The 46458-nt window shown below is 72.0% G+C and carries 43 protein-coding genes, 1 tRNA gene and 2 pseudogenes; 32 read left to right on the top strand and 14 right to left on the bottom strand.

Features of this window, described 5'->3' with window-relative positions:
- Nucleotides 1-131: 131 nt before the first annotated feature.
- The 5 genes from VQ02_RS05715 to VQ02_RS05700 all read left to right on the top strand — a co-directional run bounded on the left by VQ02_RS05715 (nucleotide 132) and on the right by VQ02_RS05700 (nucleotide 8823).
- The gene (locus VQ02_RS05715) at nucleotides 132-5450 is read left to right on the top strand and encodes an alpha-2-macroglobulin family protein (RefSeq protein WP_048443195.1); all 5319 of its coding nucleotides are present in this window, start codon (nucleotides 132-134) and stop codon (nucleotides 5448-5450) included.
- Between the two features lie 602 nt (nucleotides 5451-6052).
- The gene (locus tag VQ02_RS35395; RefSeq protein WP_167350712.1) at nucleotides 6053-6685 is read left to right on the top strand and encodes a papain-like cysteine protease family protein; all 633 of its coding nucleotides are present in this window, start codon (nucleotides 6053-6055) and stop codon (nucleotides 6683-6685) included.
- Between the two features lie 2 nt (nucleotides 6686-6687).
- Nucleotides 6688-7278, top strand: coding sequence for a hypothetical protein (locus VQ02_RS05705; RefSeq protein WP_157080516.1), 591 nt, complete (start codon nucleotides 6688-6690; stop codon nucleotides 7276-7278).
- Between the two features lie 5 nt (nucleotides 7279-7283).
- Entirely contained in the window at nucleotides 7284-7781 is a 498-nt protein-coding gene (locus VQ02_RS36765) for a hypothetical protein (RefSeq protein WP_157080515.1), read from the top strand.
- A 238-nt stretch (nucleotides 7782-8019) separates the two neighbouring features.
- A complete protein-coding gene (locus VQ02_RS05700; RefSeq protein WP_048443193.1) occupies nucleotides 8020-8823 on the top strand; it encodes a hypothetical protein in 804 nt (267 codons plus the stop codon).
- A gap of 197 nt (nucleotides 8824-9020) precedes the next feature.
- Here VQ02_RS05700 and VQ02_RS05695 read toward each other — a convergent pair whose 3' ends face one another.
- Nucleotides 9021-9719 carry a spermidine synthase gene (locus VQ02_RS05695; RefSeq protein WP_048443192.1) on the bottom strand — a complete coding sequence of 233 codons (699 nt, stop codon included), beginning with the start codon at nucleotides 9717-9719 and terminating at the stop codon, nucleotides 9021-9023.
- Nucleotides 9720-10071: 352 nt separating this feature from the next.
- Here VQ02_RS05695 and VQ02_RS05690 point away from each other — a divergent pair, with 352 nt between their 5' ends.
- From VQ02_RS05690 to VQ02_RS05670, 5 genes and pseudogenes are all read left to right on the top strand, one after another.
- Nucleotides 10072-10275 carry a hypothetical protein gene (locus VQ02_RS05690; protein WP_048443191.1) on the top strand — a complete coding sequence of 68 codons (204 nt, stop codon included), beginning with the start codon at nucleotides 10072-10074 and terminating at the stop codon, nucleotides 10273-10275.
- 467 nt (nucleotides 10276-10742) lie between these two features.
- On the top strand, nucleotides 10743-10973 hold the full coding sequence (locus VQ02_RS05685; protein WP_048443190.1) for a cold-shock protein: 231 nt from the start codon (nucleotides 10743-10745) through the stop codon (nucleotides 10971-10973).
- A 124-nt stretch (nucleotides 10974-11097) separates the two neighbouring features.
- The gene (locus VQ02_RS05680; protein WP_048443189.1) at nucleotides 11098-11343 is read left to right on the top strand and encodes a hypothetical protein; all 246 of its coding nucleotides are present in this window, start codon (nucleotides 11098-11100) and stop codon (nucleotides 11341-11343) included.
- 84 nt (nucleotides 11344-11427) lie between these two features.
- Nucleotides 11428-12910, top strand: a pseudogene (locus VQ02_RS05675) (ATPase domain-containing protein).
- A 142-nt stretch (nucleotides 12911-13052) separates the two neighbouring features.
- Nucleotides 13053-13889, top strand: a complete 837-nt coding sequence (locus VQ02_RS05670; RefSeq protein ID WP_048443188.1) for an alpha/beta fold hydrolase — start codon at nucleotides 13053-13055, stop codon at nucleotides 13887-13889.
- 143 nt (nucleotides 13890-14032) lie between these two features.
- On the opposite strand, the gene VQ02_RS05665 is transcribed toward VQ02_RS05670, so the two are convergent.
- The gene (locus VQ02_RS05665) at nucleotides 14033-14941 is read right to left on the bottom strand and encodes a LysR family transcriptional regulator (protein ID WP_048443187.1); all 909 of its coding nucleotides are present in this window, start codon (nucleotides 14939-14941) and stop codon (nucleotides 14033-14035) included.
- A gap of 95 nt (nucleotides 14942-15036) precedes the next feature.
- Here VQ02_RS05665 and VQ02_RS05660 point away from each other — a divergent pair, with 95 nt between their 5' ends.
- The gene (locus VQ02_RS05660; RefSeq protein WP_048443186.1) at nucleotides 15037-16029 is read left to right on the top strand and encodes an aldo/keto reductase; all 993 of its coding nucleotides are present in this window, start codon (nucleotides 15037-15039) and stop codon (nucleotides 16027-16029) included.
- Nucleotides 16030-16168: 139 nt separating this feature from the next.
- Here the strand turns inward: VQ02_RS05660 and VQ02_RS05655 are convergent, their stop codons facing one another.
- Nucleotides 16169-16471: a hypothetical protein gene (locus tag VQ02_RS05655; protein WP_048443185.1), complete on the bottom strand. Its 303-nt coding sequence runs from the start codon at nucleotides 16469-16471 to the stop codon at nucleotides 16169-16171.
- Between the two features lie 399 nt (nucleotides 16472-16870).
- Between VQ02_RS05655 and VQ02_RS05650 the strand changes: the two genes are divergently transcribed.
- Entirely contained in the window at nucleotides 16871-18007 is a 1137-nt protein-coding gene (locus VQ02_RS05650; RefSeq protein ID WP_048443184.1) for a C1 family peptidase, read from the top strand.
- Between the two features lie 126 nt (nucleotides 18008-18133).
- Here the strand turns inward: VQ02_RS05650 and VQ02_RS05645 are convergent, their stop codons facing one another.
- The 3 genes from VQ02_RS05645 to VQ02_RS05635 all read right to left on the bottom strand — a co-directional run bounded on the left by VQ02_RS05645 (nucleotide 18134) and on the right by VQ02_RS05635 (nucleotide 21173).
- Nucleotides 18134-18406: a hypothetical protein gene (locus VQ02_RS05645; protein ID WP_157080514.1), complete on the bottom strand. Its 273-nt coding sequence runs from the start codon at nucleotides 18404-18406 to the stop codon at nucleotides 18134-18136.
- 249 nt (nucleotides 18407-18655) lie between these two features.
- On the bottom strand, nucleotides 18656-19819 hold the full coding sequence (locus VQ02_RS05640; protein WP_048443199.1) for a dimethylmenaquinone methyltransferase: 1164 nt from the start codon (nucleotides 19817-19819) through the stop codon (nucleotides 18656-18658).
- Nucleotides 19820-20015: 196 nt separating this feature from the next.
- On the bottom strand, nucleotides 20016-21173 hold the full coding sequence (locus VQ02_RS05635) for a glycosyltransferase (protein ID WP_245239635.1): 1158 nt from the start codon (nucleotides 21171-21173) through the stop codon (nucleotides 20016-20018).
- Nucleotides 21174-21277: 104 nt separating this feature from the next.
- On the opposite strand from VQ02_RS05635, the gene VQ02_RS05630 reads away from it, so the two are divergent.
- The 3 genes from VQ02_RS05630 (at nucleotide 21278) to VQ02_RS05620 (ending at nucleotide 24732) form a co-directional block, all read left to right on the top strand.
- Entirely contained in the window at nucleotides 21278-22198 is a 921-nt protein-coding gene (locus tag VQ02_RS05630) for a LysR family transcriptional regulator (protein ID WP_048443182.1), read from the top strand.
- 115 nt (nucleotides 22199-22313) lie between these two features.
- Nucleotides 22314-23177 (top strand): shikimate dehydrogenase, encoded by an 864-nt coding sequence (locus VQ02_RS05625; RefSeq protein WP_048443181.1) that lies wholly within the window; start codon nucleotides 22314-22316, stop codon nucleotides 23175-23177.
- A gap of 181 nt (nucleotides 23178-23358) precedes the next feature.
- On the top strand, nucleotides 23359-24732 hold the full coding sequence (locus tag VQ02_RS05620) for an MFS transporter (protein WP_245239634.1): 1374 nt from the start codon (nucleotides 23359-23361) through the stop codon (nucleotides 24730-24732).
- A 207-nt stretch (nucleotides 24733-24939) separates the two neighbouring features.
- On the opposite strand, the gene VQ02_RS05615 is transcribed toward VQ02_RS05620, so the two are convergent.
- A complete protein-coding gene (locus VQ02_RS05615) occupies nucleotides 24940-25836 on the bottom strand; it encodes a GGDEF domain-containing protein (RefSeq protein WP_048443179.1) in 897 nt (298 codons plus the stop codon).
- A 247-nt stretch (nucleotides 25837-26083) separates the two neighbouring features.
- On the opposite strand from VQ02_RS05615, the gene VQ02_RS05610 reads away from it, so the two are divergent.
- The 3 genes from VQ02_RS05610 (at nucleotide 26084) to VQ02_RS05600 (ending at nucleotide 27918) form a co-directional block, all read left to right on the top strand.
- A complete protein-coding gene (locus tag VQ02_RS05610) occupies nucleotides 26084-26731 on the top strand; it encodes a Maf-like protein (protein WP_048443178.1) in 648 nt (215 codons plus the stop codon).
- A gap of 16 nt (nucleotides 26732-26747) precedes the next feature.
- Nucleotides 26748-26948, top strand: coding sequence for a DNA gyrase inhibitor YacG (locus VQ02_RS05605; protein ID WP_048443177.1), 201 nt, complete (start codon nucleotides 26748-26750; stop codon nucleotides 26946-26948).
- An 85-nt stretch (nucleotides 26949-27033) separates the two neighbouring features.
- Nucleotides 27034-27918 (top strand): SDR family oxidoreductase, encoded by an 885-nt coding sequence (locus tag VQ02_RS05600; RefSeq protein WP_048443176.1) that lies wholly within the window; start codon nucleotides 27034-27036, stop codon nucleotides 27916-27918.
- A gap of 227 nt (nucleotides 27919-28145) precedes the next feature.
- Here the strand turns inward: VQ02_RS05600 and VQ02_RS05595 are convergent, their stop codons facing one another.
- Complete coding sequence (locus VQ02_RS05595; RefSeq protein ID WP_048443175.1) at nucleotides 28146-28361, bottom strand: hypothetical protein; 216 nt, start codon at nucleotides 28359-28361, stop codon at nucleotides 28146-28148.
- Nucleotides 28362-28552: 191 nt separating this feature from the next.
- On the opposite strand from VQ02_RS05595, the gene VQ02_RS05590 reads away from it, so the two are divergent.
- Entirely contained in the window at nucleotides 28553-29527 is a 975-nt protein-coding gene (locus tag VQ02_RS05590; protein ID WP_048443174.1) for a glycine--tRNA ligase subunit alpha, read from the top strand.
- A gap of 83 nt (nucleotides 29528-29610) precedes the next feature.
- On the top strand, nucleotides 29611-31725 hold the full coding sequence (gene glyS / locus VQ02_RS05585; RefSeq protein WP_048443173.1) for a glycine--tRNA ligase subunit beta: 2115 nt from the start codon (nucleotides 29611-29613) through the stop codon (nucleotides 31723-31725).
- 519 nt (nucleotides 31726-32244) lie between these two features.
- On the opposite strand, the gene VQ02_RS05580 is transcribed toward glyS, so the two are convergent.
- Nucleotides 32245-32463, bottom strand: a complete 219-nt coding sequence (locus VQ02_RS05580; protein WP_048443198.1) for a DUF6894 family protein — start codon at nucleotides 32461-32463, stop codon at nucleotides 32245-32247.
- Nucleotides 32464-32737: 274 nt separating this feature from the next.
- On the opposite strand from VQ02_RS05580, the gene VQ02_RS05575 reads away from it, so the two are divergent.
- From VQ02_RS05575 to VQ02_RS05570, 3 genes are all read left to right on the top strand, one after another.
- On the top strand, nucleotides 32738-32938 hold the full coding sequence (locus tag VQ02_RS05575; RefSeq protein WP_048443172.1) for a hypothetical protein: 201 nt from the start codon (nucleotides 32738-32740) through the stop codon (nucleotides 32936-32938).
- A gap of 98 nt (nucleotides 32939-33036) precedes the next feature.
- Complete coding sequence (locus VQ02_RS39700; protein WP_280818935.1) at nucleotides 33037-33171, top strand: hypothetical protein; 135 nt, start codon at nucleotides 33037-33039, stop codon at nucleotides 33169-33171.
- Between the two features lie 128 nt (nucleotides 33172-33299).
- A complete protein-coding gene (locus tag VQ02_RS05570) occupies nucleotides 33300-33860 on the top strand; it encodes a hypothetical protein (protein ID WP_048443171.1) in 561 nt (186 codons plus the stop codon).
- Nucleotides 33861-33890: 30 nt separating this feature from the next.
- Here the strand turns inward: VQ02_RS05570 and VQ02_RS05565 are convergent, their stop codons facing one another.
- Together VQ02_RS05565 and VQ02_RS05560 are read right to left on the bottom strand one after the other, a co-directional pair.
- Entirely contained in the window at nucleotides 33891-36290 is a 2400-nt protein-coding gene (locus VQ02_RS05565; protein ID WP_083469074.1) for a PBP1A family penicillin-binding protein, read from the bottom strand.
- A gap of 105 nt (nucleotides 36291-36395) precedes the next feature.
- On the bottom strand, nucleotides 36396-36752 hold the full coding sequence (locus tag VQ02_RS05560; RefSeq protein WP_048443169.1) for a hypothetical protein: 357 nt from the start codon (nucleotides 36750-36752) through the stop codon (nucleotides 36396-36398).
- 230 nt (nucleotides 36753-36982) lie between these two features.
- On the opposite strand from VQ02_RS05560, the gene VQ02_RS05555 reads away from it, so the two are divergent.
- Together VQ02_RS05555 and VQ02_RS05550 are read left to right on the top strand one after the other, a co-directional pair.
- A complete protein-coding gene (locus VQ02_RS05555) occupies nucleotides 36983-37417 on the top strand; it encodes a hypothetical protein (protein WP_048443168.1) in 435 nt (144 codons plus the stop codon).
- Between the two features lie 103 nt (nucleotides 37418-37520).
- A tRNA-Asn gene (locus VQ02_RS05550) sits at nucleotides 37521-37596 on the top strand.
- Between the two features lie 71 nt (nucleotides 37597-37667).
- On the opposite strand, the gene VQ02_RS05545 is transcribed toward VQ02_RS05550, so the two are convergent.
- The gene (locus tag VQ02_RS05545; protein ID WP_053080246.1) at nucleotides 37668-38573 is read right to left on the bottom strand and encodes a helix-turn-helix domain-containing protein; all 906 of its coding nucleotides are present in this window, start codon (nucleotides 38571-38573) and stop codon (nucleotides 37668-37670) included.
- Nucleotides 38574-38854: 281 nt separating this feature from the next.
- Here VQ02_RS05545 and VQ02_RS05540 point away from each other — a divergent pair, with 281 nt between their 5' ends.
- Nucleotides 38855-39856, top strand: coding sequence for an aromatic ring-hydroxylating dioxygenase subunit alpha (locus VQ02_RS05540; RefSeq protein ID WP_048443167.1), 1002 nt, complete (start codon nucleotides 38855-38857; stop codon nucleotides 39854-39856).
- Nucleotides 39857-40005: 149 nt separating this feature from the next.
- The gene (locus VQ02_RS05535) at nucleotides 40006-40980 is read left to right on the top strand and encodes a PDR/VanB family oxidoreductase (protein WP_048443166.1); all 975 of its coding nucleotides are present in this window, start codon (nucleotides 40006-40008) and stop codon (nucleotides 40978-40980) included.
- A gap of 74 nt (nucleotides 40981-41054) precedes the next feature.
- Here the strand turns inward: VQ02_RS05535 and VQ02_RS05530 are convergent, their stop codons facing one another.
- The gene (locus VQ02_RS05530) at nucleotides 41055-41753 is read right to left on the bottom strand and encodes an SDR family NAD(P)-dependent oxidoreductase (protein WP_048443165.1); all 699 of its coding nucleotides are present in this window, start codon (nucleotides 41751-41753) and stop codon (nucleotides 41055-41057) included.
- Nucleotides 41750-42310 (bottom strand): PaaI family thioesterase, encoded by a 561-nt coding sequence (locus tag VQ02_RS05525; protein WP_048443164.1) that lies wholly within the window; start codon nucleotides 42308-42310, stop codon nucleotides 41750-41752. The genes VQ02_RS05530 and VQ02_RS05525 overlap by 4 nt, the downstream gene beginning before the upstream one ends.
- Nucleotides 42311-42406: 96 nt before the next feature.
- Here VQ02_RS05525 and VQ02_RS05520 point away from each other — a divergent pair, with 96 nt between their 5' ends.
- From VQ02_RS05520 to VQ02_RS38675, 5 genes and pseudogenes are all read left to right on the top strand, one after another.
- On the top strand, nucleotides 42407-42970 hold the full coding sequence (locus tag VQ02_RS05520; RefSeq protein ID WP_048443163.1) for a TetR/AcrR family transcriptional regulator: 564 nt from the start codon (nucleotides 42407-42409) through the stop codon (nucleotides 42968-42970).
- Nucleotides 42971-43061: 91 nt separating this feature from the next.
- A complete protein-coding gene (locus VQ02_RS05515; protein WP_048443162.1) occupies nucleotides 43062-44852 on the top strand; it encodes a L,D-transpeptidase family protein in 1791 nt (596 codons plus the stop codon).
- 221 nt (nucleotides 44853-45073) lie between these two features.
- Nucleotides 45074-45601: a Dps family protein gene (locus VQ02_RS05510; protein ID WP_048443196.1), complete on the top strand. Its 528-nt coding sequence runs from the start codon at nucleotides 45074-45076 to the stop codon at nucleotides 45599-45601.
- A gap of 130 nt (nucleotides 45602-45731) precedes the next feature.
- Nucleotides 45732-46067 (top strand): type II toxin-antitoxin system TacA family antitoxin, encoded by a 336-nt coding sequence (locus VQ02_RS05505; protein ID WP_048443161.1) that lies wholly within the window; start codon nucleotides 45732-45734, stop codon nucleotides 46065-46067.
- A pseudogene (locus tag VQ02_RS38675) lies at nucleotides 46055-46458 on the top strand (hypothetical protein); the annotation flags it as partial. The gene VQ02_RS05505 and the pseudogene VQ02_RS38675, both read left to right, overlap by 13 nt.

The following is a 46458-nucleotide window of genomic DNA, read 5'->3' as shown; positions in this document are numbered from 1 at the left end:
GCATCGGGCTCTCCGGGGATAGGCGCCGGAGAGTGGCAGAGGCGGCGCCGGACTTCCAGGCTCGGCCCGCGTTGCGCCTGTGCGCGCAAATGCTAGGCTCTCGCGGGGCGGGACTTGCTGCGAGGCCGGACATGTCGATCATCACCCGGGTCGGGCGCCTGGCGGGAGGACTGGCCGGCGCCCTGACGGTGCTCGCGGGCGTCCCGGCGCTGGGCCAGCAGCCGGCGCCCCGCGGCAGCGCCCTGGTGCAGCCGGCGCCCCGCAAGCCCGCGCCGAAGAGCTTCGTGCGCCCCGGCCTCGCCAGCGAGGCGGTGCGGCTCGAGGCGCGGCTGGCCGCCGAGGCGGGCAGCGGGGGGAAGCCCGCCGCGCAGTGGCGCCGGGAGGGCGAGGCCCTGCGGCTCAAGGACGACACCGACGGGGCGCTCACCGCCTATCGCCGGGCCGCCGCGGCCGATCCGGCGGACTGGCGCAGCTGGTACGCCCTGGCGGAGACCGCCGACGGCGCCGAGACCGACGATTACGACGCCGGCCAGAAGCTGAAGGCGGAGGCCCGGGCCGGCGCCTACCTGGCCTACCAGCGGGCGACCGGCCCGGCCGACGAGGCGCGGGCGCTCGCCCTCCTCGGCGCGGTCCAGGCCCGGCAGGAGAGCTGGCGCCCGGCGCTGGAGGCCTACGCGGCGAGCCTGGCGCTGGCGGCTACCCCTGAGACCGCCAAGACCTACGAGGCCCTGCGCGACGCCCACGGCTTCCGGGTGCTCGACTACAAGGTCGATTCCGACGCCGCCGCCCCGCGCGCCTGCTTCACCCTCTCCGAGACGATCGACCCGAAGGCGGACGTGGCGCCCTTCGTCGCCGTGTCGGGCGCGACCGACGCCGCCGTGACGGCCCAGGGCCAGCAGGTCTGCGTCGACGGCCTGCGCCACGGCGAGCGCTACGGCGTCGTCCTGCGCCAGGGCCTGCCCTCGAGCGTGGGCGAGTCCCTGCGCAAGGCCGCCGACTACGACATCTACGTCCGCGACCGCAGCCCGCAGGTGCGCTTCACCGGCCGCAACTACGTGCTGCCCCGCACCGGCCAGGCCGGGGTGCCGCTGGTCTCGGTCAACGCCCCCAAGCTCGACGTCGAGGTGCTGCGCATCGGCGATCGCGGCCTCTTGCCGGCCCTGCGCACCGACGAGTTCCTGTCGCAGCTCTCAGGCTCCGCCGCCCGCACCATCGCCCGCGAGCGCGGCGTGCAGGTCTGGAAGGGCAGCCTCGACACCGCCCCGGCCGAGCTGAACCGCGAGGCGGTGACCGCCTTCCCGGTGCTGCAGGCGGTCGGCAAGGTCGAGCCCGGGCTCTACGTGATGACGGCGCGGCCGAGCGGCAGCACCTCCCTCGCCGACGCCGAGGAGGGCGGCTACGAGAGCGAGGCGACGCAGTGGTTCGTCGTCTCGGATCTCGGCCTCACCGCCTTCAAGGGCCGGGACGGCATCCACGTGCTGGCCCGCTCGCTCGCCTCGGCCGGGGTGCTGAAGGGGGCGGAGATCCGGCTCGTCGCCCGCAACAACGAGGTGCTCGCCACCCGCAGCACCGACGGGCAGGGCCATGCCGCCTTCGATCCCGGCCTCGCCCGCGGCGAGGGCGGGGCGGCGCCGAGCCTGGTGGTGGCGCGCCTCGGCGACGATTACGGCTTCCTCGACCTGTCGCTCGGCGCCTTCGACCTCGCCGACCGCGGCGTGAAGGGCCGGCCGGCGCCCGGGGCGGCGGAGGCCTACCTGTTTCCCGAGCGCGGGGTTTATCGCTCCGGCGAGACGGTGCAGCTGACCGCGCTCCTGCGCGACGCGAAGGGCGCGGCGATCCCGAACCTGCCCCTCACCCTGGTGGCCAAGCGCCCGGACGGCGTCGAGTACCGCCGGGCGCAAGTCCCCGATGGCGGCCTCGGCGGCCGCGCCTTCTCCCTGCCGCTCCTGCCCGGCGCGCAAGGAGGCACCTGGCGGGTTGCCGCCTACACCGACCCGAAGGCGCCCCCCGTCGGAGAGGCGAGCTTCCTCGTCGAGGATTACGTCCCCGAGCGCCTCGACGTCAGCCTGACGCCGGCGGAGCCCGCCCTGCGGCCGGGCGAGCCGGCGACGGTCGCGGTCGTGGCCCGCTACCTCTACGGCGCCCCGGGCGCGGCCTTGAGCGTCGGCGGCACGGTCGCGGTGCAGCCGGCCGCCCGCAGCGGCGTCGCGGGCTTCGAGGACTTCTCCACCGGCCTCGACGACGAGCGCGTCGAGCCGGTGACGGCGGAGCTGGACACACCCGTCACCACCGACGCGCAGGGCCGCGCCACCGTGCGGGCCCCGGTGCCGGCCGGCTCCGGGCCGCGACCGTTCGAGGCCAGGGTCTCGCTCCAGGTCGGCGAGCCCGGCGGGCGGGCGGTGCAGCGCAGCCTGACCCTGCCGATCCTGCCTGCCGGCCCGGTCCTGGGCATCAGAAAAGCCTTCGGCGAGCTGCGCGAGGGCGCCACCGCGACCTTCGACGTGGCGGCCGCTCGCCCCGACGGAGCGCGCCTCGCCGGCGAGGCGAGCTGGACCCTCCTGCGGGTCGAGCGGCGCTACCAGTGGTACCGGGCCGACGGGCGCTGGTCCTACGAGCCGGTCAAGACCACCGCGAAGGTCGCGAACGGCCGCCTCGCCCTCGAGGCCGGCGCGCCGGCCCGGGTGGCGGTGCCGGTGGATCTCGGCTCCTACCGCCTGGAGGTGCGCGGGTCCGGCTTCGAGGCGGCGAGCCTCTCCTTCGCCGTCGGCTGGGGCGGATCCGAGAGCGCCGACGCCCCCGACCTCCTCGACCTCACCCTCGACCGCGACGCCTACGCCACCGGCGACACCCTGCGGGCGCGGTTGCGCCCACGCTTCGCCGGGACCGCCACCGTGGCGGTGGTGAGCGACCGGGTGCACGAGATCCGCACCCTCGACCTGCCGGCGGCCGGCAGCACCGTCGAGATCCCGGTGAAGCCCGAATGGGGCGCGGGCGCCTACCTCGTCGCCACCGCCTACCGGCCCCTCGACCAGGCGGCCAAGCGCCTGCCCGGCCGGGCGCTCGGCCTCGCCTGGTTCGGAATCGACCGCGACGCGCGCTCCCTCGGCGTCGCGCTCGAGGCGCCGACGAAGGTCCGGCCCCGGGGCGAGCTGCGCCTGCCGATCCGCCTCTCCGACCTGAAGCCCGGCGAGGAGGCCCGGGTGACGGTGGCGGCGGTCGATGTCGGCATCCTCAACCTGACCCGCTACGCCAACCCGGACCCGTTCGGGTTCTTCTTCGGCCAGAAGGCGCTCTCGGCCGAGATCCGCGACCTCTACGGCTACCTCATCGACGGCATGCAGGGCACGCTGGGGGCGATCCGCTCCGGCGGCGATGCCGGCGGGGCGGAGCTGGAGGGGGCGCCGCCGGCGCAGGCGCCGCTGGCGCGCTACTCGGGCGTCGTCACCGTCGGGCCGGACGGACGCGCCGAGGTGAGCTTCCCGCTGCCGGCCTTCAACGGCACCGCCCGGGTGATGGTGACGGCCTGGAGCGCCGCCCGGGTCGGGGCGGCCGCCGCCGACGTCGTCATCCGCGATCCCGTGGTGGCGAGCGGCACCCTGCCCCGCTTCCTCGACGTCGGCGACCGCTCGCGCCTGCACGTCGCCCTCGACAACGTCGAGGGGACGGGCGGCGACTACACCGTCGACATCGACCTCGCCGGCCCGGTGGTGGTGCCGGCGGGTGCGCTGAGCCGGTCCCTGCGCCTCGAGCCCGGCGGGCGCGGCACGGTCGAGATCCCGCCCCCCGCCGCGGGGCCGGGCCTCGCCCGCCTCGACCTGCGGCTGACCGGGCCGGGGCTGACCGAGCCCGCCGGCCAGAGCTTCGCCTTGGGCGTCCAGCCCGGCACCGGGGCGCTGCTGCGGCGCCAGGTCCGCACCCTCGAGCCCGGCGCCAGCCTGACCCTGTCGGGCGACCTCCTCGCCGACGTGATCCCGGGCACCGGCTCGGTCACGGTGGCGGCCTCGCCCTTCGGCGGCATCGACGTGCCGGCCCTGCTCCAGGCCCTCGACCGCTACCCGTATGGCTGCACCGAGCAGATCGTGAGCCGGGCCCTGCCGCTCCTGTCGGTCAACCGCCTCGCGACGCTGGCGCAGCTCGGCCTCGACGGCACGGCCGACGAGCGGGTGCGCGGCGCCGTCGAGCGGGTGCTGGCGCGGCAGGATTCGAGCGGCGCCTTCGGGCTGTGGTCGGCCGGCAACGCCGAGGATCTCTGGCTCACCGCCTACGCCACCGACTTCCTGACCCGGGCGCGGGAGCGCGGCATCCCGGTGCCGCAGACCGCGATGACGCTGGCCCTCGACCGGCTGCGCAACACGGTCGCCAACGCCACCGAGGTCACCGAGGGCGGCCTCGACCTCGCCTACGCGGCCTACGTGCTCGCCCGCAACGGCCGGCCGGTGATGGGCGACCTGCGCTACCTCGCCGACACCAAGCTCGCCTCCTTCGCGACACCGCTCGCCCGCGGCCAGATCGCCGCGGCCCTGGCGCTGCTGGGCGACCGGGCCCGGGCCCGCATCGCCTTCGAGGCCGCCGTGGCGGCGCTGCGGGCCGAGCGCGACAGCGGCGCCTACCGGGCCGATTACGGCTCGCGGCTGCGCGACGGCGCCGGACTGATCGCGCTGGCCGCCGAGACCGGGATGGCGCGCGAGGCCCTGGGCCCGGTCGGTGCCGTGGTGGGCGAGGAGCGCGGCTCCGGCCGCCCGACCAGCACCCAGGAACAGGCCTGGCTGGTGCTGGCAGCGGCCGAGCTCGCCAAGGATGCCGGCCAGGACACCGGCGCGATGGCGCTCGCGGTCGACGGCACGGCGGTGCCGGGGGCGCTCTACCGCACCCTGCCGGGCGCCGCCCTGGAGGCCCGGCCGGTGACGGTCGCGAACCGCGGCACCGCCCCGGTGCAGCTCGCCCTCGGCATCTCCGGCAACCCGGCGGTGCCAGAGCCGGCGGAGGCGAAGGGCTATGCGATCGAGCGCAGCTACCACCGCCTCGACGGCAGCCCGGCCGACCTCGGGTCCTTACGCCAGAACGACCGCCTGGTGGTGGTGCTGAAGGTGACGGAGGCCAAGGCGAGCGCCGGGCGCCTGCTCCTCGTCGACCGCCTGCCGGCGGGCCTCGAGATCGACAACCCGAAGCTCCTCGACGCCGACGCCACCGCCGGCCTCGCCTGGGCCAAGTCATCCGCCTTGACCAACTCGGACGTGAAGCCGACCCACACCGAGTTCCGCGACGACCGCTTCGTGGCGGCCTACGACCGCGACCCGAGCCAGTCCGCCTTCTTCAGCGTCGCCTACACGGTGCGGGCGGTGACGCCCGGCCGCTACGTCCACCCGGCGGCGACGATCGAGGACATGTACCGGCCCGAGCGCTACGGGCGGACGGCGTTCGGGACGCTGGAGGTGGGGGCGGCGCGGTAGGGCCGACGCCCCGTCGGCGCGGCCCGGCGAGGGCGCCGCGCGACCCGTTCGCGACGTCCGGCCGGGCGTCATCGGAGGTCCGGACCCGACCGGAGGCACCCTGCGGACGGACGCCTGGCAGTCGTCGTCAGCCGGCCATGACACGCACTCTCCGAGTGATCCGCGTTGCACTTGATCCGTTCGCATAAAGACAGAGCGCATCTCCCCTCTCCCGTGTGGGAGAGGGGCCAGGGGTGAGGGTGATACGGTACTGAGTCTAGCTCTAACCGTCCCGCTGCCAGCACGACGCTCAGCGATACACACTGAACCGTAGCACCCTCACCCCTACCCCTCTCCCACACCTTGCAGCGATCCCGGGCAAGCCCGGGATCGCCTGGAGAGGGGATCCCAGGCTTTATTGGCACGGAACAAATCAGGCGGATTTCGTATGATGTCTCATTTTCCTGATTTACAGATGAGACAGCACTCGGCTATATTTTAGATCCAGGAACGGCCAATGCTGTGGGAAGGTGACGATGCCTATACCTGGCTTCCTAGGCCCTACAGATAAGCTTGCGCCGAGCCTGCCGGCAAAGACAATCGAAGCGGGCAGATCTGAGACAATGTTTGAGAGCAAGGCCGCTTCTCGTTCCAACGAGTTGGCTTTTCGCGTTGATCATCAAACCCAAACTCAATGGTGCTGGGCGGCAGTGGCCAGCTCGATTTCCAGATTCTACGATCATGCCAGCCCATGGACGCAATGCCGGGTTGCCGATGCGCAGCTCGCCAAGGCAGTCTGCTGCGATCCGCAGGAAGCCGAAAGCCAGTGCAACAAGCAAGCGCGCCTCGATGAGGCCCTGAAGAAAACGTCGAACTTCGTGCGCTGGGTCGTTCTGAACAATCAGGACGACTGGCCCGGCGTCTCCTTCGAGGATATAAAGAGCGAAATCGACAGCAATCGCGTCATCGCTACACGTGTCGGCTGGGACGGTGGCGGCGGCCACTTCCAGGCAATCTTCGGCTACTCGGAATCGCCGTCCGGAGAAAAATTCATCAGGGTGACCGACCCGATCTACAGGGAGGTCGACGTAGCCTTCACCGAATTCGCGTCGCGCTACGAGGCCGGCGGATGGTGGAACGTCACCTACTTCACCGCTCCGGTCTCCCCGGCGGTCGCCGGCGGCTTGGAAGCAACGGACGCGGCGGTCGCCGAGAGGTCGATATCGGTCTCCGAGGAAGACTTGGTGGGAGCCTGACCATGGCGATTTCACTGAGAGCGGATGCGCCACGGGACGGCGCCAAAGTCATCGGAAAGGCCGTGCGGGATCTGGGGCTGTTCGGCTCCGACGATCCCCTGGCAGGCGGCGCGGCCCTCGATTTGTCGAAGCCGATCCCGATTTACAGGCTCAAGCTGGACGACCTTCGCGAGTACGGAGTCGCCTCCCTGGACAAGGCTGAGATGGTCGGCTGGCGCTACCTGCTCGAGACGGAGGGGGGCGGGGAGGTCTCCTACGTCGACCTCCATGAACGGAACAACGACACGCGCTTCAGCAGCATCGCGCGCAACCCGAACGCAGCGGCGCTGCTGGAGGCCGCCGGCCTCGCGGAGCGTGCCGCCAAGCCGTTGGAGGGCGATTGCGAGTTGAGGGCGATCGAGGTGCCGGCGGCCAAGGTTGCTGCGCTGTGGATCGTTCACGCGACAGCGTCCTTCGTGCCATACATCGACGGAGCCGCTGGCGCGCCCATCCGCGGGAAGCAATTGTCCCCGCAGGATTTCTTCGCCGAACTCAACAAGCGGCTGCCGGAGGCCGACGAGCGCGCGCCGGGTCGTGACCTGATGAGCAGGTGACGGCGATGCCGGACCACGAGGGACCCACGAGTCCGCCGCCGACCTCACCCAAGACGTCGCCCGAGACGTCGTCGACCGACAGCACGAGCCTGGAGATCCGAGAGTACATCGCCGCAGCGATCGGCGCCGCGCTCGTCGGGGTTACGCTCGTGCTGCTCGTCTGGACTTATCAAGCGGCAGGAGTCGTGAACAACTTCAACGCCGAAGCCTTCGGACGACAGAAGGACATTCTTCTCTTGGCCTTGGGGTTTCTCGGAACAGTGATAGGCTACTATTTCGGGCGGCTGCCGGCAGAACAGCAAGCAAACGCATCCCGCAAGCAGGCCGACGCCGCCACTAACGCGGCCCAGAAAGCCAAGGAAGACAAGCACAAAGCTGGACAGCTGATCTCGGACGCCATCAAAAAGGTGGAGCAACAATCGTCGAATTTGGAGGGAGGCACCCCGCCGAACGATGCCCTTCGGACCCTGCGCGAAGCTGAACGACTGCTTTATTCAACATGACATCGATCATCGCCGACGAATATCAATAAATCCATTAAATCATGTATTTAGTTATGATTTGAGAGCACCGGCTATCATTGAAAGAATATCTTGGATCCACCCTCGAATTTCCGCAAATCCGTCTTGAAATTGGCGAACGGAGATGGATCAACGGTCTGGTGCATTAGCATCCTCGGCCGTGCGTACGATGTGCCAGCGTTCCGGATTCTTGACACGCATGATGATGGGAGGAACGACCATGACGGACGTACCAGAGGCGGCCAAAACGCTGTTCGAAGACTCGGCAAGACTCAAGGTGCTCGAGACGTTCAAGACCGGCGACGGCGTCACCTATCACATCGTCGGATCGAGCGACGAAGAAGGAGGCGATCCGGTCCTCGTGCGCGTTGACGGCGGTGGCAACGCCGAGGTCACGCCGGAAGTCAAGCCGGAGGATCAAACCACCGGGGGTGCGCTATCGATCACCTCGCGCGCGACGGAGGTTCTCAAGGCCTATCGCGGCGAAGGCCAGGAGCAGGCCGACGACATCGCAGGCGGCGGCACCCCTCTCAGCCAAGCCGATCTGAACTCACAGTTTCTCAAGATGGCCGTCAAGATGGCGAAGGATGGGTTCTCATCGGCCGACGCGCCGGGGACCGACGGCGGCAATCTCGCCTGCGCCTGGGCGGTCAACCAATGCGCCAGCAAGGCGCTCGGCAAGCAGATCGGCGGTGGCCTTGCGACGGCCAATATGGTGGTCGTCCTTCGAAACAAGCACAACCCCACCACGAAGCCGATCGCCGGGGCGGTCATTATTTCGGCAAGTGCGTCGGTGGGCGGCAAGTGGACGATCGGGCATGTCGGCGTCCTCGGCAAGGTCGATCCAGCGGATGAGGACAAAACTCTGATCTATTCAAACAGCTCGTCTGAAGCCAAATTCATGCAGAATTTCACGCTGGGCCGCTGGCGCACGAAATACGCGACCAACAAGAAGCTCAAAGTCGAGTTCTTCGAGCTGAAGCCGAGCTTGTTCCCTGGCGCCAGCGACATCGAGGTCGGTTAGACCTCACCTCGAGCGCGTCGGCGGCTCGCAGGGGATGGTGGCCTCGCCCGGCGACGGTGCCCTCCCCTTCTCACGCCATGCGCCTCACGGCGCCGACGCCGCCGCAGGAGCTATCCCGGCGACCATGGGTGTCGTGAGGTGAAGTCGGACGTCAGCCGGCCAACGGAGGCCGGCTCGCCTCGGAGACGGCCGCACCTCTATCGCCGGCCCACGCTCCCGGCCGCTCCCTCCATCCGCGCCGCGATCCAGACCACGTGCCGGCCGCCGCTCCCTGCCGAGCGCACCTTGTGCTCCTCGACCGCGAAGCCGCCGCGCTGCAGCCGGGACTTGAACTTGCGGTCGGGGCTCTCCGACCACACCCCGAGCAGGCCACCGGGCCGCAGCGCCCGGTGGGCGCGGCCGAGGCCCGCAACGTCGTAGAGGCGGTCGTTCGTGCGCTGCACCAGCCCCTCCGGGCCGTTGTCGACGTCGAGCAGGATGGCGTCGTAGCCGCCCGGGCCCGCCGCGATGAGGTGATGGACGTCGGTCTCGTGCAGGGCGACGCGGGGGTCGTCGAGGCTGCCGGCGAACAGGTGCGCGAGGGGTCCGCGCGCCCAGGCGGCGACGGCCGGGATCAGCTCGGCGACGACGACCTGCGCGTCGGGCCCGAGCTCGCCGAGGGCCGCCCGCAGGGTGAAGCCCATGCCGAGCCCGCCGATCAGCACGCGCGGCCGCGGCCGGTCGCGCAGGCGCGCGCAGGCCAGGGTGGCGAGGGCCCGCTCCGACCCGCTGCGGCGGCTGTTCATCAGCTCGATCGTATCGACCACGATCGCGAACTCGTCGCCGCGCCGCATGAGGCGCAGGGCGGCGGTCTCGCCGGGGATGGAACTGGTGTCGAGGTGAACCCACGGAATCAAGGACGGAACTCCATTCGAACCGCGGCGCGCCGGGACGAGCGGCCACCGGTCGGCGATCGGGCCAGGGGACGGGCGGCTTGGTGATGGGCGGCTTGGGGAAGTCGGGCCTGGGGATGACAGGCTCGAGGATGAAAGGTCGGGACAGATCGAAATCTTGGCAGTGAAACCTTGGTCTGATCTGCGGCGAAGAAAGCAGGTCGCTGCGGACGGCCGCCCTTGTCCTGCGGAAGGGATGCGGGAGTTGCGCCGGCTATCGCACGCGCCGGCCTGCCCCGTCGAGCGCCGACCGGCCCGGTGCCGCCCGCAGATGGGCATCTGTCCTTCGCGGGCGTTCCGTGCCATACACCCGCCGATGAGCGACAACGAATTTTATCCCTTCTCCATCGAGGTGGCCCCGCTGAACAGCCCGAAAGGAAAATTCGGCTGGGCGATCCGAAAGCACGGTAAGCTTCTCGAGCGATCGGACCGCCCGCACGACAGCGAGGAGCGGGCCTACGCCAGCGCGACCGCTGCCGTCGAGCGCGCCTTCCGCCCCGCCGACCCGCGGCGGCGCTGAGCCGGCCTCGCCCGATCGGCCGCCGGGCTTCGCGACGGAACCCCGCGGCACGAGCTGCGGTCCGAGCGGACGAAGCATTGGCCCGCCATGCAAGCCTGCTCCGGGCCGCGCCCGATCGCGGTGCGATCGCCCCTTCGATCCACCCCCCGCCGCCGGACCAGCCCTCCCTTCGGCAGGGCACCCCGGGCCATGGCCGGGGCGGCGGGTCTCTGATCCGGCCGCGATCTCAGCGATGAGCCAAGGCTTCCTGCTTCGCAGATCGCTCCGGCATATAACAAATGCGAAGAAGAAGCTGCCTTGTCAGCAGCGGCAAAATCGTTCATAGTAGAACAGTCGATATGTGGCTGGCTTTTTTGGATCTTGTGACCTGAGGTATCGGGCGCCGGCTCTGACACTCCCTCCCAGTGATATCGTTGCTTCTTCCTGCCGCACGATTCGCGGGCAGCAAGCTCTCGGGGAGGTCGGACATGAGCGTCGGCACGGCCAAATGGTTCAACGGCCAGAAGGGCTTCGGCTTCATCCAGCCCGCCGGTGGCGGCAGGGGCGTGATCGTCCGCCTTTCCGCCGCCGCACGGGCGGAGCTGACCACCCTCACCGACGGCCGGACCGTCTCCTGCGAGCCGGAGACCGACGGAGGCCAGCAATCGGCAATCGGCCGCCGCGGTGAAGCTCGGGGCTTCAAGTTCCGACCGGCGTGACGACCCGTCGAACGGATCGTTCAGCCCCTCAGTCAAAGCGAGCTTTCGCGCGAGACCACGCCTCGTCCGCGCTCGATCTTCCTTCGGTGGGGCCGTGATCCGTGTTCCTGCACGAGGATCAACCATGGCGAAGATGTTCATCACCGGCTCCGCGCGGAGCCCGTCGACCGAAGAGTTCAAGCAGCGCGTCGCGCGCCTGGCGGAGATGCCGGCCGTGCCGGCCTCGCCCGCGACCGGGCGGCGCAACAAGCCCTCGAAGCCGTCCTTCGCGCAGCAGCCGCTCAGGCGCTCGTCGGAGGACGCGGCGGTCGATTCCGCAGACGATGCGGCGAGCGATCCCGCAGGCGGCACGGCGAGCGACGCGGACTGAACGGCGCCGGGCCCTGATCGGTGCGCGGACCGGCTCGGCCGGCGAACCCGGCGGCGTCGCGCGCCGCCTCCTGAAAGGGCCCGCATGCTCTCGCGACCTGCCGACGCCGTCATCCCCACCGGAGCGGCCGGCCTCGACGTCATCCTCACGGGCGGCTACGAGGCCGGCCGCGCCCACCTAGTCGAGGGGCGGCCGGGCTCGGGCAAGACCACCCTGGCGCTGCAGTTCCTCCTCGACGGCGCACGCCGCGGCGAGCGCTGCCTCTACATCACCCTCTCCGAGAGCCGCCGCGAGCTCGCCTCCGTCGCCGCCCGCCACGGTTGGAGCCTCGACGGCATCGAGATCTTCGAGCTCGTGCCCCCGGAGCTCAGCCTCGACCCCCGCCAGCAGCAGAGCCTCGTCCACACCTCCGACCTCGAGCTCGGCGAGTCCGTCCGCCTCGCCATCGCGGAGATCGAGCGCGTCAGGCCCCAGCGCGTCGTCTTCGACAGCCTGTCCGAGATCCGCCTCCTGTCCCAGGGCTCCCTGCGCTACCGCCGCCAGGTGCTGGCGCTGCGCAGCTACCTCCTCATCCACGACACCACCGCGCTCCTCCTCGACGACCTCACCGCCGAGCAGGACGACCTCAACCTGCACAGCCTCTGCCACGCGGTGATCCGCCTCGAGCAGCTCGCGCCCGTCTACGGCGGCGAGCGCCGGCGCCTGCGGGTGATCAAGATGCGCGGCACGCATTTCCGCGGCGGCTACCACGACTACGTCATCCGCCGCGGCGGCCTGACGGTGTTTCCGCGCCTGATCGCGGCCGAGCACGGCCACGCCTACACGGTTGACCAGCTCGGCAGCGGCAACCCGGGCCTCGACGCGCTGCTGGGCGGGGGGGCTCGACCGCGGCACGAGCACGATGCTGCTGGGCCCCTCCGGGGTGGGCAAGTCCTCGACGGCGCTCGCCTACATGGTGGCGGCGCTGGCGCGGGGCGAGCGCGGGCTGATCCTGAGCTTCGACGAGCCGACCGGGATCCTGCTGCGGCGGGCGGCGGGGCTGGGCATGGACATCCGGGAGCCGATCGCGGAGGGGCGGCTGCGGGTCGAGCAGATCGACCCGGCGGAGGTCTCGCCGGGGGAGCTCGCCGCGATGGTGCGTCACGCCGTCGAGGACGAGGACGTGCGACTGGTGCTGATCGACTCGCTGACCGGCTACCAGAGCGCGATGCCGGGCGAGCAGTATCTGCTGCTGCAGATGCACGAGATCCTGACCTACCTGAACCAGCAAGGCGTGACGACGCTGCTGGTGCTGGCCCAGCACGGCTTGCTCGGCCAGATGTCGTCGGCAGTGGACCTGACCTACCTCAGCGACACGGTGGTGCTGTTCCGGTTCTTCGAGGCGGCGGGGCGGCTGCGCCGGGCGGTGTCGGTGGTCAAGAAGCGGGTGGGACCGCACGAGGACACGATCCGGGAACTGCGGATCGACGGCGGCGGTTTCCGTGTCGGCGCGCCGCTCGTCGGGTTCCAGGGCGTCCTGACCGGAGCGCCGCACCTCGCCTCCGCCGGGACGCGGATCGCCGTCTGAGCGTCCCCGGACGGCGCATCCCGGAGCCCCCTTCCGGACGTCTCCTTTCTCCTGTGGTCACCGCCCCGGAGTGGCCCCGTCGTGTTAGATTCTCCTCGCCGACGCGGCCGTGGGCCGGCGTCCCGTGCGAGGAGACTTCCCGATGAGCTTCGTGACCACCGGCGACGGCGTTCAGATCTTCTACAAGGATTGGGGCCCTCGGGACGCGCAGCCGATCGTGTTCCACCACGGCTGGCCGCTCTCCTCCGACGACTGGGACGCGCAGATGCTCTTCTTCGTGCAGAAGGGTTTTCGGGTCGTGGCCCATGACCGGCGCGGCCACGGCCGGTCGGCGCAGGTCTGGGACGGCCACACCATGGACGTCTACGCGGCGGACGCGGCCGCCGTCGTGCAGCACCTCGACCTCAGGAACGCCATCCATGTCGGCCACTCCACCGGCGGCGGCGAGGTCGCGCGCTACGTCGCGCGGCACGGCGAGCCGCAGGGGCGGGTCGCCAAGGCCGTCCTCGTGAGCGCCGTGCCGCCGCTGATGCTGCGCACCGAGGCCAATCCCGGCGGCCTGCCGATCGAGGTCTTCGACGGGTTCCGCGAGGCGCTGGCCGCCAACCGGGCGCAGTTCTTCCTCGATGTCCCGACCGGGCCGTTCTACGGCTTCAACCGGCCGGGCGCGCAGGTCTCCGAGGGCGTCATCCGCAACTGGTGGCGCCAGGGCATGATGGGCAGCGCCAAGGCCCATTACGACGGCATCAAGGCCTTCTCCGAGACCGACCAGACCGAGGACCTGAAGGCGATCTCGGTGCCGACCCTCGTCCTGCACGGCGAGGACGACCAGATCGTGCCCATCGACGACAGCGCCCGGCGGTCGGTCACGCTGCTCCGGAACGGCACGCTCAGGACCTATCCGGGCTACAGCCACGGGATGCTGACGGTGAACGCCGAGGTGCTGAACGCGGACCTCCTGGCCTTCGTGAAGGCGTGAGCGGCCACCGGCGCGGGACGCCGCGGGCCCGCCCATAGGGCGGGGGAAGGCCTGAGGCGAGGCCGGAACCGGCCCTGTGGGAAGCGGGACCGGCCTCGGTCCCGTCACGGGCCGGCAGGAGGCGAAGGCGACGATGTGCCGGATCAGGGCGGCGCGAGGCGGCCCGCCTCCTGCCGCACCACGTCGAGGAAGGCCCGCAGCGGCGCCGGCACCTGCCGGCGCCCCGGATAGTAGAGGTGGAAGCCCGGGAAGGGCGGACACCACGGCGCCAGCAGCCGCACCAGGCGCCCGGCCGCGATGTCGGCGGCGACGTAGCCCTCGAAGACGAGGCCGACCCCGACCCCGTCGAGGGCGGCGAGCCGGATCAGTTCCTGGTCGCCGAGGATCAGCGGGCCGTCGACGGAGACCGCCGACACGACCCCGTCGCGCTCCAGCTCCCAGTGAAACAGCCCTCCGCCCGGGAAGCGCTGGCGCAGGCAGGCATGGCCCGCGAGGTCCCCCGGCTCGGCCGGGGTGCCGCGGCGGGCCAGGTAGGCCGGCGCGGCGACGACGGCGAAGCGCTGCGGCCCGCTCAACGGGACCGCCACCATGTCGAGGGCGAGGCGCTCGCCGAAGCGCACCCCGGCATCGAAGCCCTCGCCGACGATGTCGGTGAGGGCGTCGTCGCTCGCCACCTCGACCCGGACGTCCGGATACGCGGCGAGGAAGCGGACGAGGAGCGGCATCAGCACGAGGCGACAGGCGCTGCGCGGGGCGTTGAGGCGCAGGGTCCCGGCGGGCCGCGCCGCCTGCGCGCCGGCCTCGGCCACCGCCTGCGCGATGTCGTCGAAGGCCGGCGCGAGCCGCAGCAGCAGGGCGGCACCGGCCTCGGTCGGCGCGACGCTGCGGGTGGTGCGGTTGAGGAGCCGCACGCCCATGCGCGCCTCCAGCCCCCGCAGGGCGTGGCTGAGGGCCGAGGGCGAGAGGCCGAGCTCGGCCGCCGCCCGCCGGAAGCTGCGATGCCGGGCCACCGCCGCGAAGGCCGCGAGGTCGGGAAGGTCGGCGCGGACCATTGGTGAGCCTGGCTCATCGGTTCATGCGGTATGGCGGAGCTTATCCGGCGGCGGCCGGAATGCCAGATCGGGGCAGCTCGTCCAGGAGAGATCCCATGCAGCGACGTTCCCTCGGCCGCTCCGGCCTCACCGTCTCCGCCCCCGGCCTCGGCTGCATGGGCTTCTCGGAATTCTACGGCCCGACCGACGAGGCCGCGGCGCCGGCGGCCCTGGAGGCGGCCCTGGCGCTGGGCTACGACTTCCTCGACACCGCCGACATGTACGGCCACGGCCGCAACGAGGCCCTGATCGGGCGCGTGCTGCGGGGCCGCCGCGACCAGGTGGTGCTGGCGACCAAGTTCGGCATCGTGCGCGAGGAGGGCTCGGGCGCGCGGCGGATCGACAACAGCCCGGCCTACCTCACCGCCGCCTGCGAGGCCTCCCTGCGGCGCCTCGGCGTCGAGACCATCGACCTCTACTACTGCCACCGCCGCGACCCGTCCGTGCCGGTGGCCGAGATGGTCGGCGCCATGGCGCGCCTCGTCGAGGCCGGCAAGGTGCGGGCGCTCGGCCTGTCCGAGGTCTCCCCCGAGACCCTGCGGGCGGCCGACGCGGTCCACCCGATCGCGGCGGTGCAGACCGAGTACTCGCTGTGGAGCCGCGAGCCCGAAGCCGGCCTGATCCAGGCCTGCGGCGAGCTCGGCGTCGCCCTGGTGGCCTACTCGCCCCTCGGCCGCGGCTTCCTCACCGGCGCCCTCGACGTCGAGGCGTTGGCGCCGGACGATTTCCGCCGCGGCAACCCGCGCTTCCAGGGCGAGGCGCTCGCCTGCAACCGCGCACTGGCCGCAGCCCTCGGCGACCTCGCCCGCGAGCGCGGGGCCACCCCGGGCCAAGTGGCGCTCGCTTGGCTGATGGCCCGCGCCCCGCACGTGATCCCGATCCCGGGCACCCGCCGGCCCGAGCGCCTGGCCGAGAACGCTGCCGCCTCCGACCTCGCCCTGACGCCGGCCGACATCGCGGCCCTCGACGCCCTGTTCGCCCCGGGCGCGGCGGCGGGCGCGCGGTATGCCGAAGGCGGGATGGCGGGGATCGAGAGCGCGGCCGGGTAGCGGCGGCGGACCGCCCTCATCGGCGCGGGCCCGGAGCGGAGGCGGGGCTGCGACCCGCTCACGCTGCGTGGAGCAGCGACGCCGGACCGTTCATAACCGGTGGATGACAGCCATCGGCATGCCGATCCGGCAAGGCTGCTCACTCGGGCCCGTGAAGCGGAACGCCGAGGCCGTACTCGAAGGTATCGACGGGCTGCTCCAGCGCCTTCACCGTGCCGGGCGGCAACGCCGTGCGGGCGGCGGCAACGAGATGCTGCGCCTCCGCCTCCGGGACGCCGAGCTGCTCCGCCAGCGCGCGCGCACCGCCGCTCGTGGCGGCGACCGCGACGATCTGCTCGGCGGTGGAGACGCCGATCCGCGCCATGCGCGCGACCTGATCGGGCGACCAGCCGGGCACCTCGGTGAGCGGCTTCCCGCTCTCGGTGGTGATGGGATCGGTCATGACCGTGGCGGCTCCATGAAGATCTGACCCATGAAGATCCGGGGTGCGCCGCAGCCGGCACGCATAAACCCCCGAGGCTCGCCCAAGAACGATAGGGCCAAGCCAATCCTCTATCAACCGTCACTTCGATAGTAAGCCTGCAAAAAAGCTTCGCAATATCAGAGCAAAAAATAAAAAAAGCGAACTCGCATTTTACCTCCTTATTGCAACTCATCGTACTCCGTTTAGTCGATGAAATTCAACTGCGCTTGTGATTTCATGCCGGATGTCACCACAACGAAAAAATTATGGAGCGCCCATTGAAGAGATAGGGAGAGGACAATGCCAGAGCAAGATCTTGAATCAGTTCGGAATGAAGCAGCTGGATATTCCGGATTCGGAGGCCAGCGCCTGGATCAGATGCTGAATGCCGCCGCCGTCGGCGCCGAGAGCAACTCTGCGGGTGCCCTGGCGTCGCTGGGAATCGACGACATCGAGCAACTGGTCGCGATTTCATCCATCCCCAACGTGCGCGACGAACTCAAATCACAGCTCAGCCTCGACGAGAAAGCATTCGATGCCTTCGTCAAGAGATACCTGAAGGCCCTCCCGGCGGAGCGCGCCGCGCTGGTGAGCTCACCGGCGCCGGCGGAGTTCGGACTCGGCGTCCTGCCGATGACGCCGGAGATGCTCGCCACGGCGGAAGCCTCGGCCGGGGCCATGACGCTCGAGGAGGCGATCGAGCTTCCCGCCTCGATCAACTTGATCCCCTACATGACCCCGATCCGGAATCAGGCCTCACGCGGAACCTGCGTGGCGTTCACGCTCACGGCCCTGCACGAATACATCCTGCGCCGCCGCGGAACGCCGCAGGATCTATCCGAGCAGCACCTCTATTACGAGGTCAAGCTCATCGACGGCTATCCGTCCGCATGCGGCACGTGGCAGTCGAAGGCCGTGACCGTCCTGACTTCCCGCGGTCAGTGTCGCGAGATCGTCTGGCCCTACAACCCCAACCCGCCCTGCAACAACCATGGCGCCGTTCCAGTCCGGGCGAGGACGGACGGGTTGCGGTACCGGCTCACGACGATCGCCGTGCCGACACGCAACGTGCAAGCCTACAAGGCGCACATGGCACGGCAGCGGGCGGTCACCTTGTCCATACCGGTCTACAACAGCTGGTACCAGTCGGCGGAGACCCGTCGCTCCGGCCGCATCACGATGAGAATCGGCAGCGAACCCGCCGTCGGCGGGCACGCGGTCTGCCTCGTCGGCTACCAGGACAATCCCGCCAGTCCGGGCGGCGGCTGGTTCATCGTGCGCAACAGCTGGAGCACGAACTGGGCTTCCCAGTCCCCGTACGGGGCCGGCTACGGCACGATTCCCTATCAGTACATCGCCAACGACGCCACGGAAGCCTTCACCGCCGCCGTGCCGGGCATGATGGGGGACGAGGCCGTCAGCGAGGCGGAGACGGAAGGCAAGCCGTCGACCGTCACCATCGAGGTCGGCCGCAACGTGAAGATCACGATCACGGGCGACAAGGTCGACACCTGACGCCGGGGCGCGGACCCTGACGGCAGACTGGGCCGGGCGCGATCCACCGGGTCGTGCTCGGCGATCCGGGCCCTGCGCCGCCCGATCCGGCATGCCGGCCGGACGAGACCGTGCCGAACCGCCCTGCTACGGCTTCAGCACGCCCAGGCCGTACTGGCTGGTATCCGCGGGCTGCGCCATTTCCCGGGCGGTGGCGGACGGCAGGGCGGCGTGCGCGGCCGCGACGAGGCGCTGCGCCTCGGCATCGGGAATGCCGAGCTGCTCCGCCACGGAATGCAGGCCGCCATCCGTGGCGCTGACCGCCACGACCTGCTCGGCGGTCGTGACCCACGCCCGGCCCATGCGCGCGACCTGATCGGGCGACCAGCCCGGCACTGCTGAGAGAGGAAGATCGGCCATCGTCCGGGATCCTCGATTGAGAGACCTCCCGAAAGCGCCGCATCGTAGAAGCTTGGCGTGACTGCCAGGAAGGTCTCGTGGGACATCGTCGTCGCGTGAACCACGCGAGACTGCGTCCCGCCTTGTGCGCGCCGCGATGCGGCCCGTCCCCCTCATTTATCGTGATCCGGCGCGATCTTTGAGCGCAGGCCGCCCGGCGGCAACGGGGATCGCACCGGCGGGCGGTCCGACCGGCTCGCGGATGCGCCCTCACCCCTTCCAGTTGCGCAGGGCCGCGAACGGGCTGTCGGCGGTCGCGGATTTCGGCGGGTTCAGCACCGGCTCGACCTGCGCCACGGCGTCGGAGAGGGAGAAGGCGGTGCCGCTCGGGAGCTTGCCGCCGGCGGCGTCCTGGTGGCCGCCGCCGCGGAAGAGCCGGGCGCCGTCGAGGGCGGTGCCGTCGATCGAGCGGAACGACAGGGTGCCGGCGCGCTGCACGTTGACGAGGCGCCTGGCCCGCCCGCTCGCCATCACCAGGTCCGAGACCCGCTGGAAGGTGCCGGCATCGAGGGCGAAGGACAGGAGCGTGCCGTCCGAGAGGGCGTGGAACAGCGCGTCGGAGCGGGCGAGCGCCCGGGCCATCCGCTGCCGCGTGGTGAGCGCCGGATCGTCGTCGGGCGCGTCGCGCATCAGGTCGTCGACGATGGCGCCGCGGATCGCCGGCACGGCGCGCTCGAGCTCGGCCGGGGTGGCGCCGGCGCGAAGCTTGGCGGTCGCCTCGAGCAGCAGGCGGGCGACGAACGGGTCGTGGTCCGGATGCCCGACCGGCACCAGGGTGCCGACATTGTCCCAGAAGATCTCGTCGAGGGCGAAGCCGCCCGGGAAGCGGGGATCGTCCTTGCGCCAGAGGTCGAGGGCGTCGACGGAGGCCACCAGAAGGGCGAGGTCCTCGGCCCGGGCGGGGTCCGGCTCGCGGGTCGCGAACAGGGCGCGGTGGGTGTCGACCATCCGGGTCGCGCTCGAGCCCTCGTCGACCAGCACCGTGACGGCCGGGTCGCCGAGGTCGAAGCGCGACAGGCGCGGGTTCTCAGGCGCGGGCTTCGGCTCCAGCCCCTGGCGGCGCATCTGGTCGATCGAGGAGGTGTGGTGGTCGAGCACCACCAGCCGGTGCGGCGCCTCCGGCTCGCGCTTGCGGTTCATGGCGGCGAAGCGGCGCAGGAAGGCGATCGTCGGCTCCTCGATGCCGAGATCGGTGATGAGCACCATCTCCGCCGCCTTGGCCTTGCCGAGGCGCTTCAGCTCGTCGTCGACGACGGGGCCGACATCGCCGTAGCGCGGCACGTGCACGACGCGGGCAGGCTCGGCATAGGCCGCGACGAGGGTCGCGGCGCCGTAGCCGTCGAGGTCGTGGTGGGTGATCTGGGTCAGGCGCACGGAATGGTCCAACGGTCGGAATCGGTGAGAGGCGGATCGGGCCAGCATAGCGGCTTCTGCCCCTCCTCGGCGAGGTGCCGGGGCCGGGGAAACGTCCGGCCGCGGGATCGGGGCCGGCTCACGCGGCGGGCCGGCCCCCGGCGGCGACCTCGTCGACGAGGCGCAGCTGGGCCGGCAGGCAGACCCGCTTGAGGTCTTAGGCCTGCGCGCTCAGCCGCGCCGCCGCGCGCAGCGGCGCCGCGGCACCGGGATCGGCCAGCACCGAGACCACCGCCTCGGCGATCGCGGGCGCCGAGAAGAAGTCGACCAGCAGGCCGTTCTCGCCGTGCCGGATCACCTCCTCGACCGGCGGCGTCGCCGAGCCGACGATGCAGCAGCCGAGCGCCATGGCTTCCAGCATCGACCACGACAGCACGAACGGGTAGGTCAGGTAGACGTGCGCCGCCGAGATGCGCAGCAGGTCGACGTAGTCGCGGTAGGGCACCTTGCCGACGAAGTGGACCCGCGACAGGTCGAGGGCGGACCTGACCTCGTCGAGGTAGATCTCGCGCCAGGTCCGGCCCTCGGGCGGCTTCGCGCCGTAGCTGGTGTCGCTGCCGCCGACGATCACCGCCCGGGCCCGGGGCCGCCGGCGCAGGATCTCGGGCAGCGCCCGCATGAAGCTGTGATAGCCGCGATAGGGCTCGAGGTTGCGGTTGACGAAGGTGACGACCTCGTCGTCGGGCCCGAGCGACACCCCGTCCCGGCCGAGGGCGATCCTCGCGCCCGGGTCCGGCCGCAGCAGGTCGGTGTCGATGCCGTCGTGGATGACGCTGAGCCGGTCGCGGAAGGCGGCGGGGACGCGGCTCGCCTGCCAGGCGGTGGGGCTGACGAGCCGGTCCGAGGCCTCGAAGGCGACGAGCTGGGCGGCGTTGCGGGCACGGATGCGCAGGGCGTCGCCCTCGGGCGACGGGAATTCCGGGTCGAAGCCGGTATCGGCCCCGGAGGCGCCGTAGAAGAACTCCGCGAAGGTCAGGAGGCGGGCCCCCGGCCAGACGTCCTTGAGAAACAGGGTCTCGCCCCAGCCCGAATGGCCGCAGATCACGTCCGGGTGGAAGCCCCCGGCCTTCAGCGCCCGCGCCGCCCGCGCCGCGGCCTCGGCCCGCAGGACGGCGGTCTCGAAGCTCGCCGCGAGGGGGTGGATCCCGGGGCTGGAGCGTCCGGCGACGGCGTAGCGGAGGTGGCGGACCCCCGGCAGGGGCGGCGCGGGGTTGATGCCGAGCGCCACGACCTCGGTGCCGGGCCGGGCCGCGAGGGCGGGCGCGACGTGGCGGTACTGGCCGGGGAAGTTCTGGTGGACGAAGAGGACGCGCATCGGATCTCGGGAGCGCCCGTGCCGGGCAAACCTGTGTAGCATCGCCCCGGGCCGCCGCGGAACACCGGCGCGTGCCCTTGAGTCACGGCAGAGGACGGCGGACGATGTTGACCCTGCGCCAGATCGAGGTCGCCCGCGCCGTGATGGTGACCGGGACGATCGCCGGCGCGGCGCGGCTCCTCAACGTCTCGGCACCCGGCATCAGCCGGCTGATGAAGTACACCGAGACCTCGCTCGGCATCCGGCTGTTCGACCGGCGCGGCGGCCGCCTGGTGCCCTCCGAGCAGGCCCGCCACGTCTTCGAGCAGATCAACGCCGTCTTCGACAAGGTCGAGGACCTGCGCTTCGTCCTGGAGCGCACGCAGGGCGGTTCCGGCCAGGAGCTGCTGATCGGCTCGGTGCCGTCGATCTCGCACGTCATGGTGCCGCGGGCGATCGAGCGGGTGCGGGCGGCCTATCCCCACCTCGTCATCGACATCAACATCCTCAAGCTCGAGGAGGCGATCGACTACCTCCTGCTCGGCAAGGGCGAGGTGGTGGCGATGAGCTACCGCCTCGACCACCCGGCCCTGACCTTCGAGCCCCTCGCCCGCGGCGGGCTGTTCTGCATCGTGCCGCTGAACCATCCGCTCGCCGCCCGGGCCTCGATCTCGGCCGAGGAGATCGCCCGCCATCCCCTGATCGGCATCGACCCGAACGACCCCTACGGCCGGATCATGTCCGACATCTTCCGCCAGCGCGGCCTGTCCTACGCGATCACGATCCGGGCCCGGTTCGGCTCGACCGTGTGCTCGCTGGTGCGGGCGGGCCTCGGCATCGCGGTGATCGACCAGTTCACCATCGCGTACGACGCCTTCCCGGGCATCCGCGTGCTGCCGATCGAGGAGGCACCGGTCTTCGAGACCTGGATCGCCATGAAGGCCGGGACCGCGCTCAGCATGTTCGCCGCGAGCTTCGTGCGCCTCCTGCGCCAGGAGATGGCCCGGTCGAACCAGGTCCGCCTCCCCGGGTCGACCGTAACATGATGTTACGATGATCGCGTAAATTGGTACTCAGATGACGGACGGGGCGGCGGTAATGTCCGGCTCAGGGAGAGCTCGCCGCGGGCGGGCATGAACGACAAAAAGGGGCCGCACGCCCATGGCTCACGGACACGCCCATGAGCACGCCAAGCGCATCCTGCTCGGGCTGATCGGCTCGCCGATCGCGCACTCGGCCTCGCCGGCGATGCACGAGGCCGCCGCCGAGGCGGTTGGCCTCCACGTCCATTACCAGCTCATCGACCTCGCCAGCGCGGATGCGCCGCGCCTGCGCGACCTGCTCGGGTCGCTCGCCCCGATCGGCTTCTCGGGCGTCAACGTCACCTACCCGTACAAGGAGATGGTGCTGCCGCTCCTCGACGACGTGTCGGCGGGCGCGCAGGCCGTCGGCGCCGTCAACACCATCGTGATCCGCGACGGGCGCCTGATCGGCCACAACACCGACATGAGCGGCTTCGTCCGCGCCCTGACGCAGGCCTTCGGGCCGCAGCCGGAGGGCCCGGTCGCACTGATCGGCGCCGGCGGCGTCGGCAAGGCCGTGGCGGTGGCGCTCGCGAAGTTCCCGGACCTCGCGATCCGGCTCGTCGATTCCGATCCCGCCAAGGCCGAGGCCGTGGCGAGGGCGCTCGCCGGCCGCGTGAGCGTGTGCCGGCGGGTCGAGGACGCCCTCGACGGCGCGGCGGGCGTCGTCAACGGCACGCCGGTCGGCATGCTGCCGGACCGCGGCACCCCGGTGCCCCTCGGGCTGCTGCGGCCCGGGATGTGGGTCGCCGACGCGGTCTATTCCCCGCTCTGGACGCCGCTCCTCGCGGGCGCGGCCCGGATCGGGGCCCGCACCATGACGGGACGCGCGCTCGCCATCCACCAGGCGCTCGACGCCTTCGCGCTGTTCACCGGACGCGAGGCGCCGCAGGAGGCGATGGAACGGGCCTTCGACCGCGCCGTGGCGCCGATGGCGGCCTGAGGCCCGGTCCGACCCTGCTCGCCGGAGCGGATCGCAAGATTGCAGTTGAACGTTTTGATTGCTGCCTACTTTAAGTAATTCTGTCTAATATATTAGCAAGAAAACAGGCAGACCCCATGCCGCCCGGTTCCAGTGGCGGCGTCGACCATACCCGAGAATGGAGGAAAACCCGATGAGTGCCGTGCCAGCAGATTCCCTTCACGACCGCCAGCAATCGAAGAAGGCCGCCGCGAGCGGCTGGATCGGCTCGGCGCTGGAATACTACGACTTCTTCATCTACGCGACGGCGGCCTCGCTGATCTTCCCGCAGCTGTTCTTCCCGTCCAACAACCCGACCGTGGCGATCGTGGCGTCGCTCGCCACCTACGGCGTCGGCTACGTCAGCCGGCCGATCGGCGCCTTCGTGCTCGGCCACTGGGGCGACACCCACGGCCGCAAGCACGTCCTCGTCCTGTGCATGTTCCTGATGGGCTTCTCGACCATCGCGGTCGGCCTCTTGCCCACCTACAGCCAGGTCGGCATCCTCGCCCCGATCCTGCTCGTCATCCTGCGCCTGATCCAGGGCTTCGCCGTCGCCGGCGAGATCTCGGGCGCGAGTTCGATGACCATGGAGCACGCGCCGTTCGGCCGCCGTGGCTTCTTCGCCAGCTTCACCCTGCAGGGCGTCCAGGCCGGCCAGATCCTCGCCGCCGCCGTCTTCCTGCCGCTCGCCCACTATATGCCGGCCGACGCCTTCAACGCGTGGGGCTGGCGCATCCCGTTCCTCCTGAGCTTCATCGTCATCATCGTCGGCTACATCATCCGCCGCGAGGTCGACGAGACCCCGGCCTTCACGGCGGAGGAGAAGCAGGGCGAGGTCGCCCGCGCGCCGATTGTCGAGGCCTTCGCCACCTCCTGGCCCGACATGCTGCGGGTGGTGTGCATGGCGCTGATGAACGTGATCCCGGTGGTCACCACGATCTTCGGCGCGGCCTACGCGGTCCAGGCGGCCTACGGCGTCGGCTTCCACAAGGACGTCTATCTCTGGATCCCGGTGCTCGGGAACATCCTGGCGGTGGTGGTGATCCCGTTCGTCGGCAACCTGTCGGACAAGATCGGCCGGCGCCCGCCGATCATCGTCGGGGCGATCGGCTCCGGCATCCTGTCCTTCGGCTACCTCTACGCGATCAGCATCGCCAACGTGCCGCTGGCGATCGTGATGTCGCTCCTGATGTGGGGCATCGTCTACCAGGGCTACAACGCGGTCTTCCCGAGCTTCTACCCCGAGTTGTTCCCGACCCGCACCCGGGTCTCCGCGATGGCGATCTCGCAGAACCTCGGCACCGCCGTGACCGCGATGCTGCCGGCCCTGTTCGCCACGGTGGCACCCCCCGGCTCGACCAACATCCCGCTCACCATCGGCGCCATCACCTTGGGGATTACCGCGGTGGCGGCCCTGGCGGCCTTCAGCGCCCGGGAGACCTACCGCATCCCGATGAAGGACCTCGGCCAGCCCCGCGCGGTGCCGCTGCCGAAGTCCGACTACGAGCGGCTGCGCAACGAGGCGATGGCGTGAGGCGGCGCCGGCCCGGGATCGCCCCCGGGCCGGACCATCCCCGAGAGGGATCCTGCGGGCCGGACGCCATGCGTCCGGCTCGTTCCGCTTCGGCGGGTGAGTCTTGATGCTCCATGCCCGACCAGCGGCCTCGTCCGGCGGTCGTGAGTCGAGAGAATGGGGGCAGGCACGCGGCCGCGACAGACCGGCTGACTGCCGTGCGGTCCCTCAGCTCACCCGGTCGAGCTGGTGCCCCGTCCCCGACATCACCCGGTTGCGCCCGCCCGCCTTGGCCGCGTAGAGCGCCCCGTCGGCGCGGGCGAGCAGGGTCTCGAGCGTGTCGCCCTCGGCCCAGGTGGCGAGACCGAGGCTGCAGGTGACCTGGATCGGCCCGCGTCGGCCCGGCACCCGCAGGCGGGCGCAGGTCTTCTGGATCCGGTCCGCCACCACCCCGGCGCTCCCGAGGCCGTGCCCGGGCATCAGCACGGCGAACTCCTCGCCGCCGATCCGGCCGGCGAGCGCCCCGGTCTCCTTCAGCACGTCGGCGACGGCGCGGATCACCCGGTCGCCGCTGTCGTGGCCGTGCCGGTCGTTGATCGCCTTGAAGTGGTCGATGTCGATCATCAAGGCGGAGAGGAGGTCGTGGGCCTTGAGCGCCGCGACGCTGGCCTGGGCCCGGCGCATGAAGCCGCCGCGGCTGTGGAGCTGGGTCAGCGCATCGGTGTCGGCCTCCCGGATCAGCTTGCGCTGCAGGCTCAAGGCGCGCTCGACCACCCGCAGGCGGGCGTGCAGCTCGATCGCCTCCGGGGGCTTGGAGATGAAGTCGTCCGCACCGCTGTCCAGCACCTCGCCGAGGCGCCCGCCGGCCCGGTCGGTCGACATGGCGATCACGGCCAGCGGCCGCGTCGTGCCGGCGAGGGAGCGCAGCGACCAGCACAGTTCGAGGCCGCAGATCGGCGCGACCTCGAGGCTCGTGATGACGCAGGCCACGTCCTCGTGGGCCGCGACGTAGGCGAGGGCCTGCTCCGAATCGGAGAACGCCTCGACCTGATGCCCGCCCTCCTCGATGAGACGGGCGACGGTCTTGCGCAGGATCAGGCCGGGTTCGACGAGGACGAGGCGCATCGGTCCATGCAAGGCGGATCCGGCCGCGCTCGCGCCCGGCCATCGACGGAGTGTCGCCCTCCGTCATAGGGGACGAGGACATAAGGGGCGGTTAAACCCGTCCCCACGATTCCGGACCAATGCAGACCTTGCAGAATGTCGTGCAGGCCGGGCCGCCGGGCTCCCTTCCTCGTCCTTGCCCGCGATGCTGGATTTCGCCGGCCAGATAGGGCATCGGGCGTTGAACCCCCTCGAGACACGGCGCCTCATGACCGAGACCTCACCGATCCCGCAGGCCGCGCGCCCGAAGCTCGTCCTGGCCTCGGCCTCGCCGCGGCGCCTCGCCCTGCTACAGCAGGCGGGACTCGAGCCGGACGCCCTGCTGCCGGCCGACCTCGACGAGACGCCGCTGAAATCCGAGAAGCCCCGGGACCTGGTGCGCCGCCTGGCCCGGGCCAAGCTGGACGTGGCGGTCTCGGCGGCGCGCAGCGGCGAGGAGCTGCACCAGGCCTACGTGGTGGCGGCCGACACCGTTGTGGCGGTGGGGCGGCGCATCCTGCCGAAGGCCGAGGTGACGGACGAGGCGGCGGCCTGCCTCCGCCTTCTCTCCGGCCGGGCCCACCGGGTCTACACCGCGGTCTGCGTCATCGGGCCGAAGGACCGGCCGCGGGAGCGCCTGGTCGAGACCCGGGTGCGGTTCAAGCGCCTCTCGGCCCGGGAGGTCGACGGCTACCTCGCCAGCGGCGAGTGGCGCGGCAAGGCCGGGGCTTACGCGATCCAGGGCCTCGCCGGCAGCTTCGTGGTCAAGCTCGTCGGCTCCTACAGCGCCGTGGTCGGCCTGCCGCTCTACGAGACGGTGGGGCTGCTCGAGGGCGAGGGCTTCCCGGTCCGCGGCGCCTGGCGCGACGCGGCCTGATCTCGCGAGGAGGCGCATGACGCAAGCCGACGAGACCCCTCCGCCGGCCGATCCGGCCTGCCCGATCTGCGGCAAGCCGGCGGCCCCGGCCTACAAGCCGTTCTGCTCCAAGCGCTGCGCCGATGTCGACCTGCAGCGCTGGCTCAGCGGCCGCTACGCGATCCCCGGCCGCGAGGAGGATTCCTTGAGCCAGGACGAGGAGCCGCGGGACGGGTGAGGGGTACCCGGGGAAAGTCGGGAACGGCGGGGATCCTCCCCGGTTGACGGCGGCCTGACCCACCGCCAGCCGGAGGCCGTCCCTCATGTCGTCCGATGTCCCCAACCCGCTCACCAAGTATCCCCGCCCGCCCTTCGAGAGCCAGCCGCAGGGCTTTCCCGGCCTGACCGGCCGGATGACGCCCGAGCCCGACCACGGCGAGGCGAGCTACAAGGGCTCCGGCAAGCTCACCGGCCGGGCGGCGCTGATCACCGGGGGTGATTCCGGCATCGGCCGCGCGGTCGCCATCGCGTATGCCCGCGAGGGCGCCGACGTCGCGATCTCCTACCTGCCCTCCGAGCAGGGCGACGCCGAGGCAGTGGCGCAGTGGGTCGAGAAGGCCGGACGCCGGGCCCTGCTGCTGCCGGGCGACCTGAAGGACGCGTCCTACGGCCGCGAGATCGTCGCCCGCACGGCCGAGACCTTCGGCCGCCTCGACGTGGTGGTGAACAACGGCGCCTTCCAGCAGCCGAACCAGGGCCTCGACGCGATCGACGACCAAGTGTTCGAGGACCACTTCCGCACCAACGTGTTCGGGTCGTTCTACGTCACCAAGGCGGCGATGGCGCACCTGAAGCCCGGCGCCTCGGTGATCTTCACCTCGTCCGTGAACTCGAAGCATCCGATGCCGTCGCTGCTGGCCTACAGCGCCACCAAGGGCGCGCTCAGCAACCTGGTGCTGAGCCTCGCCCAGCTCCTCGCCGAGAAGGGCATCCGCGTGAACGGCGTGCTGCCTGGCCCGATCTGGACGCCGTTCATCCCGTCCGGGATGGAGGACGATTCGGTGAAGTCCTTCGGCAGCCAGGTCCCGTTCGGCCGCCCGGGCCAGCCGGCGGAGCTGGCCTCGGCCTACGTCATGCTGGCCTCCGACGAGAGCAGCTACACCTCGGGGGCGCTGGTGACCGTGGCGGGAGCGATGCCGGTGCTGTGAGCGCCGGGCCGCCCGACAAGGCGAAGGTGAGCCGACGCCTTCCGAGGCACCGAGTCATCCCGGGGCTCGCCGCGGGCGAGATCCCGGGATCCGGAACCGCTGACGTCGCAGGGTCAGGCCGAACACTGTCCGCTTCATCCTGCAGCGTCGGCGGTTCCGGATCCCGGGCTCCGCTTCGCGGCCCCGGGGTGACGATGGAGGGTTTCACGTCGGGCGGGGGTCGTCCCTCACCGCCCGCAGGCCGGCGCCGCGTAGCCCGCATACACCACCCGCACCGACCGGCAGGCGGGGGCCGGCGCCTCGGTGGCGGCAGGCGTGGCGGCCTCGACGGCGACGGGCGCCGGCTCAGCTTTCGGGGCGTCCGAACCCGCCCGCACCACCAGCGGGGTCGCGACCAGGGACAGGAGCGCGGCGGCAGCGACCAAGGTCAGGCGGTGGGTCACGGACAGTCTCCCTCAAGTCTTGCGCCGCATCCGGCGGCATCATGTTCGGATCTGTACTGTCAACGAGCTTGACCGTTATCCGGTTCCAGCGCCCCGGCGAGCAGGTGCGGCGGCGCACCCGCGCTTGACTCGGGGGCTGCCGGTTCTAAGGCTCCGCGCCGAGAATTGCCCCGTCCGACACCGCAAGGCCCATGAGCACCGCAAGGCCCCTGACCGCCACCGACGCCGACCTCCAGCCGACCCGCTCGTTCCAGGGGCTGATCCTGACGCTCCAGCGGTTCTGGGCCGCGCAGGGCTGCGTGATCCTGCAGCCCTACGACATGGAGGTCGGGGCGGGCACGTTCCATCCGGCCACCACCCTGCGGGCGCTCGGGCCGAAGCCCTGGAAGGCGGCCTACGTGCAGCCCTCGCGCCGGCCGAAGGACGGGCGCTACGGCGAGAACCCGAACCGGCTCCAGCATTACTACCAGTTCCAGGTGATCCTGAAGCCGAACCCGCCGAACCTTCAGGAGCTCTACCTCGACTCGCTCAAGGCGATCGGGGTCGATCTCGGCCTGCACGACATCCGCTTCGTCGAGGACGACTGGGAGAGCCCGACCCTCGGCGCCTGGGGGCTGGGCTGGGAATGCTGGTGCGACGGGATGGAGGTGAGCCAGTTCACCTACTTCCAGCAGGTCGCCGGCTTCGAATGCGCCCCGGTCGCGGGTGAGTTGACCTACGGCCTCGAGCGCCTGGCGATGTACGTCCAGGGCGTCGAGAACGTCTACGACCTCAACTTCAACGGCCGCGAGGGCGACGAGAAGGTCACCTACGGCGACGTCTTCCTGCAGGCCGAGCAGGAATACTCGCGCCACAACTTCGAGGCCGCCGACACCGAGATGCTCTTTCGGCAGTTCCGCGACGCCGAGGCCGCCTGCCGGGCCTACCTCCAGGCCGGCGAGCCGGGGCCGGGCGGCAACGACGCCCGCCACCGCATGGCGCAGCCGGCCTACGACCAGTGCATCAAGGCGAGCCACGTCTTCAACCTGCTCGACGCTCGCGGGGTGATCTCGGTGACCGAGCGGCAGAGCTACATCCTGCGGGTGCGCGAGCTCGCCAAGGCCTGCGGCGAGGCCTGGCGGCGCACGGAGGCCGGCGGCCTCGTCGGCGAGACGGCCGCCCCCTGACATCCCCGCGCCCCGGCGCTACACACCCGCCACGCCATTCCTCGATACTGGGCTCTGCTGAAGCAGAGCCTTGAGGCCGCCCGATGCCCGACCTGCTGCTCGAACTCTTCTCCGAGGAAATCCCCGCCCGCATGCAGCGGCGCGCGGCCGAGGACCTGCGCAAGCTCGTCACCGATGCGCTGGTCGAGCGCGGCTTCCTCTACGAGGGCGCCAAGGCCTTCGCGACGCCCCGGCGCCTCGCCCTCCACGTCGCCGGCCTGCCGCCCCGCGGCCAGGACGTGCGCGAGGAGCGCAAGGGGCCCCGCGTCGGCGCCCCCGAGGGCGCGGTGCAGGGCTTCCTCAAGAGCGCCGGTCTCGCGAGCCTCGACGAGGCCAGGATCGTCTCCGACCCGAAGAAGGGCGAGTTCTACGTCGCGGTGATCGAGCGGCCCGGCCGCGAGACGATCGAGGTTCTGGCCGAGATCCTGCCGGCGATCGTCAGGAGCTTTCCCTGGCCGAAGTCGATGCGCTGGGGCGCGGCGTCCCGCGAGCCCGGCTCCCTGCGCTGGGTGCGCCCGCTGCACTCGATCGTCGCGAGCTTCGGCCCCGAGACCGAGACGCCGGAGGTGGTGCCGTTCTCCGTCGACGGGATCGAGGCGGGGCTCACCACCCGCGGCCACCGCTTCATGGCGCCGCAACCGATCGAGGTGCGCCGCTTCGCCGATTACCTGCCGGCGCTGGAGCGGGCCTTCGTGGTGCTCGATTCCGAGCGGCGCAAGGACATCATCCTGCACGACGCCCGCGACCTCGCCTTCGCCCGCGGCCTCGACCTCGTCGAGGACGAAGGCTTGCTGGAGGAGGTGGCCGGCCTCGTCGAGTGGCCGGTGACCCTGATGGGCGCCTTCGACGAGCGCTTCCTCGAAATCCCCCCGGAGGTGATCCGCGCCACCATCCGAGCGAACCAGAAGTGCTTCGTGCTCCGCGGCGCCCCCGGCCCCGACGGTCGCGAGCGCCTGGCCAACGCCTTCATCCTGGTCTCGAACCTAGTGGCCTCCGATGGCGGCGCGGCGATCGTCGCCGGCAACGAGCGGGTGGTGCGGGCGCGGCTCTCCGACGCGGCGTTCTTCTGGGAGACCGACCGCAAGGTCCGGCTGGAGGACCGGCTGCCGAAGCTCGCGAGCATCGTGTTCCACGAGAGGCTCGGCACGCAAGCCGCGCGGGTGGAGCGGATCGCTGCGCTGGCCCGGGCGCTGGCGCCGGTGGTTGGGGCCGATGCGGCGCTGGCGGAGCGTGCCGCCCGCCTCGCCAAGGCCGACCTCGTCACCGAGATGGTCGGCGAGTTCCCCGAACTGCAGGGCCTGATGGGCCGCTACTACGCGGCCGAGCAGGGCGAGGACCCGGCGGTCGCCGCGGCGATCGAGGAGCATTACAAGCCGCTCGGCCCGAGCGACCGGGTGCCCTCCGAGCCGGTCTCGGTGGCGGTGGCGCTCGCCGACAAGCTCGACACCCTGGTCGGCTTCTGGGCCATCGGCGAGACGCCGACCGGCAGCAAGGACCCGTACGCCCTGCGGCGGGCGGCGCTCGGCGTGATCCGGCTGATCCTGGCCAGCGAGGCGCGGCTTCCCCTGCGGGCGCAGATCGCCGCTGCCGCGGCCGGGCACGGGCAGGAGGCGAGCGGCCTCGCGGGCGACCTCCTGGCCTTCTTCGCCGACCGGCTGAAGGTCTACCTGCGCGACCAGGGCGCCCGCCACGACCTGATCGACGCCGTCTTCGCCCTGCCGGGCCAGGACGACCTCCTGATGGTGGTGCGACGCGTCGAGGCGCTCGGCCGCTTCCTCGACACCGAGGACGGCAAGAACCTGCTCGCCGGCTACCGCCGCGCCGCCAACATCCTGCGCATCGAGGAGAAGAAGGACGGCCGCGCCTACGATTCGGCGCCGGACCCGGCCCTCCTGAGCCTGCCCGAGGAATCGGCGCTGGCGGACGCCCTGCGGAGTGCCGGGGCCGAGGCGGGCCGGGCGGTCGCGGCGGAGGATTTCGAGGGCGCGATGCGGGCCCTCTCGATCCTGCGCGCGCCCGTCGACGCCTTCTTCGACAAGGTGACGGTGAACGCCGACGCCGCCGCTTTGCGCGCCAACCGCCTCGCCCTGCTCAATGCCCTGCGGGTCGCGACCCGCGAGGTGGCGGACTTCTCCCGCATCGGCGGCGAGGCGCGCTAGCGCGCCGTCCACCGGGCCCGCAAGGGAGCGCGTCGAAGCAACGACCCGGTGCCACGGGCTTGGAGCCTCGTCCGCTCGCCTCGCGGCCCGGCGCGGCGGCAATTTCCATTAACAAAAGATGCGTTGCAGAAGCGCCTCAGCACTTCTTCATGGAACGGTTTAACGCAAATTTCATTATAGGTGGCTGGCGCAACGGGGTACAACCTGTGCCGGATCGATTCTCACCACAGGATAAGTTCGGCACCGGACCCCGACGGCGAGGGACGGATCGTGTCTCAGCGCACCGCGGGGTGTCACGGCACGGTTCATGAACTCCTTCGGTGTCCCGGAAGTCGAACCGGGGATCTCAGACAGGAGGCAGGCACGATGTCGCTCGGCGGTAAGGCTCGACCCATGGGGCAGGCAGCTCCCCGGACGCCCGAGGCATCCGAGCAGAATGCGGGGGCCCGGGACACCGCGATCCGGGCTCAGGTTCGCGCCCACGTGCGGCAGGTCCTCACGCAGGCCGGATCGCGGTCATCATCCGAGCGGAATTGACCGCACCAGCCGGCCGGACCCGTCGCGGATCTCGAGCTGCCAGCCCGCCCCCAGGTCCGGCAGATCGCCGCTCGCGCGCATCTCGGTGATGACGGCCCGTGCCTCGGATTCGGCTTGGTCCGGGGTGTCGGCCTCGACGCCGGTCGGGTCCTCGATCGCACTTGCGGGGCCGACCAGGTTGAAGAAGTAGCGCTGCGGCATGAGGCTGACCACGGTCGGGAAACGGGACGGGCGAGGCTCGCGGCTCGGGGGCGTCGCCGGTCGGCCCGCGGCCGATCGGTTGAGAGCGGTGCGATGCCTGAACGTTACCAGCCCGGTTCCGGCCTGGCATGTCAGGGAAAAGGCGAGTTGCGCGCGGCCGTGAGCGAATCCGCGCCTGCCGCGTTCCTCCGAAGGGAGAGGGCGGGCGCCCCCTCGTTCCCCCTGCCCGACCGGGCAGGCGGCGCAGTCCGGCGCGGCACGAGGCGGAGCGACGATGCACCAGGATGCAGCCAAGGCGCACCATGAGAAGCCCAGGGTCTCCACCCGCGGGGTGGTGCTGACGCTCCTCGGCGTCGTGATCGGCAGTGCCGGCTACTACGCCTCCTGGCGCTTCCAGACCCCGATCGGAACCCTCGGCGGCATCGCCGGCCTGGCGCTCTGCGTGATCGGCACCAGCCACGCGCACAACAGCTGATCCGCGCGCCTCGCCCTGCGGCAAAGTGCGGCCCGGCGGCGGCCGATCCGCCCCGGGCACCGGGACGTTGGCTGAGGAACCCGTGAGAGGAGCCCGCCATGAACGCCAACGATCCCAAGCACCGCGCCGGCCACGACATCGACTCTGCCGATCAGGTCAGCAGCATGGTGCTGCTCGGCGTTGCCGCCGTCGGCGCGGCGCTGACCGTCGCGCTCAACGCCGCCCTGATCTGAGCCGGGACGGCTAAAGCCGTCGGCGCGCGAGCGGAGCCGCTCCGCGCCGGCCGGACGATCCCGGACCGCCCCGTCCTTCCCTAACGTCCCGAATCAGCTAGACCGTCACCGTGCCCCGCGAGAGACCGGTGACGACGATGCTGAGAGCCGCCTTCCTGCTGACCTGCCTGGCCTGGACCGGACCCGCTCTGGCGGTCGAGATCGCCAAGGTGAGCCTTCCCGGCAAGGCGGTGATCGGGTCCGAGAGCCGGGACGTCGCGCTGGGGTTCGACTGCATACCGCAGTCGCGCACCCATCCCGGCTTACTGTACGTCACCCTGAGCGTCCCGAACTTCGAGGCTCTGGAGACGCGCTTCAACTTCGACGCCTTCCATGGCCCGGAGGGCACTCGCAAGCCCTTGACCGAGATCACGGTCGCGCAGGCGGAGCGCATGTCGGCGAGCGGGCACATCGGGATGGACAGCACGAGCTTCGTGCTGGGCGTGGGCGCCTCCCTGCGCGGCGACGCGCGCGATCTGGCGAAGATCCGGCCCCTGCTGGCCGCCGCGAGCGCCGGGCCGGGCGCTCTGCGCTGGCGCCAGGAGAGCCCGCGCAAGGGCGACAGCCCGATCCTGGTGACCGTGCCGATCGCCGCGGCCGATGCCGACCGGCTCAAGGCCGTCCTCGCGCCCTGCCTGAAGGGCAAGTAGAAGGCCTACGCAATCCGACGGCGCGAGGCGTCAGCGCCGCCAGATCCCGATCCGGTTCGAGCGGGCCTGCTCCTCGGCGGCGAGCAGGTCCGGCGTGGCGTCGGCGCTGGCGCGGCCGCCGCCGTTGAACAGGATCAGCTCGGAGAGGTCCTGGCCGTCGAGGGAGCAGCGATAGGCGCCCCCCTCCCCTGCCGGCGCGCAGGCGACGTCGCGCCGGCGGAGGTAGCGGCCGAGCTCGCGGGCGTTGCGGCCGGACAGGCCCTCGACCCCGATCAGCCGTACCGTGCGCCCGTCGAAGTCGAGGGTGCCGGTATCGACGACCGCCGGGCTGCCCCGCAGGACCGCGCGACCCGCGCCCTCCCGGCCTGCCCGCGGGTCGGCCTCCGGCTCGGCGACGCTCGCCACCTCGGGCCGCGGCACCGGGCCGGGACGGGCGGCGTCCGGCCGCCCGGACTCCGATCGCCCGGACTTGGCCCGGGCCGCGAGGGCCTGGGTCACGAAGTCGTGCCAGATCAGGGCCGGCAGGTCGCCGCCGGTGACGCCGGCCATCGGCGCATTGTCGTCGTTGCCGAGCCAGACCCCGACCACGAGGTCGCCGGCGAAGCCGATGAACCAGGCGTCGCGGCTGTCCTGGGTGGTGCCGGTCTTGCCCCCGGCCGGCACCGAGACCCGGGCGTTCTTCCCCGAGCCCTCCCGCACCACGGCGCTGAGGAGGTCGAGCATCGCGGTCCGGGCCGCCTGGTCGCGGGCCGGGGTCGGGGGGGCTTGCGGCCTCGTGTAGAGCGGCTGCTCGCGGGCGAGGATCTGGCGCACGCTGTAGGGCTCGACGCTCTCGGCGCCGGCCGCCATCGCGGCGTAGGCCCGGGTGAGCTCCATGAGCGTCGTCTCGGCCGAGCCGAGGGCGAGGCTCGGCAGGTTCGGCAACTCCGAGGTGATGCCGAGGCCCCGCGCCGTCTCGATCACCGCCGGCATCCCCACCGCCTCGGCGAGCTGCACCGCCACGGTGTTGATCGAGTGCGCGAAGGCGGTGCGCAGGGAGACGGCGCCGCGGTAGCGCCCGCCGTAATTCTCGGGCTCCCACTCGCCGACCTGGGTCGGACGGTCGACCAGGGTGGAATCGGGCCGGTAGCCCTCGCGCAGGGCGGTCAGGTAGACGAACAGCTTGAACACCGAGCCCGGCTGGCGCTTGGCCTGGGTGACGCGGTTGAACTGGCTTTCGGCGTAGTCGCGCCCGCCGACCATCGCCAGGATCGCCCCGTCCGGCGCCATCGCCACCAGGGCCCCCTGCGAGACCTTGCGGCGCTCACCGTCCTGGTCGAGGCGACGGGCGATCACGCTCTCGGCGATGTTCTGCAGGGTGAGGTCGAGGGTGGTGCGCACCGTGGCGTCCGCCGGGCCGGTGCCGATCAGGCCGCGCACGGACTCGGCCACGCTGTCGACGAAGTAGTTGGTGCCGACCGGCGTCTCCGTCGGCACGCGGACGGTGGCGGGTGCGCGCCGGGCCGCGTCGGCCTCCGCCTTCGTGACCGCCCCGGTCTCCACCATGGCGTCGAGCACCTGGGCGGCGCGTCCGCGGGCACCGTCGAGGTTGCGGTGGGGCGCGAGCTGCGAGGGCGCACGCACGAGGCCCGCCAGCATCGCGGCCTCGCTCAAGGTGAGGTCCTTGGCGGGCTTGCCGAAATAGCGCTGCGCCGCCGCGTCGGCGCCGTAGACGCCGGCGCCGAAATAGGCGGCGTTGAGGTAGCGGGTGAGGATCTCGTCCTTCGGCAGCTGCGATTCGAGCCACAGCGCCAGCACCGCCTCCTGCACCTTCCGCTTCAGGGTGCGGTCCTGCGACAGGTAGCTCATCCGCACGAGCTGCTGGGTCAGGGTCGAGCCGCCCTCGCGGGTGCCGCCGGCGGCGGCGTTGCGCAGGGCGGCGCGCAGGAGCCCGCGCAGGTCGATGCCGTAATGGTCGTAGAAGCGGCGGTCCTCGATCGCCACGATCGCCTTGGCGAGGACCGGCGGCACCTCCTTGGGGGCGAGCTTCGCCCCCTTGATGACGCCGCGGGTCGCGAAGGCCTGCCCGTCGGCGGCCCGCACCACCAGGGCGGAGGCGGTCGGCTCCACCGCGAGCCCGCCATTCACCGGCAGGGTCGCGAGGGCGTAGGCCGTGTAGGCGAGGACGACGCCGACGAGGAGAGCGGCCGCGACCGTCGTCACCCGGAGCCACGGCACCCGCCGGACGAGGCGCGCGGCAGGCCGCCAGGCGGCCGCCGTCGCGGCGGCGGCGCGCCGGGTGGCGGGGTGATCGGCGAGGCGGCCCGCCGTCGCCCGCGCCCGCAGGACGCCCGCGAGAACGCCGGCCTTGGCGGCCGGGCCGAGGCGGGCGCCGAAGGTGGTGGCGGCGCGGCGAAAGCCGGCGAAGCGGGCCTCCGGCGCCGCGGCCATGGGCTCGGCAGCGGGCTCGGCGGCCGGCCGCGGCGCCCCCCCGACATCGAGCCAGTCGCGGGATCGCCCGTCCGGTCCGGTTCCTGGCGGCCGCCCGGTCAAGGCTCAGCGTCCCGCCTGGCGCGGCTCGATCCAGCGCACCGGCGTCCGGGCCGCCGCCGGCCGGCTGAAGTGCAGCCGGCGCACGTGGTGCCGCCGGTAATGGTGGTGCCGGCGGTAGTGGCGCCGGTAGTGGCGGCGATGGTGCCAGTGGCGGCGGTAATGGCGGCGATGGTGCCAATGCCGGCGATGCCAGTGCCGCCGGTGCCAGTGCCGGTGACGGCGCCAGCGCACGGTCTCGACCGTGGAGGGCTGGTCCAGGGCGACGGTCACGGCGGCGCGCGGCATCAGCGGCGAGGCGGCGGCGAGGCCGCCGAGGCCGGTGAGCAGCAAGAGGGCCAGCAGCAGGGAACGAATGCGCATCGGGGCTCCGGGCTGAGGATCGAGGGCGAAGCGGACGGGCGCGGACGACGATCCGACGCCGGGATGCGGTCGCCGCAGCGAGACCGGACACCAACGCCAAGCTCTGCCGTTCCGTTCCCGGGCCGGCGCGTCGTGCGCCGTGCCCGCGGAAGCTTGGCGGCCCCTGGCGGGGGCGCCGCGACGCCTTAGGTGTAAGCGTCAGGGATCCTGCGCGGAGGAGAGACGCAGCCATGCGGTCGGGCGTGAAGCGGCTTTACCTGTGGTCGGCGGCGGCCGCCCTCCTCGCCGGCGGGATCAGCGCGGCGGAGGCCGGCTGCGTCCGGCGCGTCATCAATCGCTCGCCGTACTTCGCGGTGGCGAGCCGCAACGGCGGCCCCAGCGTCGGCATCCCGCCGCACAGCTCCCGCTCGATCCGCATGCTTGACCCGGGCCGGGTCGACATCGCGGCCCACTGCGCCGCGCGGGGTCCGCGCGGGCGGCTGGTGCCGGTCGGGCCGCCGGTGGCGCAGGACAGCTACACGTTCACGGCGATCCTCGACCGCTGCTTCTACGATCTCGGCCTGATGGGCTTCGGCCAGGGCGGCACCGAGCCCTTCGTGCTCAACAACCCCCGCGAGGGCGACCTCGTGGTCGGCCCGGCCGGCCCCGCCTGCCCGCCGCGCTGACGGGCGGGGGGCGCCGCGCCGGGGGGCGAGACCGGGCTTGCGCCCATCGGGTGAACTGGCTAATAAGCGCCCGTCGGCACCCACGCGGGCGCCGTACCAACGTTCCCCGATAGCTCAGTTGGTAGAGCAGGCGACTGTTAATCGCCTTGTCGCAGGTTCGAGTCCTGCTCGGGGAGCCACTCTCCTTCTCCCGGACAATCGATGCGGATCCCGCGGCGGCGCTCCTTACGCCCGCGATGCTGTCCGCCGCTCACGCCTCCTCCGTGCGGCTCGCCCGCCGGAACGCCGCCGGGCTCATGCCCGCCCGGGCAGCGAAGAAGCGCGAGAAATAGGCCGGATCGTTGAAGCCGAGGTCGAACGCGATCTTCGAGACCGGCAGCGTGGTGTAGATCAGGCTGCGCTTGGCCTCGAGCATCAGCCGGTCGTGCAGGATGCCCTGCGGCGAGCGGCGCACCGCCTCGGTGCAGGCCGCGTGCAGCCGGTCGGGGCTGACCCCCAGCGCCGCGGCGAAGCGGGCGACGGGCCAGCCCTCGCGCAGGTGAGTCTCGACCAGGCGGCGGTAGCGGCGGTGCAGGTCGGCGCGGGCGAGCGCCGCCGGCTCGGTGATCGAACGGGCGGCGCGGGTGCGCAGCACGCCGACGACGAGGAGCTTGACCAGCGCCGCCACCGCGCTCGTCGCCCCCGGCAGGGCGCCGGCGGCCTCCCGCGCCAGCCCCTCGGCCAGGCTGCCCAGGTCGAGGTCGATCTCCTCCGGCGTGCCGAGCCGCCCGCTGAACGTCGCCTCGGCGGCGGCACGCAGGCGCGGGCCCTCCGGATCGGGATCGACCACGGCGGCGAGGAAATCGTCGGCGAGCGACAGCACGATGCCGTCGGTGCCGGGCCGGAACGAGAAGGCGTGCACCACGCCCGACGGCACCCAGACCAGCCAGGGCGCGGAAAAATCCTCGCGGCGGGCATCGAGCGACAGAGCGCCGTGGCCGCGGGTGATGACGAGCCCCTGCGCCAGCGCGCCGTGGCGGTGGGGCGCGATCTCCCAGCCGTGCAGGGCCGCGCTGGTGCCGATCCGCTCGGCGTGGACGAAGCTCGGGACCGTGGTCTCGGCGATCTCGCCGTAGAGGCGAAAGACCGGGATCGGCCGCTCCAGCCGGGTCTGCATCGCCCGTTCCTCCCGGGCCCGAGGCTAAGGCCCGGCGCCGGATCCGTCCAAGAAATTCCGGCGGGCGTCCATGGCCCGCCCGGCGAACGGCGGCTAGCGTCCCGGGGTCGAACCGGACCAATTCCAAACTCCTGATCCGGCAGGCGAAACTCTTGTGCGGCGCGGCACCGTCCGGCCCGCCGGCGGGCGACCCCCGAGGACCCGGCTGGCGACCGGAAACGGCCAAGCCTGACGCTGCGACAACGGACCTTGCGAGGCGACGACCTGCGAGGGAGGAAACGATGACGGACGCGAAGGCCTTCCCCCTGAACGCCTGGTACGCCGCGGCGTGGGATCACGAGATCGGCCGGGCGCTGACGCCGCGGCGGATCTGCGACAGGGACGTGGTGCTCTATCGCCGTACCGACGGCGGCGTGGCGGCGCTCGAGGATGCCTGCTGGCACCGGCTGCTGCCGCTCTCGCTGGGCCACCTCAAGGGCGACCAGGTGATGTGCGGCTATCACGGCCTCGTCTTCGACGCGGCGGGCCGCTGCACCTTCATGCCGGCGCAGGAGACCATCAACCCCTCGGCCTGCGTGCGCGCCTTCCCGGCGGTGGAGCGCTACCGCCTGGTCTGGCTCTGGATGGGCGACCCGGCGCTCGCCGACCCCGACCTCGTGCCGGACTTCCACTGGAACAGCGACGCGCCCTGGGTCGGCGAGGGCGGCACCTTCTACGGCCTGAAATGCGACTACCGGCTGGTCATCGACAACCTGATGGACCTGACCCACGAGACCTACGTCCATGCCGGCAGCATCGGCGACGACGCCATCACCCGCAGCCCGTTCGAGGTCACCCACACCGACCGGCAGGTCACGGTGGAGCGCTGGATGGAGGGCATCGAGCCGCCGCCGTTCTGGGCCCGGCTGCTGGGCAAGCCCGGCCACGTCGACCGCTGGCAGATCATCCGGTTCGAGGCGCCGAGCGTGGTCGCGGGCGATGTCGGGGTGGCCCTCGCCGGCACCGGCGCCCGGACGGGCGACCGCGCCCAAGGCGTGAACGGCTTCTTCCTCGCCGCGATCACGCCGGAGACCGCCACCAGCTGCCACTACTTCTGGAACTTCGTGCGCAACTTCCGCACCGACGACGCGGAGCTGACGAAGGCCCTCACCCGCGCCCACGTCAACGACGGCAAGGGCGTCTACGACCAGGACCACGACGTGCTCGAGGCCCAGCAGCGGGCGATCGACCGCCAGCCGCGCCAGCCGTTCTACAACCTCAACATCGATGCCGGCGCCCTGTAGGCGCGCCGCCTGATCGACGGGATGCTGGCGGCCGAGGGCCGCGGTATAGCGGCCGAGGGCCGCGGTGCGCCGGCCGAGGACCGTGGGGCGGCGAAGGACACCGCGCCCGTCGGGGCGGCGGCGGAATAGCGGGCTCCGGGGAGCGTGCCATGACCCAACCGACGGAGTGGCGGCCGGCACGGCTGCGCAGCAGCCGGGCGCTGACGCCCGACATCCGCCTCCTGGAGATCGAGCCCTCGGTGCGCGCCGCGCCGGTCCCGCCCGGCAGCCATCTCGGGGTGGCGGTGATGATCGGCGAGCGGCCGGACACCCGCTCCTACTCGCTCCTCGATTCCGCGGCGGACGGGCTCTACCGCATCGCCGTGAAGCGCCTGCGCGACAGCCGCGGCGGCTCGGCCTACATGCACGGGCTCGCACCCGGCGCCCGCCTGAGCATCGCCGGGCCGCGCAACCATTTCGGCCTCGCCCTGGGCCGGCCCGGCTACCTGCTGGTCGCGGGCGGGATCGGCATCACCCCGCTCCACGCCATGGCGCTGGCGCTGCACCAGGCGGGCGCTCCGTTCCGCCTGCTCTACGCCGCGCGGACCCGGCAGGACCTCGCCCTCGCCGACACCCTGCGGGCGCGGATCGGCGACCGCCTCCTCACCTTCGCCGACGCGGACGGCGCGCGGATCGACCTTCCCGCCGCGATCGCCGCCCTCGCGCCCGGGGCCGAGGCCTATGTCTGCGGGCCCTACGGGATGATGGAGGCGGCGCGCCGGGCTTGGGGTGAAGCCGGCCGCCCGGCGCAAGCCCTGCGCTTCGAGACCTTCGGCACCGGCGGACGCCACGCCACCGAGCCCTTCACCGTCCGCATCCCGCGGCTGGGCAAGGAGATCGCCGTCTCCCGCACGCAGACCCTGCTGGAGGCCCTGGAGGCGGCGGGCGTCGGGATGATCCACGATTGCCGGCGCGGCGAGTGCGGCCTGTGCACGGTGAAGATCCTGGCGGTCGACGGGACGGTCGACCACCGCGACGTGTTCTTCAGCGAGGCCCAGAAGGCGACGAACGCCCAGCTCTGCACCTGCGTCTCCCGCGTCGTCGGCGGCGGGATCACCATCGACACGGCGGACCGGACGGGCTGAGGCGGGCGCCGGGACGCCCGGGGCCTCGCGCGCGGCGCCCGATGAGGCCGTGCCGGCGATTCCCGCCGAGGCGCTCAGAAGCGCTCGACCCAGGGCCGCAGCTCGACCTCGAACGACCAGGCGTCGCGGGGCTGGCGCAGCACGTCGAGATAGGCCCGCGCCACGCCCTCGGGGGTGAGCGTGCTGTCCGGCCGGTCCGCCGGGTCGGGCCGGCGGGCGCTGCGCACCGCGCCGTCGACCACGAAGTGGGCGACGTGGATGCCCTTGGGGCCGAGTTCCCGCGCGGCGCTCTGGGCGAGGCCGCGCAGGGCGAACTTGCCCATGGCGAAGGCGGCCGAGAGCGGAAACCCCTTCACGCCGGCGGTGGCGCCGGTGAACAGGATCGCCCCGTGCCCGCGCGGCTCCATGCGCCGCGCCGCCTCCCGGGCGACCAGGAAGGCGCCGTAGGCGGTGACCGCGACGGCCTGCCGGACCGCCTCCGGATCAAGGGAGGCCAGGGGCCCGGGGGCGCGGGCGCTGGCGTTGTAGATCACCACGTCGGCCTCGCCGAGGCGGGCATCGGCCTCGGCGAACAGCGCGGCCACGGCGTCCGCGTCGGCGGCGTCGGCGGAGAAGGTCTCGGCCCCGGTCTCGGCCGCGAGGGCGGCGAGCTTGCCGGCGTCGCGGGCGGCGAGGCCGACGCGCAGCCCCTCGGCCGCGAGGAGGCGGGCCAGCGCGGCGCTGATGCCGGCGCCCGCGCCGACGACGAGGGCGGTCCGATAGGGCAGGCTCACGGGCGTTCCTCCGGGTGGATGGGCCGCTCCTGGCGGGCGGGCAGGTCGAACACCAGGCAGGTGGTGCTGGCGGTGGCGCAGAGCCGGCCGGCCTCGTCGGTGAGGCTGCCCTCGGCCACGGCCTGGCGGCGCCCGGCATGGATCATGCGCCCGACTGCCGTCACCTGGCCGGAGCCGGCCGTCACGGCCCGCAGGTAGTTCACCTTGATCTCGAGGGTGGTGTAGCCGCGCCCGGCCGGCAGGGTGCTGTGCACGGCGCAGCCCATCACGCTGTCGAGCAGCGTCGCCAGCGCCCCGCCGTGGACGCTGCCGATCGGGTTGTAGAGGTACTCGCCCGCCGGCATCCGCATCGTCACCCGGCCCGGCTCGGCCTCCGCCAGCGCGATCCCCATCAGGGTGACGATCGGCGGCGGCGGCACCTCCCCGGCGATCAGGGCGCGCAGGAAATCGAGCCCGGCCATGCCCTGCCCGGCCTGGGCCAGCGCCCGCGGATCGGCCCAGGCGACGCGGCGCTCCCGCGGCCGGGCCTCCGCATCTCGCGACGGCGTGGCGACCATCCTTCGTCCTCCGGCCTTCTTTCATGACGGATGTCATGTTACTATATTGATGATCGTCGTCCTCAATGATGTCAACGGCAGGGAGTGGCCCCTCGGATGCGGGTGACCCGCGAGCAGTTCCAGGAGAACCGGCGCCGGATCCTCGAGGCGGCGGGCCGCCTCCTGCGCGAGAAGGGGTTCTCCGCCGTGACCGTGGCCGAGGTGATGGAGGCGGCGGGCCTGACCCATGGCGGCTTCTACGGCCACTTCGCCTCGAAGGAGGACCTCGCCGCCCAGGCACTCGCCCAGGCGCTCGCTCCGGCTCCCGGCCGGCCCGGGGCGGCGCCCGACCTCGCCGGCTTCGTCGCAGGCTACCTGTCGGCAGCCCACCGCGACCGGCCGGGCGGCGGCTGCGCGCTCGCGGCCCTGGGGAGCGAGGCGGCGCGCCAGCCGGCGCCGGTGCGGCGGGCCTTCACGGAAGGGCTGGAGGCGCGCCTCGCCCGGATGCAGGAGGCCGTGATGCCGCAGGCCTTGCCCGAGGGAGATCGCGCGGCGGCGCTCGCCACGATGTCGGGTCTCGTCGGTGCCCTGGTGCTCGCCCGGGCGGTGGACGATCCGGCCCTGTCCGACGAGATCCTGGCCGCGGCGCGGGCGGCCTTCGGCGCGTCCGACGCGTCCTGAGGCCGCCCTCGCGGTGCCCCGGGGGCCTTCGGCAGGGGTTTGGTAACCCTGCCCGGACCATCCTGGGGGGCGTTCTTGCCCGAGGCCGGTGATGGTGTTGCGTGTTGCGTTTCCGTGCCTGCCGCCGGCGGCGGCCTTCGCCTGGCTGCTCGGCACCGGCCTCGCCGCCGCCGTCGAGCCTGCGGCCCCGGTTCCCCCCGCCCCGGTGACCGGGCAATCCCAGGCTCAAGCCGTGCTCGCCCCGCCGGCGCCGGCCGACCCGGCAGCGGGCGCCCCGCGGGAGGCGACGGCGGCCCCCGAGCCACTGCCGCACGGGGCGACGCCCCTGGCGGTCGGCCCGATCCAGCCCGGCATCCCCCCCAAGGTGCCCGATCCCAGGGTGCCCGACCCCAAGGCGATCGATTCCAAGGCGATCGATCCCAAGGCGACCGACGCGAAGCCCGCCGCGAAGAAGATCTCCCGCGAGCTGCCGCCCCTGGTGGTGGCCAGGATGTCGCAGGACATCACCCCGACCCTGACTCCGGCGACCTTCCTCGACACCCTGCGGGCGGCGGAGCGCTACCAGGCGCTCGTCGAGGCCGGCGGCTGGCAGCCGCTGCCGGCCGACCTCGTGGTGAAGCCCGGCGAGCGCAACCCGGCGGTGCCGTCCCTGCGCCGCCACCTCGTCCTCACCGAGGACCTCGCTCCCGGCGGCCCCGAGACCGACGTGCTCGACCCCGGCCTCGTCGCGGCGCTCAAGCGCTACCAGGCCCGGCACAACCTGCCCGAGACCGGGCTCCTCGGCCGCCAGACCGTCGCGGCGCTCAACGTGCCGGCGAGCGTGCGCCAGCGCCAGCTCGCGGCCTCCGCCAACCGCCTGATCGGGTCGAGCTTCCCGTTCGGCGACCGCTACGTCGTGGTCAACATCCCCTCGGCCGCCGTCGAGGCGGTGGAGCGCGGCAGCGTGGCGCGCCGCTACGTCGCGGTGGTGGGCAAGCCCGACCGCGCCTCACCCGCCGTCGAGACCAAGATCACCAACATCAACTTCAACCCGACCTGGACCGTGCCGGTGTCCCTCATCAAGAAGGACATCATCCCGCACATGCGCAAGGATCCGGGCTACCTCGCCAAGATGCACATCCGCATGCTCGACGGGCAGGGCCAGGAGGTGCAGCCGACCGCCGTCGACTGGTCGACCGAGCGGGCGGTGAACTACACCCTGCGCCAGGATCCCGGCTTCGACAATTCCCTCGGCCAGGTGCGAATCGACATGCCGAACCGGCACGCGGTCTACATGCACGACACGCCGTCGAAGTCGCTGTTCTCCCGCGACGTGCGCTTCCACTCCTCGGGCTGCGTGCGCGTCGCCGACGTGAAGGCGCTGGTGGGCTGGCTGCTCGAGGGCACGCCGGGCCCGAACGGCCCCGGCTCGGCCTGGGGACCGATGGAGATCGAGACCGGCATCGCCACGGGCGAGCGCCGCGACATCAAGCTGGCGAAGCCCGTGCCGGTGACCTTCGTGTACCTCACCGGCTATGCCACCCCGGACGGCCGGGTGCACTTTCGCGACGACGTCTACGGCCTCGACACCGGCAAGCCGGCGGAGCCCGCCGTGACCGGCGCGCTGGGCAAGCCGGCTCCGGCGAAGCCCGCGGCGGCGCAGGGCAAGTCCGCGGCACCGAAGGACAGGGCCGGGGCCGCGCCGGCGCAGTCCGCACCGGCGAAGCCGGCGACCGCGCCGGGCGGCGCTGCGTCCGCCAATCCCACTTCCGCTCTGCCAGCGCCCAAGGCCGCGCCGAAGCCCGCCGCCAAAGCCGCTCCGGCCGAGAAGCCGGCCGCCGCGGCTCCGGTCCCGAAGGCGCCGCCGGCTGCCGAGCGGCGGACCGCCGCCCCGCCGACCTGATCGACCGGCCGGTTCCGGACTGCGACGCTTCCCGAACGGAACCAACCCGCATTGCTTGAATTGGCGAGCGGATGGGACGCGCTCGCAGAACGACCGTCCGCGTCCGCCAGGAGAGGACCATGGCCCGGACCCCGAAAACCGCCGCGGCGCCCGCCGCCCGCACGCCCCGCAGCTCCACCGGCGCCCGCACCAGCAAGGCGCCCGCGCAGCCGAAGACCGCCATGCCGGATGCCCGCCTGCGCACGGCGGCCGAGCGCCTCGACACGCCGACCGACCTCTCGGCCGAGGCCTCGCGCCAGATCGCCGAGGGCCTCACGATCCTGCTGGCGGATTTCTTCGCCCTGTACATGAAGACCAAGAACTTCCACTGGCACGTCAGCGGCCCGCACTTCCGCGACTACCACCTGCTCCTCGACGAGCAGGCGGCGCAGATCTTCGCGGTGACCGACGACGTGGCCGAGCGGGCCCGCAAGATCGGCGGCACGACGCTGCGCTCCCTGGGCCAGGCGGCCCAGAAGGCCCGGATCTTGGACAACGACGCCGAGTACGTCGACCCGCTCGACATGCTGGCGGAGCTGCGCGACGACAACAAGGCCACGACCAGCCGGATGCGCGAGCTGCACGCCCTGTGCGACGAGCACGACGACGTCTCGACCGCCAGCATGCTCGAGGAGTGGATCGACCAGTCCGAGGAGCGCACCTGGTTCCTCTACGAGGCCAGCCGGCGCGGCGAGGCGACGGGGCATTGAGCACCGCTCGGGCGTCCCGTCGTCTTGTTCGACGGATTCGTCATCGTTCCTGGCCCGTGCCGCGGGTCCAGGCGGGGCGTCCGAATCTTCTCGTATTGACAACGTAGTTACAGCACACCACTCTGGATCCATGTCCAGACCGCGTCCGCCGGCCTCCGAAGCGCGTGAAGACTTGCCCGTGATGGTGGCGGAGCGGTCCGCGGATGCGAAGGGCAGCATCAACCTGCGGATCGAGGCCGATACCCGCCGGCTCATCGACGATGCGGCGGCCGTGCTCGGCAAGACGCGCACCGAGTTCATGGTCGAGAGCGCCCGGCGGCAGGCCATCGACGTGCTGCTCGACCAGCGGCTGTTCAGGCTCGATCCCGACCGCTTCGACGCGTTCGTTCAGGCGCTCGACGCTCCCCCCGCGCCCGGACCGAAGCTGCGCTCCCTGCTGCGCCGCGTGCCGGCATGGCAGAAGTAGACGATGGTTCGGAGCAGACCGGGCCATCCCTGTCGGCGCCCACTCCCCTCACCGGCGCCCACGACCTTGCCGGCTTCGATTGCGGCGAGCCGAGCCTGAACGATTGGCTGCGTCACCGGGCCCTGAAGAATGAGAGCCGGTTCTCGCGGACTTACGTCGTCTGCAAGGGCAACCGGGTCGTGGCCTACTTCTGCATCTCGGCCGGGGCCATCGAGCGTGCCGCCGCTCCGGGCCGCCTGCGCCGCAATGCGCCGGATACGATCCCGGTCTCATACCGCCGCGCCTTCGAACGGACTCGTTCGGAGGCGCAAGGCAAGCCCGAACGGGCGCCGGCGCTGATGCGCCGGACGCCTTCGCATCGACGTGTCGATGCGAAGGCGCGAGGGTATCA

This window comes from Methylobacterium variabile (assembly GCF_001043975.1).
GTDB lineage: Bacteria > Pseudomonadota > Alphaproteobacteria > Rhizobiales > Beijerinckiaceae > Methylobacterium > Methylobacterium variabile.
This window is presented reverse-complemented; position numbering and strand designations above follow the sequence as displayed.

Coding starts and splice junctions, on each gene's coding strand:
- VQ02_RS05715 (WP_048443195.1), top strand. CDS start 132: ATGTCGATCATCACCCGGGTCGGGCGCCTGGCGGGAGGACTGGCCGGC.
- VQ02_RS35395 (WP_167350712.1), top strand. CDS start 6,053: ATGTTTGAGAGCAAGGCCGCTTCTCGTTCCAACGAGTTGGCTTTTCGC.
- VQ02_RS05705 (WP_157080516.1), top strand. CDS start 6,688: ATGGCGATTTCACTGAGAGCGGATGCGCCACGGGACGGCGCCAAAGTC.
- VQ02_RS36765 (WP_157080515.1), top strand. CDS start 7,284: ATGCCGGACCACGAGGGACCCACGAGTCCGCCGCCGACCTCACCCAAG.
- VQ02_RS05700 (WP_048443193.1), top strand. CDS start 8,020: ATGACGGACGTACCAGAGGCGGCCAAAACGCTGTTCGAAGACTCGGCA.
- VQ02_RS05690 (WP_048443191.1), top strand. CDS start 10,072: ATGAGCGACAACGAATTTTATCCCTTCTCCATCGAGGTGGCCCCGCTG.
- VQ02_RS05685 (WP_048443190.1), top strand. CDS start 10,743: ATGAGCGTCGGCACGGCCAAATGGTTCAACGGCCAGAAGGGCTTCGGC.
- VQ02_RS05680 (WP_048443189.1), top strand. CDS start 11,098: ATGGCGAAGATGTTCATCACCGGCTCCGCGCGGAGCCCGTCGACCGAA.
- VQ02_RS05670 (WP_048443188.1), top strand. CDS start 13,053: ATGAGCTTCGTGACCACCGGCGACGGCGTTCAGATCTTCTACAAGGAT.
- VQ02_RS05665 (WP_048443187.1), bottom strand. CDS start 14,941: ATGGTCCGCGCCGACCTTCCCGACCTCGCGGCCTTCGCGGCGGTGGCC.
- VQ02_RS05660 (WP_048443186.1), top strand. CDS start 15,037: ATGCAGCGACGTTCCCTCGGCCGCTCCGGCCTCACCGTCTCCGCCCCC.
- VQ02_RS05655 (WP_048443185.1), bottom strand. CDS start 16,471: ATGACCGATCCCATCACCACCGAGAGCGGGAAGCCGCTCACCGAGGTG.
- VQ02_RS05650 (WP_048443184.1), top strand. CDS start 16,871: ATGCTGAATGCCGCCGCCGTCGGCGCCGAGAGCAACTCTGCGGGTGCC.
- VQ02_RS05645 (WP_157080514.1), bottom strand. CDS start 18,406: ATGGCCGATCTTCCTCTCTCAGCAGTGCCGGGCTGGTCGCCCGATCAG.
- VQ02_RS05635 (WP_245239635.1), bottom strand. CDS start 21,173: ATGCGCGTCCTCTTCGTCCACCAGAACTTCCCCGGCCAGTACCGCCAC.
- VQ02_RS05630 (WP_048443182.1), top strand. CDS start 21,278: ATGTTGACCCTGCGCCAGATCGAGGTCGCCCGCGCCGTGATGGTGACC.
- VQ02_RS05625 (WP_048443181.1), top strand. CDS start 22,314: ATGGCTCACGGACACGCCCATGAGCACGCCAAGCGCATCCTGCTCGGG.
- VQ02_RS05615 (WP_048443179.1), bottom strand. CDS start 25,836: ATGCGCCTCGTCCTCGTCGAACCCGGCCTGATCCTGCGCAAGACCGTC.
- VQ02_RS05610 (WP_048443178.1), top strand. CDS start 26,084: ATGACCGAGACCTCACCGATCCCGCAGGCCGCGCGCCCGAAGCTCGTC.
- VQ02_RS05605 (WP_048443177.1), top strand. CDS start 26,748: ATGACGCAAGCCGACGAGACCCCTCCGCCGGCCGATCCGGCCTGCCCG.
- VQ02_RS05600 (WP_048443176.1), top strand. CDS start 27,034: ATGTCGTCCGATGTCCCCAACCCGCTCACCAAGTATCCCCGCCCGCCC.
- VQ02_RS05590 (WP_048443174.1), top strand. CDS start 28,553: ATGAGCACCGCAAGGCCCCTGACCGCCACCGACGCCGACCTCCAGCCG.
- glyS (WP_048443173.1), top strand. CDS start 29,611: ATGCCCGACCTGCTGCTCGAACTCTTCTCCGAGGAAATCCCCGCCCGC.
- VQ02_RS05580 (WP_048443198.1), bottom strand. CDS start 32,463: ATGCCGCAGCGCTACTTCTTCAACCTGGTCGGCCCCGCAAGTGCGATC.
- VQ02_RS05575 (WP_048443172.1), top strand. CDS start 32,738: ATGCACCAGGATGCAGCCAAGGCGCACCATGAGAAGCCCAGGGTCTCC.
- VQ02_RS39700 (WP_280818935.1), top strand. CDS start 33,037: ATGAACGCCAACGATCCCAAGCACCGCGCCGGCCACGACATCGACTCT.
- VQ02_RS05565 (WP_083469074.1), bottom strand. CDS start 36,290: ATGGCCGCGGCGCCGGAGGCCCGCTTCGCCGGCTTTCGCCGCGCCGCC.
- VQ02_RS05560 (WP_048443169.1), bottom strand. CDS start 36,752: ATGCGCATTCGTTCCCTGCTGCTGGCCCTCTTGCTGCTCACCGGCCTC.
- VQ02_RS05555 (WP_048443168.1), top strand. CDS start 36,983: ATGCGGTCGGGCGTGAAGCGGCTTTACCTGTGGTCGGCGGCGGCCGCC.
- VQ02_RS05545 (WP_053080246.1), bottom strand. CDS start 38,573: ATGCAGACCCGGCTGGAGCGGCCGATCCCGGTCTTTCGCCTCTACGGC.
- VQ02_RS05540 (WP_048443167.1), top strand. CDS start 38,855: ATGACGGACGCGAAGGCCTTCCCCCTGAACGCCTGGTACGCCGCGGCG.
- VQ02_RS05535 (WP_048443166.1), top strand. CDS start 40,006: ATGACCCAACCGACGGAGTGGCGGCCGGCACGGCTGCGCAGCAGCCGG.
- VQ02_RS05525 (WP_048443164.1), bottom strand. CDS start 42,310: ATGGTCGCCACGCCGTCGCGAGATGCGGAGGCCCGGCCGCGGGAGCGC.
- VQ02_RS05520 (WP_048443163.1), top strand. CDS start 42,407: ATGCGGGTGACCCGCGAGCAGTTCCAGGAGAACCGGCGCCGGATCCTC.
- VQ02_RS05515 (WP_048443162.1), top strand. CDS start 43,062: ATGGTGTTGCGTGTTGCGTTTCCGTGCCTGCCGCCGGCGGCGGCCTTC.
- VQ02_RS05510 (WP_048443196.1), top strand. CDS start 45,074: ATGCCGGATGCCCGCCTGCGCACGGCGGCCGAGCGCCTCGACACGCCG.
- VQ02_RS05505 (WP_048443161.1), top strand. CDS start 45,732: ATGTCCAGACCGCGTCCGCCGGCCTCCGAAGCGCGTGAAGACTTGCCC.